General features: G+C 71.2%; 42 protein-coding genes (2 of these 42 only partly in view). 21 read left to right on the top strand and 21 right to left on the bottom strand.

The window, feature by feature from the left end; translation table 11 throughout:
• A protein-coding gene (locus N1028_RS03615) for an iron-siderophore ABC transporter substrate-binding protein (protein ID WP_259525454.1) crosses the window boundary here: on the top strand, positions 1-20 show its 3' end. The gene continues 1000 nt to the left of window position 1, outside the view; the window shows 20 of its 1020 coding nt (coding positions 1001-1020); its start codon lies off the left edge, out of view; the stop codon is at positions 18-20.
• A 2-nt stretch (positions 21-22) separates the two neighbouring features.
• Here the strand turns inward: N1028_RS03615 and N1028_RS03610 are convergent, their stop codons facing one another.
• Together N1028_RS03610 and N1028_RS03605 are read right to left on the bottom strand one after the other, a co-directional pair.
• Entirely contained in the window at positions 23-1027 is a 1005-nt protein-coding gene (locus N1028_RS03610; protein ID WP_259525885.1) for a LacI family DNA-binding transcriptional regulator, read from the bottom strand.
• Positions 1028-1053: 26 nt separating this feature from the next.
• The gene (locus N1028_RS03605) at positions 1054-2562 is read right to left on the bottom strand and encodes a glycoside hydrolase family 1 protein (protein ID WP_259525453.1); all 1509 of its coding nucleotides are present in this window, start codon (positions 2560-2562) and stop codon (positions 1054-1056) included.
• Between the two features lie 153 nt (positions 2563-2715).
• Between N1028_RS03605 and N1028_RS03600 the strand changes: the two genes are divergently transcribed.
• Together N1028_RS03600 and N1028_RS03595 are read left to right on the top strand one after the other, a co-directional pair.
• Positions 2716-4131 (top strand): O-acetylhomoserine aminocarboxypropyltransferase/cysteine synthase family protein, encoded by a 1416-nt coding sequence (locus N1028_RS03600; RefSeq protein ID WP_259525452.1) that lies wholly within the window; start codon positions 2716-2718, stop codon positions 4129-4131.
• Between the two features lies 1 nt (position 4132).
• Positions 4133-5524 carry an LLM class flavin-dependent oxidoreductase gene (locus tag N1028_RS03595; RefSeq protein WP_259525450.1) on the top strand — a complete coding sequence of 464 codons (1392 nt, stop codon included), beginning with the start codon at positions 4133-4135 and terminating at the stop codon, positions 5522-5524.
• A gap of 73 nt (positions 5525-5597) precedes the next feature.
• On the opposite strand, the gene N1028_RS03590 is transcribed toward N1028_RS03595, so the two are convergent.
• From N1028_RS03590 to N1028_RS03515, 15 genes are all read right to left on the bottom strand, one after another.
• Complete coding sequence (locus N1028_RS03590) at positions 5598-7352, bottom strand: MDR family MFS transporter (protein WP_259525884.1); 1755 nt, start codon at positions 7350-7352, stop codon at positions 5598-5600.
• A 228-nt stretch (positions 7353-7580) separates the two neighbouring features.
• Positions 7581-8081, bottom strand: coding sequence for a hypothetical protein (locus N1028_RS03585; protein ID WP_259525449.1), 501 nt, complete (start codon positions 8079-8081; stop codon positions 7581-7583).
• Entirely contained in the window at positions 8081-8557 is a 477-nt protein-coding gene (locus N1028_RS03580; protein ID WP_259525448.1) for an LpqN/LpqT family lipoprotein, read from the bottom strand. Before N1028_RS03580 ends, N1028_RS03585 begins: the two co-directional genes overlap by 1 nt.
• Positions 8558-8602: 45 nt before the next feature.
• Positions 8603-9697 (bottom strand): WXG100 family type VII secretion target, encoded by a 1095-nt coding sequence (locus tag N1028_RS19735; protein ID WP_310795563.1) that lies wholly within the window; start codon positions 9695-9697, stop codon positions 8603-8605.
• Positions 9698-9776: 79 nt separating this feature from the next.
• Positions 9777-10043, bottom strand: a complete 267-nt coding sequence (locus N1028_RS03565; RefSeq protein WP_259525446.1) for a WXG100 family type VII secretion target — start codon at positions 10041-10043, stop codon at positions 9777-9779.
• A gap of 142 nt (positions 10044-10185) precedes the next feature.
• The gene (locus N1028_RS03560; protein WP_259525445.1) at positions 10186-14709 is read right to left on the bottom strand and encodes a type VII secretion EssC family protein; all 4524 of its coding nucleotides are present in this window, start codon (positions 14707-14709) and stop codon (positions 10186-10188) included.
• Positions 14710-14718: 9 nt separating this feature from the next.
• The gene (locus N1028_RS03555; protein ID WP_259525444.1) at positions 14719-15471 is read right to left on the bottom strand and encodes an FHA domain-containing protein; all 753 of its coding nucleotides are present in this window, start codon (positions 15469-15471) and stop codon (positions 14719-14721) included.
• A 3-nt stretch (positions 15472-15474) separates the two neighbouring features.
• A complete protein-coding gene (locus N1028_RS03550) occupies positions 15475-17088 on the bottom strand; it encodes a serine/threonine-protein kinase (RefSeq protein ID WP_259525443.1) in 1614 nt (537 codons plus the stop codon).
• Positions 17085-18713 (bottom strand): FHA domain-containing protein, encoded by a 1629-nt coding sequence (locus N1028_RS03545; RefSeq protein WP_259525441.1) that lies wholly within the window; start codon positions 18711-18713, stop codon positions 17085-17087. The genes N1028_RS03550 and N1028_RS03545 overlap by 4 nt, the downstream gene beginning before the upstream one ends.
• Position 18714: 1 nt before the next feature.
• Entirely contained in the window at positions 18715-19605 is an 891-nt protein-coding gene (locus tag N1028_RS03540; RefSeq protein ID WP_259525440.1) for a PP2C family protein-serine/threonine phosphatase, read from the bottom strand.
• Positions 19602-20912, bottom strand: a complete 1311-nt coding sequence (locus N1028_RS03535; protein WP_259525439.1) for an RDD family protein — start codon at positions 20910-20912, stop codon at positions 19602-19604. The genes N1028_RS03540 and N1028_RS03535 overlap by 4 nt, the downstream gene beginning before the upstream one ends.
• Positions 20912-23245: a transglutaminase TgpA family protein gene (locus N1028_RS03530; RefSeq protein WP_259525438.1), complete on the bottom strand. Its 2334-nt coding sequence runs from the start codon at positions 23243-23245 to the stop codon at positions 20912-20914. The genes N1028_RS03535 and N1028_RS03530 overlap by 1 nt, the downstream gene beginning before the upstream one ends.
• A gap of 122 nt (positions 23246-23367) precedes the next feature.
• Positions 23368-24684, bottom strand: coding sequence for a DUF58 domain-containing protein (locus N1028_RS03525; protein ID WP_259525437.1), 1317 nt, complete (start codon positions 24682-24684; stop codon positions 23368-23370).
• On the bottom strand, positions 24681-25655 hold the full coding sequence (locus N1028_RS03520) for an AAA family ATPase (RefSeq protein ID WP_259525436.1): 975 nt from the start codon (positions 25653-25655) through the stop codon (positions 24681-24683). The genes N1028_RS03525 and N1028_RS03520 overlap by 4 nt, the downstream gene beginning before the upstream one ends.
• A 22-nt stretch (positions 25656-25677) precedes the next feature.
• Positions 25678-31701: an Ig-like domain-containing protein gene (locus N1028_RS03515; protein WP_259525435.1), complete on the bottom strand. Its 6024-nt coding sequence runs from the start codon at positions 31699-31701 to the stop codon at positions 25678-25680.
• Between the two features lie 299 nt (positions 31702-32000).
• On the opposite strand from N1028_RS03515, the gene N1028_RS03510 reads away from it, so the two are divergent.
• The 9 genes from N1028_RS03510 (at position 32001) to N1028_RS03470 (ending at position 43814) form a co-directional block, all read left to right on the top strand.
• Entirely contained in the window at positions 32001-33020 is a 1020-nt protein-coding gene (locus N1028_RS03510) for a ketopantoate reductase family protein (protein WP_259525433.1), read from the top strand.
• Between the two features lie 92 nt (positions 33021-33112).
• Positions 33113-34588 (top strand): amidohydrolase family protein, encoded by a 1476-nt coding sequence (locus N1028_RS03505; RefSeq protein WP_259525432.1) that lies wholly within the window; start codon positions 33113-33115, stop codon positions 34586-34588.
• A 50-nt stretch (positions 34589-34638) separates the two neighbouring features.
• Positions 34639-36030 carry an amidohydrolase family protein gene (locus N1028_RS03500; RefSeq protein WP_259525431.1) on the top strand — a complete coding sequence of 464 codons (1392 nt, stop codon included), beginning with the start codon at positions 34639-34641 and terminating at the stop codon, positions 36028-36030.
• Entirely contained in the window at positions 36027-37103 is a 1077-nt protein-coding gene (locus N1028_RS03495; RefSeq protein ID WP_259525430.1) for an ABC transporter permease, read from the top strand. The genes N1028_RS03500 and N1028_RS03495 overlap by 4 nt, the downstream gene beginning before the upstream one ends.
• Complete coding sequence (locus tag N1028_RS03490) at positions 37100-38281, top strand: substrate-binding domain-containing protein (protein WP_259525429.1); 1182 nt, start codon at positions 37100-37102, stop codon at positions 38279-38281. The genes N1028_RS03495 and N1028_RS03490 overlap by 4 nt, the downstream gene beginning before the upstream one ends.
• A complete protein-coding gene (locus tag N1028_RS03485; protein WP_259525428.1) occupies positions 38281-40797 on the top strand; it encodes an ATP-binding cassette domain-containing protein in 2517 nt (838 codons plus the stop codon). Before N1028_RS03490 ends, N1028_RS03485 begins: the two co-directional genes overlap by 1 nt.
• Positions 40798-40851: 54 nt before the next feature.
• Positions 40852-41604: a helix-turn-helix domain-containing protein gene (locus N1028_RS03480; protein WP_259525427.1), complete on the top strand. Its 753-nt coding sequence runs from the start codon at positions 40852-40854 to the stop codon at positions 41602-41604.
• A 144-nt stretch (positions 41605-41748) separates the two neighbouring features.
• Positions 41749-42831, top strand: a complete 1083-nt coding sequence (locus N1028_RS03475) for an acyltransferase family protein (protein WP_259525426.1) — start codon at positions 41749-41751, stop codon at positions 42829-42831.
• Positions 42832-42860: 29 nt separating this feature from the next.
• A complete protein-coding gene (locus N1028_RS03470) occupies positions 42861-43814 on the top strand; it encodes a M15 family metallopeptidase (RefSeq protein ID WP_259525425.1) in 954 nt (317 codons plus the stop codon).
• A 30-nt stretch (positions 43815-43844) separates the two neighbouring features.
• Here N1028_RS03470 and N1028_RS03465 read toward each other — a convergent pair whose 3' ends face one another.
• The 3 genes from N1028_RS03465 to N1028_RS03455 form a co-directional block, all read right to left on the bottom strand.
• Positions 43845-44921: an alkene reductase gene (locus N1028_RS03465; protein ID WP_259525424.1), complete on the bottom strand. Its 1077-nt coding sequence runs from the start codon at positions 44919-44921 to the stop codon at positions 43845-43847.
• Positions 44922-45188: 267 nt separating this feature from the next.
• On the bottom strand, positions 45189-45668 hold the full coding sequence (locus N1028_RS03460) for a hypothetical protein (RefSeq protein WP_259525423.1): 480 nt from the start codon (positions 45666-45668) through the stop codon (positions 45189-45191).
• Positions 45665-46903 (bottom strand): family 8 glycosyl hydrolase, encoded by a 1239-nt coding sequence (locus N1028_RS03455; protein ID WP_259525422.1) that lies wholly within the window; start codon positions 46901-46903, stop codon positions 45665-45667. Before N1028_RS03455 ends, N1028_RS03460 begins: the two co-directional genes overlap by 4 nt.
• 113 nt (positions 46904-47016) lie before the next feature.
• Here N1028_RS03455 and N1028_RS03450 point away from each other — a divergent pair, with 113 nt between their 5' ends.
• Complete coding sequence (locus tag N1028_RS03450; protein WP_259525421.1) at positions 47017-47925, top strand: amidase domain-containing protein; 909 nt, start codon at positions 47017-47019, stop codon at positions 47923-47925.
• A gap of 13 nt (positions 47926-47938) precedes the next feature.
• Here the strand turns inward: N1028_RS03450 and N1028_RS03445 are convergent, their stop codons facing one another.
• Complete coding sequence (locus N1028_RS03445; RefSeq protein WP_259525420.1) at positions 47939-48427, bottom strand: nucleoside deaminase; 489 nt, start codon at positions 48425-48427, stop codon at positions 47939-47941.
• A 207-nt stretch (positions 48428-48634) separates the two neighbouring features.
• Here N1028_RS03445 and add point away from each other — a divergent pair, with 207 nt between their 5' ends.
• From add to N1028_RS03405, 8 genes are all read left to right on the top strand, one after another.
• Positions 48635-49792, top strand: a complete 1158-nt coding sequence (add, locus tag N1028_RS03440; protein WP_259525419.1) for an adenosine deaminase — start codon at positions 48635-48637, stop codon at positions 49790-49792.
• Positions 49789-50457: a hypothetical protein gene (locus N1028_RS03435; RefSeq protein ID WP_259525418.1), complete on the top strand. Its 669-nt coding sequence runs from the start codon at positions 49789-49791 to the stop codon at positions 50455-50457. The genes add and N1028_RS03435 overlap by 4 nt, the downstream gene beginning before the upstream one ends.
• Before the next feature lie 62 nt (positions 50458-50519).
• Positions 50520-51551: a BMP family lipoprotein gene (locus tag N1028_RS03430; protein ID WP_259525417.1), complete on the top strand. Its 1032-nt coding sequence runs from the start codon at positions 50520-50522 to the stop codon at positions 51549-51551.
• Positions 51551-53098: an ATP-binding cassette domain-containing protein gene (locus N1028_RS03425; RefSeq protein ID WP_259525416.1), complete on the top strand. Its 1548-nt coding sequence runs from the start codon at positions 51551-51553 to the stop codon at positions 53096-53098. The genes N1028_RS03430 and N1028_RS03425 overlap by 1 nt, the downstream gene beginning before the upstream one ends.
• Positions 53095-54957, top strand: coding sequence for an adenine deaminase C-terminal domain-containing protein (locus N1028_RS03420; RefSeq protein ID WP_259525415.1), 1863 nt, complete (start codon positions 53095-53097; stop codon positions 54955-54957). Before N1028_RS03425 ends, N1028_RS03420 begins: the two co-directional genes overlap by 4 nt.
• Positions 54954-56066 (top strand): ABC transporter permease, encoded by a 1113-nt coding sequence (locus N1028_RS03415; protein ID WP_259525414.1) that lies wholly within the window; start codon positions 54954-54956, stop codon positions 56064-56066. Before N1028_RS03420 ends, N1028_RS03415 begins: the two co-directional genes overlap by 4 nt.
• Positions 56063-56986 (top strand): ABC transporter permease, encoded by a 924-nt coding sequence (locus N1028_RS03410; RefSeq protein ID WP_259525413.1) that lies wholly within the window; start codon positions 56063-56065, stop codon positions 56984-56986. Before N1028_RS03415 ends, N1028_RS03410 begins: the two co-directional genes overlap by 4 nt.
• Positions 56983-57671, top strand: the 5' portion of a protein-coding gene (locus N1028_RS03405; RefSeq protein WP_259525412.1) for a GntR family transcriptional regulator. The gene runs 52 nt beyond the window's last position; 689 of the gene's 741 nt are visible here — the first part of the coding sequence; it begins with the start codon at positions 56983-56985; the stop codon falls past the right edge of the window. The genes N1028_RS03410 and N1028_RS03405 overlap by 4 nt, the downstream gene beginning before the upstream one ends.

Genomic DNA, 57671 nt, shown 5'->3' with positions numbered 1-57671 from the left:
TCGCCGCCGGCGCGGAGTAGCGTCAGGCGGTTCCGCGCCGCACCAGCTCCGTGGGGATGATGGTGCGATGCGGGGCCTCCTCGCCGGAGATCAGCCGCACGAGCAGCTCGGTCATCGAGACGCCGAGCTCCGTGGCCGGCTGGCGCACCGTGGTGAGCGGCGGATCGAGCGTGGCCGCGAAGGCGTCGTCGTCGAACCCGACCACCGCGATGTCCGTGGGGCTCGCGAGTCCGCGCATCCGCAGCGCCTGGATGGCGCCCGCCGCCATCTGATCGTTCGCCACGAAGAGTGCATCGAAGCCCGCGCCGGTGGAGCCGGTACCGGATGCCGGGTGCTGATCGAGCAACCGGATCGCGGCCTCGGCCCCCGACTGCTGGGTGAACGCGCCGTGCTCGGCGAGCGAGACGTCGCCCCCCACGGCCTCGATCGCGTCGCGCCAGCCGGCGAGCCGGTCGATGCCGGCGGGCATGTCCTGCGGCCCCGCGATCGTGGCCACCCGGCGCCGGCCGGAGCCGAGGAGGTACTCGGTCGCGCTCCGGGCGGCGTGCCGGTTGTCGACGTCGACGTAGTGCCGCGACTCGAGCTCCGGGTTGAGCGGGCGGCCACCGAAGACGATCGGCAGCGCGTCGCCGAGACCGAGGTAGGAGTGGTCGCCGGAGTGGTGCGAGACCACGAGGGCCCCGTCGACGTTGCCGCCGAGGAGGTAGCGCCTGGTCTTCTCGGGCCGGGTCTCGGAGGCCACGAGCAGGTTGAGCGTGAAGTCGGTCTCGGCGAGGGCCCTCGCCACCCCGCGCACGACGGGCGCGAAGAACGGATCGGCGAACACCGTGGAGGTCGACTCCGGCACGATCAGCGCGATCACGTCGGTGCGCCGGCTCGCGAGCGAGCGCGCCACCCGGTTGGGCACGTAGTTCAGTCGCGCCACGGCGGCGTGCACGGCCGCCACGGCCTCGGGCGCCACGGAGGCGTGCCCGTTGACGACCCGCGACACCGTCGCGCGCGAGACGCCGGCCTCGGCGGCCACCATCTCGAGCGTGGGGTTGCCGCTCGGGATCACGGCCGGTCGGCCGATTCCGCCGCCACCGCGCCGGCTCCCGCTCCGATGGCTCCCGCCCCTCCGGCGATCACTTCCGCGTACGCGAGCGCGCTGTCCTTGGGCGTCCGCACAAGGGTGTCGTAGTCGACCCGCACGATGCCGAAGCGCTTGCCGTAGCCCCAGGCCCACTCGTAGTTGTCGAGCAGCGACCAGACGAAGTAGCCGCGCACGTCGGCGCCGTCGGCGATCGCATCCGACACCGCCTGGATGTGATCGAGGATGTACTGCGTGCGCTGGGTGTCGTGCACAGCCTCGATGTCGCCGCCCGCCGTGCCGTCGTGCTCCGTCGACACGGTGTCGTCGTAGGCGGCTCCGTTCTCGGTCACGTAGAGGGGCGGCAGGTTCGGGTACTCCCGGCCGAGCCGCACCAGCAGCGTGCGGAGTCCGGCCGGATTGACCTCCCAGCCCATGCCCGTGAGGGGGAGGCCGCGCAGCGGGAACGTGATGTGCTCGGAGCCCACGAAGGGCGAGCGCACGGCGCGCCCGCCGGCCACCGCGTGAGGGTCGACCGGCACCACCGAGGGGTCGGCGGGGGCGGGGATGGGGTGACCGCTCACCATGTCGTCGTGGTAGTGGTTCACCCCCAGGAAGTCGAGGCGCTGCGCGATGATCTCGAGGTCGCCCGGCCGCACGAGGGCCGTGTCGTCGACCTCGTCGAGACCGAACTCCGCCAGGTCGTGGCGGATGTCGGCCGGGTACTCCCCGCGCAGCAGCGGGTCGAGGAAGATGCGGTTGTTGAGCGCGTCGAGCCGCCTGGCGGCGTCGGCGTCGGCCGGGTCGGAGGGGTTCGCGGGGATGGCGTTGGTGAGGTTGAGCGTGATGCCGATCTCCTCCGCACCGAGGTCGCGGAGGCGCTGCACGGCGAGGCCGTGCGCGAGGTGCTGGTGGTGCACCGCGGCCACGGCGGCTGCGGGCTCCTGCCGGCCCGGTGCATGCACGCCCGAGGCATAGCCGAGCAGCGAGGAGCAGAACGGCTCGTTGAACGTGGTCCAGTGCGAGACCCTGTCGCCGAGCACGCCGTGCACGATCTCGGCGTACTCCGCGAAGCGGTAGGCGGTGTCGCGGTTCGCCCAGCCACCCTTCTCCTCGAGCGCCTGCGGGAGGTCCCAGTGATAGAGCGTGAGCCAGGGCAGGATGCCGGCGCCGAGCAGCTCGTCGACCAGCCGGGAGTAGAAGTCGAGCCCGGCGGGGTTCACGGCGTCGTCACCGGGGCGGATGCGTGCCCAGCTCGTCGAGAAGCGGTACGACTGCAGGCCGAGCTGCTTCATGAGCGCCACGTCGGCCGGCATGCGGTGGTAGTGGTCGACTGCTACATCCGGGGTGTCGCCGTTCAGCACGGCGCCGGGCAGTCGGGAGAAGGTGTCCCAGATGGAGGCCTGCTTGCCGTCGTCGAAGGCCGCGCCCTCGATCTGGGCGGCGGCCGTGGCGGAGCCCCAGAGAAAACCGGGAGGGAACGAGGTCGTCATGGGTGCACTGCTCCTTTGCGTGGCGGTAGCAGCTCGTGAGAGCGCTCTCCAAGCGTACCGCGCCCGGATTTCGTAACAGAACTTCGCAAAGGGCGTTCGGCGGGGCCGGGCGTGCGAACCTGATGCATCGCCGATCGACGGGAGGAGCCCGGGATGACCCGCACGACACCAGCAGGACAGCCGCACGGCTTCGCCACCCGGCAGGTGCACGCCGGGCGCGGCAGCGACGGCCCCGGCGGGGTCAACGCCAGGGCGACCCCCATCTATCTCAGCGCCGGCTTCGTGTTCGACGACTTCGACCAGGCCCGCGACCGATTCGGCGGCGCCGACGACGGCTTCACCTACACCCGGATCGGCAACCCCACGAACTCCTCGGTCGAGCGCCGCATCGCCGCTCTCGAGAGCGGTCGCGAGGCGATCCTCGTCGGCAGCGGACAGGCCGCCGTCTCGGTGGCCGTGCTCGCGCTCCTGAAGGCGGGCGACCACCTCGTGTCGGCCAACAGCATCTACGAGGGCTCGCGCGGCCTCTTCGTGGAGAACCTCGGCCGGCTCGGCATCGAGACCTCGTTCGTGGCCGAGCACAACGATCCGCTCGCCTGGGAGCTCGCCATCCGCCCCTCCACCCGGGCGCTGTTCGTGGAGTCGATCCCGAACCCCAAGAACGACCTCGTCGACCTCGCGCTCGTGGCCGGGGTCGCGCACCGCCACGGCATCCCGCTCATCGTCGACAACACCTTCGCCACGCCCTACCTGCTGCGGCCGCTCGAGCACGGGGCCGACGTGGTGGTGCACTCGGCGAGCAAGTTCCTGGCCGGGCACGGCTCGGTGCTCGGCGGCGCGATCGTCTCGGGCGACGGGTTCGACTGGGCCGGACAGACCCCGCAGGCCGCCCACGCATCCGGGGCCCCGCTCTTCCCGCACCTCACCGAGCCCGCCCACGCGCTCGGCGGCGCGAGCTACGTCGAGCGCTTCGGGCCCGACGCCTTCGCCGTCTACGCCCGCGACGTCGTGGCCTCGCGGCTCGGCCCCACGCCCTCCCCGCTCAACGCCTTCCTCATCGAGCAGGGCATCGAGACGCTCTCGCTGCGCGTCGACCGCCAGTCGGCCACGGCGCTCGCGATCGCGCGCTGGCTCGACGAGCAGCCGGGCGTCGAGTCGGTCGACCACGCGGGCCTCGCCTCGAACCCCCACCACGCGCTCGCCGAGCGCTACCTGCCGGTGGGGCAGGGCTCGGTGTTCTCGTTCACGCTCGCGGGCGGTGCGGATGCCGCGCGCCGGTTCATCGACTCGGTCGCCCTCTTCACGCGCATGACCCACCTCGGCGACGTGCGGTCGCTCATCATCCACCCCGCCTCCACCACCCACGCCTACCGGAGTGCGGAGCAGCTCGCCGAGGCCGGGATCTGGCCGGGGCTCATCCGGCTGTCGATCGGTGTGGAGGACGCGGGTGACCTCCTCGCCGATCTCGAGCAGGCGCTCGAGGCGTCGGGCGCCGCCGCACCCGCGACCGCTGCACCCGCGGGCGCGCCCGCCGCTGCGCCCGCCGTGGCCGACCCGGCCGTGGTCTGACGTGGCGCATCCGCAGCACTTCGGCTGGTTCCTCTCCCGCGGCTTCGGCCCGCACGGCTGGGGTCACCCGTACTACGAGTGGAACCACCCGTGGCACCGCCCCGAGCTCTACCAGCAGTCGATCCGCACGCTCGAGCAGGCGGGCTTCGACCTCGTGATCATCGAGGACGCCCTCTCGCTCGGCAACGCCGAGACGCTCGACCTGCGCATCCGGAGCGCCTACGGCGGCCCGAAGCACGATCCGCTCCTGCTCGCGCCCTACCTCTTCGACGTCACCGAGCACATCGGCATCGCGCCCACCGTGAACCCGCTGGCCTACTCGCCCTACCAGGCGGCGCGGCAGTTCGCGACGCTGCAGCACCTCAGCGACCACCGCTTCGGCATCAACGTCGTGACCGACGTCGGATCCTCCCGCCACTTCGGCGTGCCTCCGCTCGATCACGACGGTGCCTACGACCGGGCCGAGGAGTGGCTCGGGGCCGTGCAGCGGCTGTGGCACAGCTGGGGCCCGGATGCCCTGGTGCAGGATGCGACGACCGGTCACTTCGCCGACGGCTCGAAGCTCGACGCGTTCCAGCACCGCGGCGAGCACTTCAGCTTCGACGGCCCTCTCAACGCCCTGCCCTTCACTCTGCCGAAACGTCACTTCTCACGTGAAAACGCCGCTCTTGGTGCCGAAAGTGACGTCTCGGCAGAGAGTGTGTCGGGCGACCCGATCGTGGTGTCGCCAGGGGGGTCGCCGCGGGGGCTCGGGTTCGCGGGGGCGAACTCGCAGGTGCAGCTCGCGCTCGCCTCGCTCGACGTCGAGTCGATCCGCGCCTACCGCGCGAAGGTGCACGCGGCCGCGTTCGCGCACGGCCGGAGCCCCGCCGACATCGACGTGCTGTTCGTCTTCAAGCCGATCGTGGTGTCGAGCCCGGAGGAGGCGCAGCGCCTCGTCGACGCCTCGGCGCACCCCGACGACGCGACCCTGCTGCAGATCGCGGCCGGCCAGTCGAGCGACCTCGAGACCGACCTCACGGGGCTCGATCTCGACCGGCCCGTCGATCCGGCGATCTTCGGCGACCACGTCTCGCGCGGCACGATCAAGGGCCTGCTCGGCGGCCTCGACTCGTTCGCCGACGCCACGCTGCGGGAGCTGCTCACGGCGAAGGCGCGCCTCGGCCGCATCGCCGACCGCTCGGGCTACGTGGGAACCGCCGACGAGATCGCCGACTTCATCGAGGAGCTCGGGGCGGAGGCCGACAACGACGGCTTCATCTTCTCGGGCGACCTGCATCCGGTCACGATCCACCGCATGCTCGACGAGCTCGTGCCCATCCTCCGCCGCCGCGGCATCCTCCGCACCACCTTCGGCGCAGGCGGCCTCCGAGCCAACCTCAAGGACTTCTAGGTTCTGCCGAGCCGTCACTTTCCACACTTCCCACGTGCGGGTTGCGTGGAAAGTGACGGTTCGGCAGACCTCGCTAGTGTTCGGCGGGGCGCTGGGCGGGGGTGGAGTTGGTGTCGGGGAGCACCATGGCGCCCATCTCCTCTGCGGCGAGCGACGCCTGCACCGCGGGGGACACGGCGGGGGAGGCCGTGGGCTCGGCGGCGGCCGCGTCGTCGGCGGCCTCCTCGAGGGCCGACTTCGCGCGGAGCGGGGTGGCCTTGAGGAACCAGCTCAGCACGAAGGCCACCGCGACCACCGCGAGGCAGACCCAGAACACGGTCTGGGTGGCGTTCGCCCACGCGTCGACGAACGGCAGCGTGAGCCGCGAGTCGGCGCCCACGAGGAACGAGGTGTCGCCGCTCAGCGCGTCGCCGATCGATGACGGGTCGCTCTTCGCGTCGGTGAGGATCTGCAGGATGGCTGCGTTGGCCGGATTCGCCAGCACGGCGGGGTCGGCGGCCGCTGCCTCCGTGCCGGCAACGATCTGGGGATTCACGAATGCGGCCGGCAGCGTGGTCTCCAGGCGCGAGAACAGCACCGAGAACACCACGGCCGTGCCGAGTGTGCCGCCGATCGAACGGAAGAACGTCGACGCCGAGGTGGCCACACCGATGTCGCGAGGGCCCACCGAGTTCTGCGACGCGATCGTGAGGGTCTGCATGAGCTGGCCGAGTCCGAGGCCGATCACGAGCATGCCGATCAGCACGTACCAGACCGGCTTGTCGGCCGAGACGAAGGTGAGGTAGAAGAAGGCGGCCACGAGAAGGCCTGTGCCGAGGATGGGGAACATCCGGTAGCGGCCCGTGCGCGAGATGAGCTGGCCCGAGACGATCGAGGCGATCATGAGGCCGAGCACCATCGGGATCATCATGAGCCCCGCCTCGGTGGGGGTCGCTCCGGTGGCGATCTGCAGGTAGTTCGGCAGCGTCATCATGGCGCCGAACATGCCGAAGCCCACGAGCACGCCGAGGATGGTGGCCATCGAGAACGTGGGGGACTTGAACAGCTTGAGCGGGATGATCGCGTCGTCGCCCATGCGCCGCTCCACCACGAGGAAGAGGATGAGACCGATCGGGGCGAGCACGTAGCAGGCGATGGCGCCGGGCGATCCCCAGCCCCACTCGCGCCCCTGCTCGGCCACGAGCAGCACGGGCACGACGGTGAGGATGACCGCGGCCACGCCCCACCAGTCGATCCGCACGGCGCGGCGGGTGTGCGGGATGTGCAGGAAGAGCAGCACGATCACCATGGCGATGGCGCCGATCGGCAGGTTGAGCAGGAAGATCCAGCGCCAGCCCGTGATGCCGAGGATCTCGGGGGCTCCCGAGAGCAGACCGCCGAGCAGCGGGCCGATGACGCTCGAGATGCCGAAGGTGGCGAGGAAGTAGCCCTGGTACTTGGCGCGCTCCCGCGGGGCCAGGATGTCGCCCATCACCGTGAGGGCGAGCGACATGAGTCCGCCGGCGCCGAGCCCCTGGATGGCGCGGAAGATCGCGAGCTCGTACATGTTCGTGGCGATGCCGGCCAGCAGGGATCCGACGAGGAAGATCGCGATGGCGATGATGTAGAGCGGGCGCCGGCCGAAGATGTCCGAGAGCTTGCCGTACAGCGGGGTCGAGATGGTCGACAGGATGAGGTAGCCCGTGGTCACCCAGGCCTGCAGGCTGATGCCGTCGAGGTCGTCGCCGATCGTGCGCATCGAGGTGCCGACGATCGTCTGGTCGAGCGAGGCGAGGAACATGCCGGCCATGAGCCCGAAGATGATGAAGAGGATCTGTCGGTGCGTCATCCGGCCACCGGCCTCCTTGAGCGCTGCGGCCCGGGCGTCGGCGGCACGTGCCGACTTCGAGGGTGCTTTCGCGCCGGTTCCTGCGCCCTTCGTGCCCCTTCCCTTCTCGTTGCGGGAGGACGGTTCGGAACGAGACATGGGCATCCTCAGGGCAGCACAGCGGAGTGGGAGAACCGCGCCAAACTTGCGCAGACTGCAAAGTTACACCCGCTGAACCGCCCCCGCCACTCAGCCGCCGAAGAGCTTGCCGAAGAGGCCCTTGCGGGCTCGCTCCCAGCCGGCCGACTCCAGGGCCGCGATGAGCGGCTCCTTCACCTCGTCGGTCGTGAACGAGTAGCCGTAGGTGTTGCCCTCGTGCGTGCCCTGGCGGTCGGTCGTGCTGGCGGCGGAGCCGACGCCGAACTGGAACGAGGCGCTCTTCTGCCTGCCCTTGAAGCCCGAGCTGCCGAAGGAGGCGCTGAAGCCCCCGCCGCCGTCGCTCTGCACGGTCGATCGGCTCTCGGAGCGGGTCTCGTCGAAGGTCCACGTCGACGACTCGGGGTCGAGAGTGACCCTCAGCTCGTAGTCGCCCGAGATGGTGCCGGCCGCGGTGATGGCGGCCCACTTGACGTCGGCGTACTTCCAGGCGGCGCGGATGCCGTAGGGCGCGGGCTCGTAGACGAACGGCAGCTCGTCGCTGTTGAGCGCGAGCACACGCGCCTGAGCCTCGGCGAAGGAGAGGGCTGCCATCAGGACGTCGTCACCGCGCTGTCCTGGATGGCGCGGATCTCGTCCCAGATCTCGGTGGCCTGCCTGCCCGAGGTGGTGGCCGTGACCTGCACGAGGTCGGCCACGGGTCCGTTCTCGACCACGGTGATGCGGACGGCCTGCATGAGGGTTCCCGCGCGCGGGTCCGGGTAGCTGAACTCGATGCGGAAGCCCTCGCGGCCGAGGACCTCGTGCGCGTCGCGCCCGAGCTCCTGCACGCCCTCGATGGACTCGACGCGGCCGACGACGGCGTCGATCGCCGTCTGAAGGGAGTAGCCCCGGGCGAAGCGGGAGATCGCCACCACGACGTTGGGACGGAACTCGCCCTGCTCGACCTTCTTGCCGGCGGCGAGCACGGCGCCGGCCACGGCGAGCGGGCTCCAGTCGTCGGGCACGGTCAGGCCGATGGAGGGCAGGGCGGGGGCGGAGTCGCCGGGGAAGCTGATGGAGTTCGACATGGTTCGAGCCTTTCAGAGATCGAGGAGAAGTGGATCAGAACGGGATCAGAATCCGAGCCAGCCGCCGACGGTGTCGATGGTGTCGGAGGGGCTGATCGAGAGGTCGAGGCTCACACCGCCGCCGAGGCCGAATGCGGCACCGACGTCGAGCGAGACACCCACGTTGTCCCAGGTGACCTCGGCCTCGACGTTCGCGTGGCCGCCGATGCCGTACATCACCTCGGCGCCACCGCCCACGGAGACGGCGCCGCCGCCCACGTTGAGCTCGCCCTCGACTCCGGCACGGCCGCCCACGAAGCCTTCGACGCCGGCGTTGGCGCCGATGCCGTTGGGGCCGGCGGTGACGCCCACGTCGGCGCTCCCCTCGGCGCCGACCATGACCTCGGCGCTTCCGCTGCCGCCGTACATGCCGTCGGCGCCCGAGAACGATCCGCCGGCGTCGGCACGACCGCCGATGAAGGCGTCGGCCGAGGCGTCGGCGTACGCACCGTCATCGAGGTTGAAGCCCGCTCCTGCATCGGCGTTCGAGTCGAGGCCGACGAAGGCGTCGGCCGACCCCTCCCCACCGAAGTTCTCGTCGCCGAAGCTGCCGTTGGCACCCGCTCCGGCGCCCCACTGCCAGCCGGCCTCGGCCCGCGCATCCGGCATGCCGTTCTCGTCGTAGGTCACGCCCGCGTCGGCGTAGCCCTTGTCCTCGAAGCCGTGGGCGTAACTGCCGGAGTCGTCGTCGGATCCTCCGTTGCCGCCACCGCCACCGCCTCCTCCGCCGCCGCCTGACGAACCACCGCCGGTGGATCCGCCGCCGGAGCCGCCGGAGCCGCCCGAACCGGAGCCGCCGGCCCCACCGCCTCCGCCGAATGTTCCGCCGTCGGTCGAGGTCGTGCTCTGGTCCTCGGCGTTCTTCACGAGGCTGTCGCTGCCGGCGGTGAGGGCCGCGACCGCGGCCTTCAGCTGCGCGGTATGCGTGCCGTTCCAGTCCGAACGGAAGGTGGAGGCATCCGGACCCTGCCACGCCTGCGCCTGATTGACGCTCGAAGTGAGACTCGATGTCACCGTGTTCAGATTCTCAGCGGCGTTGTCGAACTTCTTCGCCAGTTGTCGGAGCTGCTCGACGTCTGCCCCGTAGAAACCACCAGCCATGACACCCTCTCAAGCGTGCGGATCGGATAGATGAAAGAAAAAGGGGGCGGGAGCCCCGGAGGACTCCCGCCTGTTCCAACTAGGCGTTGGAGGTGGCCTCCTGGTCGGAAGCGTTCTTCGAAGCCTTCTGCGAGGCGTCCTCGAGGGCGGTGATGACCTGCTTCAGAGCGGCGGTGTGGGTGGAGTTCCACTCGTTGCGGAAGTTCTCCGCATCCGGACCCGTCCACTGCACGCTCTGGAGGGCGCTGGTGAGAGTCGTCAGGATCTGCTGGACCTGCTGCGACTGGGTGTTGAGCTGCTTGCTGAGCGAGCGAACCTGCTCGACGTCGAGACCCCAAACGGCCATGATTCTCTCCTTTTCGTTCCGCGGTACCGGGCTGTCCGGTTCCGCTACTTCCTGTGAGTCGTTCTCACAAGGAAGACACTACGGACAGGTGTCGAAGCACGCGATGGGGAGAAGTCCCCATGACCCTCGATGACACCTGGAGTCAGTCGTCGCGGGTCGCCACCTGCAGCTTCGTGACGCGACCGCCCTGCACGAAGAATCCCCGGCCAGGCGGCAGATCCGAGCGCTTGAAGCGGCCGAGCGATGTGCCGAGCAGGGAGTCCCCGTCGAGCTCTCCCGGCACGAGGAGAAGGCCCCGTTTGGAGTTCTTGAACGAGCCTCCGAGGGTCCATGCCGACGACCAGGTCGACGATTCGCTCTCGCCCACCACGAACACGTCGTCGCGGAGCGCGCGCTTGATCAGCCTGTCGACGTCGGCCTCGGCGGGGGAGCCGTTGAGCTCGCCGATGTTCTCGACGAAGATCGCGAACTGCCCGGGCTTCAGCGTCTCGGCATCGAGCTGGGCCGTGACGTCGTCGGCGAAGGCGGTGATCTGCGCCGGGTCGTGCAGCGAGATGCTCCAGATCGGCAGCGGGGTGAGGTTCGTCTTGCGGGGCGAGACGTGAACGAGCCGGATGCGCGGATCGGCGCGCCTGAGGGCCGTCGCCATGGTCGCGATGGCCGTGGAGCGCCCGCTGCCGGCGGTTCCGGCGAGCAGCATGGCGCCTCGGGCCCTGATGGCGAAGGGGCCGAGCGAGTCGTCGCGCACACCGATGACGGGCTGCAGGTCGGCCGGCTCGGTCGACGACCCGGATCCGGGCAGCGTCGCCGGCAGCGAGCTGAGCGGCACCGACTCGGCGAGGTGCTCGATCGGCAGCGCCGGCGCCACGCCCTGGCGCCGCATGGCCTCCGCGAGCTTGGCGATCTCCCGGGCCTGCACGGCCACGTTGGAGTCGGCGCCGAGCACGGCCATCTGCACCTCGTTGCCTTCCATCACACCGCGGCCGGGGGGCGAGACGGCCGAGAGGGTGTCCTTCGGGGCGTTCACGAGCGCGTAGTCGTCCTCGCTCGCGAGGCGCAGGATGAGCCGCCGCTGGATCGTGGAACCGAGCGATGCGGGCACGGAGTTCGGCCGGTCTCCCGTGACCACGATGTGCACACCGACCTGCCGGCCGTCGGTGGCGATCTGCGAGAAGGTCGTGAACCAGGCGGAGTGCCCGCCGAACTCGTACTGCTCGCGGAACGCACCGATGCCGTCGACGAGCACGAGGATGCGCGGCTCCGCCGGGGCGTCGGCGATGCGCCGGTACTCGCCGATCGAACCGGCCCGCACGGCGGAGTAGCGGATGGAGCGGTCGTCGACGAGGTCGCGGAGCATCCGGAGCAGCCGGATGACGCGCTCCTCGTCGTCGCCCGAGATGATGGCGCCCACGTGAGGCAGCTCCTGCAGCATGCTGAGGCCGCTCGAACCGAAGTCGAGGCCGTAGACGTGCACGGGGCCGCCCCGGGGAGTCACGGCCGCCGAGACGGCGATCGTGCGGAGCGTGGCGCTCTTGCCCGCGCCACCGGTGCCGTAGATGGCCATGTTGCCGTCGCGGTCGGGCTCGTAGAACACCGTGGGCTGGGACTGCGACGCCGGGTCGTCGATCACGCCGAGCAGCAGCTGCTCGTCGGTGCGAGGGTTCGGCAGCAGCGAGAAGTCGTAGACGGCCGCGAGCTCGTCGAGCCACGGCTTCCGGGGATCGGGGATGTCGGCGAGCTTCGCGGCGTTCCGGATGCTCGTGACGAGCCGGGCGATGTCGGTGGGCCCGGGATCGGCCTGGAGGGGCGCCTCGATCTCGGGCACCTCCCAGGTGGCGCCCGAGCCGAAGTCCATCTCGATCATGTCGATGCGGGCGCGCGGCACCTCGTTGGTGGTCCAGCCTCCGGCGTAGCCGGTCTGGAACGAGGCGAGCCGGCCTGGGCCGGTCTTCGCGGCGCCGCGGCCCGGGATCGACTGGTCGAAGTACGCGGCCATCGGGTCGCCGAGGATGTCGCTGGAGTCGTCGGCGTCGGCCATCCGGAGCGCGATCCTGAGGTTGGTGTTGGCGCGCAGGTTGTCCTTGATGACACCGGCGGGCCGCTGGGTGGCGAGGATGAGGTGGAGGCCGAGCGAGCGGCCGCGCTGGGCGACGTCGACGACGCCGTCGACAAACTCCGGCACCTCCTGCACGAGAGCCGCGAACTCGTCGACCACGATGAGCAGGCTCGGCGGGGTCTCGGGGTCGCCGGTCTTCTCGAGCGAGACGAGGTCCTTCGCCTTCTTGCGGTTGAGCAGGTGCTCCCGGTAGCGGAGCTCGGCCCGGAGGCTCGTGAGCGCACGGCGCACGAGGTGCGGCGAGAGGTCGGTCACGAGACCGACCGTGTGCGGCAGACCCACGCAGTCGGCGAAGGCCGCGCCGCCCTTGTAGTCGACGAAGAGGAAGGTGGCCCGGTCGGGGCTGTGCGCCGCCGCCATGCCGAGCACCCAGGACTGCAGGAACTCGCTCTTGCCGGCGCCCGTGGTGCCGCCCACGAGGGCGTGCGGGCCCTGGTTGCGGATGTCGAGATAGAACGGCTCGGTGCCGGAGTGGCCCACGAGCGCCCGCAGCGACCCCTCCTTCTTGCGCCGCACGAGCGGTGCGCCGGAGCGGTCGGCGATGGAGTTGCTCTCGCGCCAGCGGTCGATCACGGCCTCGGGCACCTCGGCGAGCTCGGTGCCGACGAGCGAGAGGTAGGAGACCGAGCGCGGCAGGTCGGAGTCGTCGTCGATGGGGGCGCCGACGTCGACGACCGGGGCGAGCTGACGGGCGAGCCGGTGCGCGGTCGCGGCGTCGACGGTCTCGCACTCGAGTGGGAAGGTGTGCTCGCCGAGCCGCACCTGACCGGCGGTACCGGAGGCGCCGGCGGCCCCTGACGACGCGGGCTCCGGATCGACGCTCACGAAGCTCCGGCACGCCGCCGGCAGGTCGCCGATCGAGGGGGCCGACCAGAGCACGTGCACGTTCGCATCCGCCCCCCGCTCGACCAGGCGGGTGAGCCGCCCGCGGTCCAGCGGCGTGTCGTCCTCGATCACCACGAGCACCGACGGGGTGATGGGGTGTGCGAGCTCCTGCTTGTCCTTGTCGGTGTCGATCGGGCCGCGGGGGCTCGGCGCGCCCGCGGTGCGGGAGTCGATGAGCGCCTCGAGGCGCGAGAGCAGCGCGGCACCCGAACCCGGGTTGTCGGCGAGGTGGTCGCCGCCGAGCGGGCTGTGCGGGCTCGTGGTGTGCGGCAGCCACTCGAGCCACTCCCAGGTGGCGCGCGAGGTGGGGGAGGCGAGCGCGCAGATGACGAGCTCGGAGGGGGAGTGCAGGCCCGCGAGCTGGGTGACGATGCCGCGGGCGACGCCGTGCCGGCCGTCTCCACCGCCGGCCACGCCGAGGGCGCCGGCCTTGCGGAACTCGACCACGATCGGCACGCCGTCGATGCGCGAGAAGCGATCGGCGATCTCCTCCACCTGCGCCCAGTACTCCGGCAGCGCCTCGTTGGCGTTCGGCATCGAGATCTTGTCGCGGCTCGGGCCCGTGCCGATGCCGAGGCGCGCGGTGAGGAAGGCGGTGTGCTCGGGGCGGTGCGTCCAGAGCAGCTGGCCGAGCCGGTCGACGGCGTCGACGGTCGCGCTCACGGCGGGTGCCTCGGTGAGGCGCACGGCCCGCTGGATGCGCTGCTTCTCGTGCATCGACTTCACGAAGGCGTCGATCTGCTCGTTGAAGAGCTTGATCGCGTCGCGGAGCTGACGCCTGGTCTGGAGCTTGTGGTCGGCCCAGGTGCCGATCATGATGATCGGGCTGAGCGCGATGAAGATCAGGCTGAGAGCGGATCCGGTGGCCAGGAACAGGATCGGGCCCATGAGCAGCGGTGCCGCGAGCGCCACGAGCGGGAAGCGGATGGGTTGGGGCTGCTTGGGCGGTGACGGGGTCGGGAACTCGTCGCCGGGATAGCGCGCGACGACCCGCGGCGACCGGTTGAACTCGATCACGGGGGTCGAGGGTGCAGCTCCGCCGAGGCGCTGCAGCGGCACGACGCAGATGGCCGTGTCGCCGAGCATCACGACGTCGGCGGAGGAGAGAGTGGTGCGCGCCACCTGCTCGCCGCCCATCACGAGGCCGTTGGCCGACTTCATGTCGATGATCTCGACGTGCTCGCCGATGTTGATGCGCGCGTGGCGCTTGGAGATGAGCCCGTCGGAGAGCCGCACGTCGATGCCGCGCTCGCGGCCGATGTAGCTCGACCCGAACGGCAGTGCGAACTCCGCCCCGGCATCCGGCCCGCTCAGCACGCGCAGCGTCGCTGCCGCCGGGCCGCTCGGGCCCGCCGAGGTGTAGCCCTCGCTGTGCTGGGCGAGCTCGAGCACCGAGCCCGACCTCACCCCGGACTCGAGCAGGTTCGAGGAGGGGTCGAGCACCCGGGCGGCCCCGGAGGCGCCGGAGACCTGCAGGGTGAGGTTCGACGGCGCGGCGGCCAGGGGATCGGTCCGCTCCGTGCCCGATCGCTGCGGATCGGCGCGCTGCGGATCGGCACGGTAGATGGCCTCGGCGATGTCCGAGACGCTCGCGGTGGCGTCGGCGGTGATCTGGAGGTTGTCGCTCGAGCCGCCCGGGCGTCTCAGTGTGGCCTTGATGCGCATCCGGTGCTGCTACCTGTCGTCGTTGTCGTCGCTGGGCTGGTCGAGGAGGGGCAGGTCGGCCTTCGTGACGAGGCGGGAGAGCACCGCGTACTCCACCAGGCGAGCGCGTCGGTTCGTGGCGAGTGCGCCGACCCCGCCCCGCAGGCCCTCCACGCCCGTGCGGCTGAGCTTGTCGCACACGTTGTCGAGCTTGCGGTTGAAGCGGCTGAGCGCCCAGCCGAGCCGCTCGGCGGCGAGCTGGGAGGAGGGGATCTCGCTCGTGCCTGTGCCCTCGCGCTTCAGCATGGGCTCGGCGAGGGCGAGGATGAGCAGCTTCTGCGAGGCGGTGAAGGTGACGGCCCCGACCGTGGTGGCGCCGCTGCCCGAGGGCACGGGGGAGGAGTCGAAGAAGGTCGGGGCGGTGGTGTGCACCGTGAACTCGTAACTCGTGGGGCCGGCGGTGAAGACCACGGTGGTGAGGCCGAAGACGATGGGCATGCGGGCGCCCGGGGCGAGCCAGGCCTGCATGGTGCGGCTCGCATCCGAGACCGTGGCGCTGAGGCGGGAGCCCACGTTGGAGAGCCACCACATGCCGTCGACGTTGGAGATCTGCAGGAACCGGCGGTGCAGGTACTGGTTGTCGTCGATGTCGAGGTCGGCCTCGCGACCGATCTCGAACGGCTTCTCGTGACTGAGCGGGAACCACTCGCCGCAGAACTCCACGCTCGCGTCGGAACGGGTGGTGGGGGCACCGGGGGGAGGGGTGGTCGTCTCGTCGATCATGGTCTACTCCGCACAGGCCGTCGTGGGCTGGGAACCGTCGCCGTCGACTTGCACGATGGTGACGTCGACGCAGACCTGCCCCGCGCCGATCTCCTCGGCCGGCACGAAGGCGGTGGTCTCGTCGGTCTTGAACATCGGGGACTCCTTGCCGGGCGTGACCACCTGCCAGGCGTAGACGTCGCCCGCCTCGGGGTGCGGGTTCGTCCAGGTGAAGGTGGCGCCCTCCGGGGAGAGGGTCCCCACGAGCTCGGTGGGGCTCTCGACGGTCGTCTCGCCGATGTCGATCTGGTCGACGGGCTCGTCGGACTCCTCGATGGCCTGCTGGGCGGGGCTCCCGCCTTGGTTGAGGGCGAAGACGAGGCCGCCGATGCCCACGAGCAGCACGAGCGCGGCCGCACCGAGGATGTAGGGCAGCGCGCGCCGCTTCGAGGGCGCCTCCTCCGTGGCCTGGGGGCCGGTGGCCGGGCGGTGCATCGTGGTCTCGAGGGCGGGCTCGTCGATCACGAAGCCGCGGGAGTCGACCCGGGGAGGCGCGGCCGGGGAGCCGCCCCGGAGCATCGTGTGCTCGACGGGCTCGTGAGCGGCGGCGGCGGGCGGGGTCGTGGGCCTCGACGCGGGCGGCCTCGACGTGGGCGGCCTCGACGTCGTGGGCCGAACCGGTCCCGTGGGGTCGATCGAGACCATGCCGCGGATGCGGGTGTGCCCCTCGTCCTCCTCCTCGACCTCGTCGGTGTCGACCTGCTCGTCGAGCACGTCGGTGGGGGTCACCGACATGCTGAGCTCGAGCTGCACCTTCTGCAGGGCCCTGGCGAACTCGAGGGCGCTGCCGTAGCGCGCGCTCTCGCGCTTGGCCATCGCGGTGGCGAGCACCTCCTCGAGGCTCGGCGGCACATCGGGCCGGCCCGTGCGGGTGAGCGGCGAGCCCTGGATGCGCGCGATCAGGTCGAGCCCCGAGTTCGAGCCGCCGGGCACCTCGAACGGAGAGCGACCGGCGAGGATCGTGTAGACCGTCGCGCCGAGCGAGTAGATGTCGGCTGCCACTCCGCTGGCCGGCGCCGAGCCGAAGACCTCGGGCGGCGACCAGGGGATCGACATGCCCACCGACTCCTGCTCGCCGCCGCCCACGAGCGCCACCGAGATGCCGAAGTCGGTGAGGGCGGGGCGGTTGTACTCGGTCACGAGGATGTTGGCGGGCTTGATGTCGCGGTGCAGGATGCCGGCCCGGTGCGAGGTCTCCACCGCACCCGCCACCTGGATGCCGATGCGCAGCGCCTCGGCCACGCTGATCTTCTCGCGCCGGTAGCGGGCGCCGAGGTTGGGCTTGGGGCAGTACTCCATGGCGAGGTACGGCCGGCCGTCGGAGGAGATGTCGGCCTGGTAGATCGTGACGATGGAGGGGTGCGTCGACAGCTGCGCCATCAGGTTCGCCTCGGCGTCGAAGCTCTCGCGGGCGCCCTCGGTGAGCGCCTCGGAGAGCAGCACCTTGATGGCCACGCGACGCTTGGGCATGCGCTGCTCATAGAGGAAGACGTCGGCGAAGCCGCCCGAGCCGAGCAGCTGCAGGTAGGCGAAGCCGGGGATCTCGGGAGGCGCGGAGGGGGGCCTGCGCGCGTTCACGGGATCTCCTCGAAGGTCACGGTCACGCCGTCGCCGATGTCGACGATGTCGCGGGAGAGCACGAGCACGGGCTCGTGGGGGCCGAGGCGGAGCGGCGGGGTCCCCTCGCGGTGCAGCACCGAGCCGTTGGTGGTGTCGAGGTCGACCACGAGCACGTGCCGGCCCTCGAGGCGGATCTCGAGGTGGTTGCGCGAGATGTCCTGCTCCGGGCTCGGCACGGTCACGAGCACGGGCACGCGGTCGACCTGCACGCGGTTGGCGCGGGGCCGGCGGCCGATGATGACGGGCTTGTCGAGCGGATGCGTCTCACCGGTCGAGAGCACGATGCGGCCGAGCGCCGAGTCGGGCAGCGCGTCGGGGGCATCTCCACCGGCAGCGCCGAGCCGGCGCATGGCCTCGAGCTCGGAGACGGTGACGGTGAGGCCGTCGTGGTCGTCGTCGGCCTGGGCGGCCGGAGCGACGGGGGCGGGGGGCGCAACGGGGGAAGCGACCGGGGGTATCGTGCTGCCGGCGAAGCTCGCACTGCCGGAGGCGGCCCCCAGGCCACCGAAGCCCGGCACGCTGTCGATGAGGCCGGACGACTGCACGGGGGGCGATGGTGCGACCGGCGCTGCGGTCGGCGCTGCGATCTGCGCAGGCGGTTCTGCCGCAACGGAGGACGGCGCGGGGGGTTCCGCGGCGACGGAGGGCGCTCCGACCTCCTCGGCCTCGTCGTCCTCCTCGAGCTCGCGCACGGCCGCATCCTCGACCGACTTCACCACGGTGGCTCCCCAGAGGTGATCGTAGGCGTCGTCGGGCAGCTCGTCACGGGTGTGCTCGAGCTCATCGACCTCGTCGAGGTCGTCCACCTCGCTTGCCGCCGGCGCGTCCACCGCCGCGGCATCGTCGGCCACCGCATCGTGGTCGGCCACCACGGCATCGTCGGCCACTGCCGCGTCGGGGTCGGCCTCGTCGCCCTCGGCCACCTCGACCGGGGGCCCGGGGTCGGCCGCCTCGGGGGCGGCCTCCTCGATCATGCCGTCACCGGTCATGAGCGTCGCCTCGGGCACCTCCGTCGCGACGATGGCGGGCGCGGGCGCGGGCGCGGGTGCGGGTGCGGGTCCGGCGACGGGCGCAGCCTCCTGCACGGCCGGTGCGGCCACCACCACCCCGGCGCCGGCCACGTCGAGCTCCACCGACGACACGAGCACCACGCCATTGGCGACGCCGAAGCGCTGCCCGGACGCGCTCTCCGGCGTGCGCAGCGTCAGGTGCCTGGCCTCCGCGACCACGCGCTCGCTCCAGGTCGTCACATCGGCACCGGACACGGTCAGCGAGACGGCGGTCCCGGCATCCGAGCCCTCCACGACGTCGATCGTGAGATCACCGCGCACCGCGAGCCGCACCGTGGAGCTCGACACCGCTGAGCCGGACACCGTGGCCACGGCGAAGGGCGGGAGCGAGCTCAGGCTCGTGCCGAAGGTGCCGGTGAGCGCCTCGAGCACGGCTCCGAGACCCTCTCCGGCCTGCAGCGCGGCCCAGACCCTCTCGAGCAGGCCGGCGTCGGTGCCCGCGGGCAGCACGGCCACACCCTGCGGCACGACCACGGCGCACCAGGGGCCGGGGGTGTAGTGGAGGCTGGTCATCTCAGTTCCTTCCGCCGACCTCGACCGGCCCGCGGGGGATGGTGTCCTCGCCGTTCCGCCCGTCGTCGTGCTCGTCGTCGCGGCTCTGGGGTGCACTGCGCACGGCCGACACCGAGTCCCAGGCGTCGACCACCACGGCCGTGAGGTTGTCGCGACCGCCGCGGGTGAGGCCCTCGTGCACGAGCCGGGTGGCGGCATCCTGCGGGGTGCCCTCGTCGAGCAGCACGCGCGCGATGAGCTCGTCGTCGAGCTCGCCCGAGATGCCGTCGGAGCAGATCAGCATGCGGTCGCCGGACTCCACGGGCACGAGCCAGTAGTCGGCCTCGAACTCGCCGCCCGCGCCGAGAGCGCGCGTGATGACGTTGCGGCCCGGGTGGGTGGCGGCATCCGCCCGGTCGAGCTCGCCCTCGTCGAGCAGCTCCTGCACCACCGAGTGGTCGACGCTGATCTGCTCGAGCTCGCCCGAGGCGAGACGGTAGGTGCGCGAGTCGCCGAGGTTGAAGACGAGCCAGTAGGCCGTGCCGTCGCTCTCGGCCACGGCCACGCCCGATACGGTCGTGCCCGCGCGGCGCCGGCCGGAGGAGGCGAGCGCCGTGATGGTGGTGTGGGCGCGCTTGAAGGCGGTGCGGATGTCGGTGGGGGCGAGCGAGTCGGGCCCGGTGAGCGCGGCGAAGGCCTCGACCGCGAGCGAGCTAGCGACCTCGCCGGCCTCGTGCCCTCCCATGCCGTCGGCCACGAGGAAGACGGGCGAGACGGCGAGCAGGGAGTCCTCGTTCGCCCGGCGCCGGAGCCCCGTGTGCGTCGAACTGCCCACCTCGAGCTGCAGCGCCGCGAGCGGCACCCCGCTTCCGTACGCTCCGCGCTGCTGCCCTGCTCGTTCCTCGTCGCTCATGCTCCACTCTCCACCGAGAAGAGCCTCGTGCCCACCCGCACGCGGTCGCCCGGCACCACGGTGAGGCGCTCGCCGGGGTCGAGCGGGTACTCCACGCCGTCGGCGCGCACGATCGCCGATCCGTTGGTGGAGCCGCGGTCGCTCACCCAGACCGCACCGGAATCCACGCCGAACTCGAGGTGCGTCTTCGACACCGAGAGCGTGTCGCCCGAGAGCGCGATGAGCACGTCGCTCGGGTCGCCACCGGGCGCCACGGGGTCGCGCCCCAGGGCGCCGTGGCGGATGATCGGCACGATCTCGCCGGTGTCGAGCCGGAAGACCGTCACGCCCGTGGCGAGAGGGGGTCGTGCCGAGTCGGAGAGGCGCGTGCTCTCGAAGTCGTCGGCCGCGGCCTCGGCGGGCGTGATCACGGGGGCCGCGGGGGCGAAGCCCGGCACGGAGGCGATCGGCGCCGACGGCGCGGGAGGCGCGGCCGGCGGGGCGTAGTCGACGGGCGCCATCGCCGGTGCGGCCGGTGCAGCAGGGGCGGACGGGGCAGGAGGTGCAGCAGGTGCACCGTACAGCGCCGGATCCTGCTGCTCGTAGGTCCCCTGGTCGAGCAGCAGCTGACCGGGCAGGGCCTTCAGCGGGTTCGGACCCGCCTTGATGTCGATCACCCAGGTGCGGCCGACCTTGTCCTGCCAGCCCCGCATGCGCTTCTCGCCGTCCCAGAGCGGCGACAGCAGCACGACGTACTGGCCCACTCCGAAGACGAGGGCGCCCGCGGCCACCACGAGGTTCCGCAGCAGCACCCAGCCGAGCCCCGGCCGGCCGAGCCTCGTGACGTTCACGATCCGGAGGCCCATCACGAGCTTGCCGAGCGAGAAGCCGAGGAACGACTCCAGGAAGAGCTTGGCGAGCGGGTAGAGCATCAGGGGCAGGAACAGCAGCACCGCACTGAGGCCGGACACCGAGACCACGGTGCCGTCGGTCACGACCTCGATGACACCGACCGCGAGCAGCGGCAGCACGATCACGAGCCACAGCACGCTCGTGACGAGGCCGTCGAGCAGGAACGCCACCACGCGCCGGCCGAAACCGCTCGGGATGATGTCGCCGTAGCGGATGGGCGGAGCCGCGGGTTCGGGCCGCCAGCCGTCCATCGGCCGCCCGGAGGAGTCGACGAGCGGCACCTGCCCTGCCACCTGGCCGAGCGCCACCGACTGGCTGCGCACCGCCGCGGGCGTGCCGCAGACCAGGCAGAACTGGGCGCTGCGGGGCACGGGCGAACCGCACTGCACGCAGGGGTACGACGTCGCGTCCGTCATCATCGGCCTCCTCGGGTGGTGGTGCGGGGCGTGCTGCGGGCTGTGCTGGTGCTTCGGCGCCGGAAGAACGAGCGCACCGACCATGCGGCCAGGAACCTCTTCCAGGCCGACCGCGACCTGCGCATGGTGTCGACGATGGAGTCGACCTCGGTCCAGTACTGGTCGACCTCCTGCTCGGTCGGCTCGCCCGGGCCGAAGACGCTGCCGTCGGCCCTGGTCGCCACGGCCAGCACGGGGGCCTCCGGATACGCGGTCGCGAGCGCGGCGGCGTCGTCGCGGCGGGTCGCCCCGTGCGGCACGGGGGTGCCGAGGTCGCCCGCGCGGTCGACGATCTCGTCCCAGCCACCGCTCACGCGGTCGGCGGGCCGTGCGGCGAGCCGGCGCTTCTTGCGGCGCCGGAGCTTCAGCAGCACGATCACGAGGAGCGGGGTGAAGACGACGATCAGGAGCGCCAGCAGGCTTCCCGCCGCCAGGAACACGGGCAGGAAGTCGAAGCCCTCCTCCTCGACCTCCTCCTGGTCGGTGTCCTCGGTGCGGATGTCCGGCGGCAGCTCCGCGGGCTCCTGCGGCGGGGGCGGCGGCTGCAGCACCTGGGCCTTGGGGTCGGACTTGGGCTTCGGGGCCTCCTCGAGCGGCACCTGGTCCTCGGGCGGCGTGGGGTCGAATCGCACCCAGCCGGCGCCCTCGAACGGCACCTCGACCCAGGCGTGGAGCTGGTCGCCCGTGATCTCGTAGGTCGACTCGGGGCCCGTGTAATCGTCGGGGTAGAAGCCCATCACCACGCGAGCAGGCATGCCCATCGAGCGCACCATGAGGGCCATCGCCACCGCGTACTGCTCGTCGTCGCCGATCATCTGCTCGGCGTCGAGGAGCGACGCGATCCGCTCGGCGCCGTGGCCGGCCCGGGAGACGGCCTCGCCCTCGAGACCGTGGCTGAAGAAGCCGTTCTGGCTGAGGTTCGAGGCGATGTTGCGCACCTGCTCGATGGGCGTCTCGGCGTCGCCGAGGTACTCCGAGGCGAGCGAACCCACGATGTCGGGCACGCCCGTGGCGCGCGGCATCGTGATGTCGTCGATCCCGCGGCTGGCGAGCTGCTCGTCGTTGAAGGTCTCGGGCAGCACCGTGTCGATCGCGTACTCGTCGCCCGCCGTCACGCCCTCGGTGTTGAGCGCCACTCCGGTGGCCGCGTTGTAGTGCAGCGTGCCGCCGAGCTCCTCGGCGCGGTCGCCCGTGAACCGGAAGGCGTCGAGGTAGCCGGTGTCGGGGAGCCACACGCCGTCGAGCCCGGTCATCGTGAACTCGAGCGAGGCGGGGTCGCCCTCGACGTCGTTGGTGATCTCGCTGCTCACGCGCGTGAACGTGCCGGAACCGGTCGTCCCGTCGCCGCCGACGTTGTAGACGATGCCGTCGTAGTCGTCGAGGGTGGCGAGGCGGATGCGCGCGTCGTTCGGCAGCCCCTGCACCGTGAAGAGCGACTCCTCCTTGAAGTCGCGCACGTAGCTGCGGAAGCCCACGAGCGGGCTCGCGTAGTCGTGGAGGTCCAGCGGCGGCACGATCTGGTCGCGGATGACCTCGCGGGCGGCGGCAGGCACGAGGATGCCGCCGGTCACGAAGCCGAGCCCGAGCGCGGTCACGACGAGGCCGGCGCCGAGCGCGAGACGGGTGGTGCGGAGCTTCTTGGCGGTCTCGGGGTCGATGCGGGTCGAGCCGTCGAGACCCGCAGCTCCGGCGCCAGTGCCGGCGCCGGAGGTGCCGATGGTCGCCGCCGAGCGTCGCTCGTGCCGGCGCCAGGCCGCCCAGGTGAGCGCGAGCCCGGCGAACACGAGCCCCTGCAGGGCCGGGAACGCGGCTTCCCGCGTGCCGAAGGCGATCGCGGTCACGAAGAGCACGGCGGCGGGCAGGAGCGCCCAGGTGGCGTTCTTCAGCCGCAGCGCGAAGCTCGTGGCGAGCACGGCCATCAGGAGCGAGGTCAGGAAGGGCACCACGAGCGTGCCGTCGAACTCGCCCACGGGGGTGACGAGGGTCAGCACGTCCTTCCAGGAGAAGACGATGCCGAGCACGATCGTGCGGATCGTCTCGAAGGTCGGCACGACCCCGAGGATCGTGGTGCCGGGGGCCGCGAGCGGTCCGCCGAAGAGCAGGTAGACCACGATGGTGACGGCGGCCACGATGACGATGTTCAACGACAGCCGCCATCCGGCGAACCCGATCAGGATGCCGAGCACGATGCCGCCGATGCCCGCCACGAGGTAGCCGGCCCCGCCGAACGCGGGCCCGAAGCCGAGCACCGAGACGAACAGCAGCAGCGCGATCACGCCGGCGTCGATCGCCATCGCCCACGGCGCCCTGGCGTTCCTCGGCAACGGCGGCAGGAGGGGGGTGGACGCGCGAGGGGTGGACGCGCGCGTGGAAGCAGGGGGTGCGGCGGCGCGGCGCGGCCTCATCGGTTCGCTCATCAGCTGTTGGCCCTCCGGAGTGCGAGCGGGAAGTCGGAGAGATCGCCCACCGTGAGCAGGCTCGTCTCGCCGATCTCGCGCAGCGACAGCTGGGCGCCGGGGCGGCACGACACCGCGAGCACGCGCACGCCGAGCGGCACGTGCACCGTGGCGGCCTGCAGCTGCGAGGGCGTCACGGTGCTGCCGAACACGAAGAACGCCACCGAGGCATCCGGCACCGAGCTGCCGAGGGTCTTCGCGAGCTGCGCGATGGCCTCTCGACGCTCGGTCTGAGCGACACCGGAGAGCTCGTCGAGCAGGCGACGGCCGGTCTCGGACTGCAGCTCCGAGCGCTGGGTGAGCACGGTGAGGTCGAACTCCTCGCGGAGGGCCTGCACGCCGAGGGAGCCGCAGATCGAGACGGCGAGCTCGAACTCGGCCGAGTAGTCGGGGTCGTCGCCCGGGGTCTCGGCGTAGTCGGAGCGGTTGGTCGAGAGGCCGATCGCGAGGTGCGAGCGGCGGGTCTCCTCGAACTGGCGCACCATGAGCTTGCCGGTGCGGGCCGAGGTCTTCCAGTGGATGTAGCGGCGGTCGTCGCCCGGCACGTACTCGCGGAGGGCATGGAACGAGACGTCGTTGTCCGAGAGCACGCGGCTCTCGATGCCCTCGAGGTCGCGGAGGAAGCCCGACGACGAGCCGCCGAGGGCCACGGTCCTCGGGTGCACGAAGAGGTCGCGCGGCTCCGTCCAGCGGATCTCCCGCCGCATCAGGCCGAGCGGATCGCCCCGCACCGAGCGCACCGGGCCGACCTGGATGACGGAGCGGCGGTGGGTGGGGATGCCGAAGAGGTCGTCGTGCTCGGCCTGAGGAGCGAGGCGGGGCAGGTGGAACGCGGCGAACGAGGAGCCCACGGGCAGCTCGATCCGGGCCGGGAGGAGCGATCGCGCGGAGGTGTTGGTCACCGCGATGCGGCCGACGGCCCGTTCGCCCACGACGACGCGGCTGAGGGCGAGGTCGAGCCGCACGGCGTAGGCGGAGCGGCCGATCGCGAAGCCCACGGCGATGAGGAGGGCGGCGAGCAGCACGAACGCCACGATGAGGAGCTCGCGCCAGCCGAACACCGCGCCGGCCACGAGGGCGAGCACGGTCGCTGTGAGCACGGCCCAGCCGAAGCCGGAGACGGTCGAGAGGGTGGGCCCGACCACCTTCCAGATCGCGCGCAGCACGGGCATGACCCTGCTGCCGATGTGCAGGGTGAACCAGGGCCACGCCCGCTCGCGTGCCCACACCATCGGCCGCGACCGGCCGATCGCGCCCCGTGCCCGCCTCTCACTCATGCAGCGGGTTGCCTCGACTGCGGTGCGGCCACGTCGGCGAGCACGCGCGCGAGCACGCCCTCGGCGGAGGCGCCGGAGAACTCGGCCTCCGCGTCGAGCACGAAGCGGTGGGTCCACACGGGCCCCGCGAGCTCCTTGATGTCGTCCGGCAGCACGAAGTGCCGGCCCTGGGCGGCGGCCCACACCTTCGAGGCGCGGATGAGCGCCATGGCGCCGCGCACCGAGACGCCGAGGCGCGACTCGGGGGCGATGCGGGTCTCCTCGGCCAGCTGCGCGGTGTAGCGCAGGATGGCGGGGTCGACGTGCACCGTGGCGGCGAGGTCGGCCATGTCGGCGACGGCCGACGTGGTGATGACGGCCGAGAGGGTCGACGAGGGGTTGCGGTTGGCGGAGCCGGCGAGGATCTTCTCGGCCGACGCGAGATCCGGGTAGCCGATCGTGGTCTTGATCAGGAAGCGGTCGAGCTGCGCCTCGGGGAGGCGGTAGGTGCCGGCCTGCTCGATGGGGTTCTGGGTGGCGATCACGAGGAACGGGCGGCCCACCTCGTGCGTCACGCCGTCGACCGACACGCGCGACTCCTCCATCACCTCGAGCAGCGCCGACTGGGTCTTCGGGCTCGCCCGGTTGATCTCGTCGGCGAGCACGATCGAGGCGAAGATCGGCCCCTTGTGGAAGTCGAACTTGTGGGTGTCCTGGTCGTAGATCGTCACGCCCGTGACATCCGAGGGCAGCAGGTCGGGGGTGAACTGGATGCGCTGGTGGGTGCCCTGCACGGTCGCCGCAATGGCCTTGGCGAGGCTGGTCTTGCCCGTTCCCGGAGCGTCCTCGAGCAGCACGTGGCCTTCGGAGATCATCGCCATCAGGGTGAGGCGGATGACGTGCTCCTTGCCGAGCACGGCCAGGCCGACGTTCTGCACGAGGCGGTCGAAGGTGCCGGCGAACCAGGTCGCCTGCTCGGGGGTCATGGTCATCGAGGGTCCTTTTCGTGAGAGGTCATCGTCGGGCTTGAGCTTGCACGCCGCCGCAGGTGATGCGGGAGGCCTGGCTCTCGAGCGTGTAGGCGGTGCCGGGGGTGTCCTCGGACCACCACTGGGTGTTCTTGCTCGAGTTGCGCGGGAGCGTCTCGGGCCAGCTGCTGCCGGACCAATTGCAGGTGACGTCGCCGCCTCCCGGCCAGTCCTCGAGCGTGATGCGGAGGTTGTAGCAGTTCTTCACGTTGCCGGAGCCCTCGTCGTCGGCGCCGCACGGGGTGCCCCGCGAGATGAACGCCTTGGGAGTGGGTGGGTTGCCGCTCTCGGCTTCCGTGCTCTTCGTCGACGTCTGACCGGCCGCGTCCGAGACGTTGACCTGAATGGTGTGGCGCTCGTTGTAGCCGTCACCGACCGTGGTCGACCCCGAGGCGTCGCGCGACACCAGGTTGCCGTCGACGAACACCTCGAACGACTGGGCGCGACCGTTGCCGGGTGGCGGCGACCAGCTGAGGGTGACGGATCTCGCGTTGCCTGTCGCGTTGACGCCGGGTTCCTTGAGCGGGCCGTACGGGTTGGCCGGGTTGGAGGTGCTGCTGGGGCCGGGCTGGACACCCTCCACCGACGAGACGGCCCACACGTCGAAGGTGTAGTCGGTGCCGTTGCCGAGGCCACCGATCTGGCCGCCTCCCGCGGCGATCGCGCCGGTCGCCCCCGTCTGGTTGACCCGATACTGATAGGCCATCTCCTCGGAGCGGCTTCCGTTGGTGGCACCAGGTGCGAACGTGAGATTCACGGTGCCGTCGGCGCCTGTGGGTGCGGCCGAGACTCCCGTAGGCGCCGAGGGCGGGATGGCCCCACGTCGTCCGGCCGACTCGGGGCTGAACGCGCCGTCGCCCGCTTTGTTGCGAGCGGAGACCCGGAACGTGTAGTCGACCTGGTTCACCTCGACCGCGACGTTCGCCGAGGTGCCGCCCACCTGCTGCGAGTTCACGAGGTCCCCGCCACGGAGCGTCTCGAGCGTGTAGAGCGAGATCGCATCGCCGTTGGCGGCGGGCGCTCCCCACGAGACGCTGATCTGCGCCTGGTCGCCCACGGGCGTGGCGGGCGTGGTGGTGGGTGCGCCGGGGGCGTCCGGAGCACGCGCCGGCACCTCGGTGGCCGACCAGGCGCTGAACTCGCTCGGCTCAGGGGCCCGGTTCACGGCCTGCACCCGCACCTGGTAGGCGGTGCCGTTGGCGAGGCCCTCCCAGGTGAGCGCGTTGCCCGTGACGTTGTAGCGGGAGGCGGCGCCGCGCTCGGGCGCGGGGGAGATCTCGAGGTTGAACGCCTGCACGGGCGATCCGGGCGTGGGCGGTGTGACCCACGAGACCGCGAGACTCTCGTCGCCGAACACGAGGGTCGGCGGTTGCGGCTGATCGGGCCGCGCGTCCGGCCGTGCGGGGCCGGATGAGGGCGACGGGTCGGAGGTGCCGACCGAGTTGGTGGCGGTCACGGTGAAGTAGTACTCCACGTCGTTCGTGAGGCCGGTCAGGGTGCAGGTCGTCGACGAGCACTGCTGGGAGAACCCGTTCTGGCTGGTCACCGTGTAGCCCGTGATCTCGGCACCGTTGTTCACGGGCGGCGTCCACGACAGCACGACGGTCCGGTCCTGGATGCTCGTGACGGTCGGGGTGGCCGGGGTGCCCGGGCGGCCCTGGACCGTGAGCCGGATGCGTCCGTCCGCGGTCCTCGAGGCGTCGCCCGTCGCATCCTGCACGGTGTAGCGCACCACCATGGTGCCCACGAAGTCGGCCGCAGGGGTGACGGCGACATCGGATCCGCCGGCCGACGCGGTGCCGGAGCCCGTCTCCACGACGGTCTCCGTGATCGTCAGCGGGGTCTCGGGGAACGGGTTGTAGTCGTTCGCGAGCACGGGCACCGAGACGGTTGCGCCCTGGTTGGCCTGGGGCACGACGTCGTCGGTCGCCGACGGGGGGTTGCGGGTGGTCGACAGCACGTTGACGATGACGGTGCCGCGGACGGCCGGGTTGACCCCGTCGGACACCTCGATCTGGATGGCCGAGGGGGAGCGCTCCGCGTTCGCGGCGGCGCTCACCACGAGCGTCGAGCCGTCCAGACGGGCCGACACGTCGTCGGCCTCCTTCTCGGCGATCTGGAAGGTCAGGCCCTCGAGCTCGCCCTCGTCCGGGTCCTGCGAGTTGGCGCGGAGGTCCACGGTGCCCTCGCCGTCGCCTGCCGCGACGTCGACGGAGGCGCCCACGAAGGTCGGCGGCGTGTTGTAGTCGGAGACGACCTCGATGGGGATGACGAGGTTCGACTTCTTGCCCTCCGGGTCGTCGGGCCCGGTGCCGTCGGTGACCTCGAAGCTCAGGGCGTCGGGGCCGTCGTAGCGGGCCTTCGGCGTGTACTGCATCGAGTTCTCGTCGACCAGGAGGTCGTCGCCGTTCGACATCGAGGCGCGCACCTTGGCGGCCTCGGTGATGCGGGCCGTCTTGCCCTCGGCCACGAGCACGTAATCCTCGAGCTCGATCTCGGCGGTCTCGCCGTCGTTCACGAGGATGGGCTCGATCCCGGGCCGGAGCACGGGCCCCATCTCGTCGATGCCGGGCACGTACACGAAGGCCGAGGCGGTGAGGCCGTCCTGGTCGGTGACGGTGTAGGTGATGATCTGCGAGATCGGCAGGAGCTCGATCCGCACGAGGCCGTCGCCCACGGCCGAGGCCGTGAGGTTCGACTCCGTGGCGGGCACCGAGACGGTGAGCTCGTCGATGATGCCGTCGGGGTCGTCATCGTTGACCCGCACATCGATGTCGACGTAGGGGCGGTCCAGCGCATCCGAGGTGGGCACGGTGTCGTCGCGGGCGATGGGGCTCGCGAGCGGGGCGTCCGGGCTCACGGAGAGCAGGAGGCCGCCCACGCCGGTCGCTCCCCAGCGGTCGACGATCGTGTAGAGGATCGTGTAGTCGCCCGGCTGGGTCGGCGCGGTCACCATGACGCGGCCGCCCTCGACGGAGGCGTCGATGCCCTCGGGCACCTCGAGGCCGTTCTCACGGATGGCGATGGGGTCGCCGTCCGGATCGGTGTCGTTGGCCATCACATCGACCGCGAGCGTTCGCCCCGGTCGCGCGGCGGCCTCGTCCTTGACCGCATACGGCGGCTGGTTGGACTCGCTGGCCGGGATGATGCCCACGAGCACGGTCGCCGTGGCGGTCGCGCCGAGCTTGTCGCGCACCTTGTAGGTGAAGGTGTCGGTGCCGATCGACGACGGGTAGGCCTCGTAGACGAGCCATGACTCGCCCACCTCGGCGATGCGGCCCTTGGCGGGAGCGGAGTCCTGGCCGATCAGCCGCACGGAGTCGCCGTCCGGGTCGATGCCGTCCAGGGGCACGGGGATGCGCACGCTCGTGCCCTGGAGGGCCCGGATGGTCACGTCCTGGGGCCTGGGCGGTGAGTTGGTGCCCGCATCCGGGGCGACGATGCGGATGGTGACGTAGCCCGCATCCTTCTGGCCCTGGGTGTCGACGACCTCGTAGGTGGCGTAGACGGTCTTGGCCTCGGCGCCGGCCTTGAAGCGCACGACGTCCTCGGCCACGAAGATCTCGCCGTCGACCGGGTCGATCAGCGGCTCGATCAGCGTGGGCGAGAGCGAGATGGTGTCGCCGTTGGGGTGGTAGTCGTTGGCGAGCACAGGGATGGTGGCGACGTCGCCCGCTCGGACGGTCACGGTGTCGTCGACGGCCACGGGCGGAAGCAGCTGCTCGGGCGCCGGGATGGGCGTGATGAAGACCTCGCCGCGGGACGCCGCCGCCCCGTTGCTCACGGTGTAGACGACCGTGAGGGGCCCGGTCAGCCCGCGGTCGGTGATGCGCAGGATCTCGTGCTCGAGCACCTCCACGGTGACGGGGGCGTCGGCCGGCAGCTGCACCGACTGCACGGCGAGGATGCCGCCATTGGGGTCGGTGTCGTTCGCGAGCACGTTGACGAGGGTCGAGCGCCCGGTCGGGACCTGGGCGGTGTCGCGCACGGGGATGGGCGGGGCGTCGCTGTCGTCGGGAGCCACCACGTCGACCCGCACGAGGCCCTCGGCCGTCTTGGGGCCGTCGGAGACGAGGTACTGCACGTAGTACTGTCCGACGTTCGCGGCGGTGAAGTCGAACACGCCCGTGAGGTAGTCGGCCTCGATCACGACGCCGGGGGTCTCGTTGACTTTCGCCAGGCGGAGCGGGGCCCCCGACGGGCTGAGGTCGTTCTCCAGAGGCGCGATCGTCACGCGCTCGCCGGCGGTGGCCACGACGAGGTCGATCGTCGCCACGGGCGAGAGAGATCCCACGTCGCGCACGAGGAAGCGGATGCCGACCTCGGTCTCGCTGCGGCCGTCGGAGACGATGACCGTCGCGTTCTTCGGCCCGGTCTCGGTGCCGATGCTCGTGAAGGTGATCTCGCCGTCCGGCCGGTACTGGATCTGGTCCTCGGTGCCGGTGGAGGCGCCGACCACGTAGAGGTCGTCACCGTCGGGATCGATGACGTCGGGCAGGATGTTGTGGCGCACGGTGGCGCCCACCTCGGTGAGCACCTCGGAATCGCGCCTCTGCCTCGGGGCGTTGTTCTCGCCCTCCTCGCGCACCGTGAGGGCCACGGTGGCGGTGTCGGTTCCGCCCCGGCCGTCGTCGATCTTGTAGCTGAACCGGCTGGTGCCCGAGGCGTCGTCATCGACGACCACCTGCAGGGCGGCTCCGTTGAGGATGCGCTGCACCGTGCCCGTGGAGGGCTGGCCGCCCTCGAGAGCGGCGGTGAGCACGTCGCCGTCGGGGTCGATGTCGTTGTCGACCACCGGGATGATGACGGTGCGGCCGGCGCGCACGCCGAACTCGTCGTCGACGGCCTCGGGCGGGGTGTTCTCCTCGGAACGGTCGGGCAGGATGACCTGCAGCTCCTCCTCGGTGGAGTCCTCCTCCTCCTCGGAGTCGCTCTCCTCGGGCGGCGGCGCGATGTCGTCCCAGTTGTCGACCTTCTTCATGTCCTGGTTCACCAGGAACACGACGCCCGTCGACACGTCGTTGAGCACGATGACGTCGCGGTTCACCCGGAAGCGGAGCTCGGCGTTCGCGGCGAGCCCGTCGATCTTCTGCTCGACGTCGTTGGCCTCGCCTGAGCAGTCCCGAATGTAGTCGGCGGATCCCGCCCAGGCCGCGTAGGCGCATCCGTTCAGGAAGGCCGGCGCAGCGGGTTCGCCCGGCTCACCCGAGGTCTGCAGCACAGTGGCGTCGCCGCCCGCGAGCGGTTGACGGATGAGGGCGGTCGCGGTGGCGATGAGCACGTCGTCCGAGGCGGGGCCCGCCTCCTGCACGAGCCCGCCCTCGGCCTCGGGGATGACGGCGGTGCCGCCGCCCGGGAGGTAGACGGTGCCCGAGGCGGAGTCGAACAGCACGGCGTCGTCGCCCACCGTGGTGAGGGAGATCGGCGTCCCCTTCTCGATCGCGGGCAGGGCGGTGCTCATCGGCTCCTCGGGGAGCGCGCCGTTCTCGTCGAGGGCGAAGGTGAGGATGGCGTTGTCGGTCGAGGAGAGCGCGTGGATGTTGCCGTCGACGTCGGCGACGGCGGCCGAGCCCTGGCCGAGGGAGGCCATCGGCTTGTCGGGGTCGATCACGAACGAACCGGCCCGGTCGGCGGGACTGGCGTAGAGCGAGCCCGTCTCGCGGTCGAGCAGGGAGACGGTGGGGCCGCCGAGCGAGACGGTCGATTCCGGCGGGAGGTTGACGGGGGTCTCGAGCGCCACCGTCATGGGGTTCACCGGGGTGAGGGTGGCGCCGGAGGAGTCGAGCAGGAAGACGGTGTCGCCGTTCTGCAGCACGTCGAACTCGGTCGATCCGGTGCGGAGCCCGCCGTCGATCACCTGGGCGGGGTGGTTGAGGTGCCCGAGCAGGAGGCCCGTCGGCTTGGTCACCCAGACCCCGCCGTCGTTGAGCTCGACGTCGGCCGTCTCGACGCCTTCGTAGACGAAGGCCATCGTGGCGATCCCGACCGACAGCGCCACGATGGTCGCCACCGATGCACTGGTCGCCTTGTGGCGGCGAATGGCCTGGAACAGCCTCACGGGTCCTCGAATCGTCGGTTCAAGCAGCTTGCGAGGGTAAGACTGTGCGGGATCGCGGGGCTGGGTGACCCGTGCGACCGGCGGCTCAGAACTTCGGGTGGACTGTGCCCCGCACGAGGGTAATTCAAGCACGGTTCCCAAACGCCGCCAAAACAGCGACGAGGGGGTCTCCTGGGGGCTGCTTCCCTGCGCTCAGCGTGTACTATCACTTCACACACGATGTGAACCAATACATGACAAGCGAGGATTCGATGAAGAGGATCGCAGTGGTCGGAACCGGTGCCAACGGTGCCGGGATCGGTGCCGACATGGCGCGGGCCGGATTGGACGTGACGTTCATCGAGCAGTGGCCGGCCCACGTCGAGGCCATCCGGGAGCGGGGCATCGAGGTGCGCATGCCCGACCGCACCGAGGTCACGCAGGTGCCCGCCCATCACCTCTCCGACGTCGCGACGCTCCGGGATCGGTTCGACATCGTCTTCGTGGGCGTCAAGGCCTACGACACCAGGTGGGCCTGCGAGCTCATCAGACCCCTGTTGAAGCCGGACAGTCTCGTGGTCGGGCTCCAGAACGGCATGACGATCGACGACATGGCCGACGTGGTGGGGGCCGACCGCACGATCGGCGCCGTGATCGAGCTCGCCTCCAACATGTGGGAACCGGGTGTCACCAACCGGCAGAACCCGCCCGAGGAGTCCTGGTTCGCGGTCGGCGGCATCTCGCCGGGCACGCGCGGCCGCGAGGAGGAGGTCGCCGAGGTGCTGCGGCACGCGGGGACCGTGGAGGTCTCCGACGACATCCGCTCGTCGAAGTGGATGAAGCTCGTGGTGAACGCCGCCGAGCTCGTGCCCTCCGCCATCCTGGGGCTCGAGCTCAACACGGCCGCCGAGGTGCCCGGCATGTACGACTTCATGCTGAGCTGCGGCAAGGAGGCCGTGCGGGCCGCGAGTGCGAGCGGGAGCCGGATCCGGCCGATCTTCGGCATGGGCGACGAGAACGTGGGCGACCCGGATGCCTTCGCCGAGCACCTCTTCGAGATCGTGCTCACGCAGTACTCGCTGCCGGACACCAAGACCACCTCGCTGCAGGACTGGCTGAAGGGCCGCCGCAGCGAGGTCGCCGAGATCAACGGCCTCGTCGTGGCCGAGCTCGAGGCGGCGGGGGAGCCCGCGCCGTTCAACCGGCTCGTGGTCGAGCTGGCGGCTCGCGTGGAGGCGGGAGAGCTCGCCGTCGGCCCCGAGAACGTCGGGTTGCTGCTCGCTCCGTTGTAAATAGTTACTGCACCTATAAGTAAAGTGCGAGTTGACATGAACACTCGCACTTCACATACTGAATCGACCCGGCTTGCTCAATGAGGAGAACCATGGCTGCACCCGACCGCATCGTGATCCGAGGTGCCGCCGTCGCCTCGGTGGATCCGGTGATCGGCGATCTCGAGCGGGCCGACATCCTCGTGGAGCACGGAGCCATCGCCGCCGTGGCACCCGTCTCGGCCGAGACGGGCGTCAGTTCTCTCACGGTCGACGAGGGTTCGGCGGTCGTGCTCGACGCCTCGGAGATGATCGCCATCCCCGGCCTCGTCGACACCCACCGGCACACCTGGCAGGCCCAGCTGCGTGGCATCCTCGCCGACGGGACCATCCCCGACTACCTGCGCGGGATGCGGCTGCAGATGGCCATCCGCTACCGGCCCGAGGACATGTACGTCGGCAACTACGCCGGCGCGCTCGACGCCCTCAACTGCGGTGTGACCTCGCTCGTGGACTACTGCCACAACATCCTCGACCCCGAGTGCGCGCACGGCGCCGTGACGGGGCTGCTCGACGCGGGGATCCGCGGGCTCTACGGCCACGGGATGACCCCGGTCACCTCGAACACCTGGTCCGAGAGCGCGGGCGGGCGCGAGGGCGTCGTCGATCCCGCCGCCTTCGGCCCCCGCGCCGCCCTCGCCCGCGAGATCCGCGAGCAGTACTTCCGCGACGAGTCGCAGCCGCTGCGCTTCGGGATCGCTCCCCAGGAGCTGCCGATCGCCCCGGTGGCCGCCGTCGCGGCCGAGTTCGCCCTCGCCCGCGAGCTCGGTGCGCGCATGACGATGCACGCCAACCAGCTCGCCGTGCGGCAGCTGTTCCGTGACGTCGAGGTGCTCCACGAGCACGGTCTGCTCGGTCCGGATCTGCTGCTCGTGCACTGCAGTTTCAACACCCCCGAGGAGTGGGAGCTGCTGCGGGGCACCGGGACGACCGTCTCGGTGTGCGCCGAGACCGAGATGCAGATGGGCATGGGATTCCCCGCCATCCGTGAAGCCACCCTGCACACTCCGGGGCCGAGTCTCGGCATCGACTGCGTGAGCGGCGACAGCGGCGACCTGCTCTCGCACGCCCGGCTCGTGCTGCAGGCCACGCGCTGGCGCGACGACAGCGCGGGTTACGAACGGCTCGTGGCGCCGCAGGAGATGCGCTGGACGACGAAGGACGCGCTCTCCTGGATCACCATGAACGGCGCGGTAGCCGCGGGCATCGAGGATCAGGTGGGCTCGCTCACCCCCGGCAAGCGCGCCGACATCGTGCTGCTGGACATGGGCGGCATCAGCCAGGCCGGCTGGAACCGTCGCGACCCCACCGGGGCGGTCATCTCGCAGACCAACTCCGGCAACGTCGACACCGTGCTGGTCGACGGCCGGATCGTCAAGCGCCACGGACGCCTCGTGCACGTCGACGTCGAGTCGGCGCTCGCGAGGACCCGTGCCTCGCACGACCACCTCTACGAGGAGATGGACCGCCACGGCGGCTTCATCCCGCAGCCGCCCGTCGACATCCCGCTCTACCGGGAACGGGCCTGACGGCCCATCCCTCCACCCCACCCGACCAGCACAGACAAGGAGCACCGGACATGACCGACTCGAGAGACATCCTGATCACCGGAGGCACCGTCCTCACCGGCATCGCCACCGACCCCGCCCTCGCCGACACCGACGTCCTCATCCGCGACGGCCGGATCGCCGAGATCGGCCGCGGCCTCGAGGCGCCCGGCGGCGCCGAGGTCATCGACGCCGCGGGATCCGTCGTGATGCCCGGATTCGTCGACACCCACCGCCACACCTGGCAGGCGATCGTGCGCAACATCGCCTCCGACTGGTCGCTCGACGAGTACATGGCGGGCCTGCACGTGGGGCTCAGCAAGCACTTCCGCCCCGAGGACACCTACACGAGCAACTACCTCGGCAGCCTCGAGGCGCTCGACTCCGGCATCACGACCCTCGTGGACTGGTCGCACAACCTGCGCACGGCCGATCACGCCGACGCGGCCGTCAAGGCGCTCGAGGACACCGGGATGCGGGCCGTCTTCGCCCACGGCGGCGGCGCGGCCCAGTGGGGCGGCATCATGCCCTCCCCGGTCGAGCATCCGCGCGATGACGCGACGCGGCTCCGCACCGAGCACTTCGCCTCCAACGACGGCCTCGTCACCATGGCGCTCGCCCTCCGCGGCCCGCAGTTCACCACGCGCGAGGTCAACCGCGCCGACTTCGCCCTGGCTGCAGACCTCGACCTGCGCGTGACGGTGCACGTGGGCGACGGCCACTTCGGCAAGATGCGCCCGATCCTCATGCTGCAGGAGGACGGCCTGCTCTCGGACACCATCACCTACGTGCACTGCACGACGCTCAGCGACGAGGAGCTGCGGATCATCGCCGCCACCGGCGGCTCGGCCTCGGTCGCCCCCGACGTGGAGGCTCAGATGGGCCACGGCTACCCCGCGACCGGCCGCCTGCTCGCCGCGGGCGTCCGGCCCTCCTTCTCGATCGACGTCTGCTCCTCCAACGGCGGCGACATGTTCGGCACCATGCGCACCGCCATCGGCCTGCAGCGCGCCGCCGACAACGAGGCTCTCGTGGCGGCCGGCACCGTGATCGAGCGGATCGGCCTGCACTGCGCCGACGTCATCCAGTTCGCCACCCTCGACGGCGCGAACGCGGCGGGCCTCGGCGGGGTCACCGGATCGCTCGAGGTGGGCAAGGCGGGCGACGTCATCGTGGTCAGCGGCAACTCGCTCGCGATGTCGCCGCTCAACAACCCGTTCGGCGGCATCGTCTACAACGCCCACCCCGGTCTCGTGACCGACGTGATCGTCGACGGCGTCGTGCGGAAGCGCGCGGGCGCGCTCGTGGGCGTCGACGTCAAGAAGCTCCGCGACGAGGCCTCGAACAGCCGCGACTACATCCTGTCGCAGATGCCCGAGGCATCGGTCGACGGGGCCTGGCACCCCGGAGTCGTGCACGCATGACCCTCGATGCCGGGCGCCGGGCCGCCTCCTCCCCCACGGAGCGGCCCGGCATCAAGCCCATCACGCCCTGGGCGAGGGTCGCCTCGTGGCCGGCGGCGCGCGCGCTCATCGCCGTCGTCGTGCTCTTCGCGATCAGCCCCCTGATCGCGCCGGGGAGCGTCTCGGCCACGGCGATGTCGTCGATGCTGCCGTTCGCGGCGCTCACCGCGGTCGTGGCCGTCGGCCAGACCCTCGTGATCATGCAGGGCGGCCTCGACCTCTCGGTCGCGGGCGCCATCACGCTCGGCGCCCTGATCGTGGCCAAGTTCGGCGGAGACGACCAGCTGGGCCTCGGTCTCGCCATCCTCGTCGCCCTCGTGGTGCCCGCGGTCTTCGGACTCATCAGCGGTCTCGTGATCGCGCTGTTCGGACTGCCGCCGCTCGTGGTGACGATCGCGAGCAACGCGCTCATGATCGGCACCGTGCAGGCGGTCTCGGGCGGCTACGGCGGCCAGGTGGTCGACTCGCTCTCCGAGTTCTCGCTCTCGCGCTGGCTCGGCATCCCGGTGCTCGTGATCATCGCCACGATCGTGGTGCTCGTGGTGCACGTGCTCCTCAAGGCGCTGCGGGTCGGCCGCCGGTTCGAGCTCGTCGGCGCCAACCCGCGTGCGGCCCGCACCATCGGCCTCTCCACCAACGGCTACGTCGTGGGCGCGTACACGCTCTCGGCGCTGCTCGCCGCGACCTGCGGTGTGCTGCTCGCCGGCCTCCTGCGTTCGCCCACCCTCACCGCGGGCGACGCCTACCTGCTGCCCTCGATCGCCGCGGTCGTGCTCGGCGGAACCCTGCTCACGGGTGGCAAGGGCAGTGTCATCGGCACCGCCCTCGGCGCCCTCTTCCTGGGCCAGCTCGGTCAGCTGGTGCAGACCTTCACCCAGACCACGGCGGCCCAGAACATCATCCAGGCCGTCATCATCGCCGTCGGCATCGTCGTGCAGATCAAGCTCGGTGGCAACACCGCGCGGCTGCGCATGATGTTCGGCGCGAGACCATCCCGAAAGAACACAGCACTCGACGAGGAGTCACACTCATGAATTCCACCTCACCCCGCCGCGCCGCCGTCGCGATCGGCAGCGCGCTCACCGTCACCGCCCTGGCGGTGATGCTCGGAGGCTGCTCCTCCACCAACTCCAGCGGCACCGCCTCGACGGCCTCGAGCGCCGACATTGCGGTGGGCTCGGTCGGCACGATGGACCAGTTCGCCGACATCGCCGACATCTGCCCCGAGGAGGGCGAGATCACGGTCGGCGTGGTCGACGGCTTCGGCACCAACTCGTGGTCGAAGACCGTGCTGGCCGAGATCGAGGCCGAAGCGGCCAACTGCCCGGCCATCACCGGCGTCGAGTTCGCCGCGGGCCGCGGTGACCTCCAGACCACCACCGCCGCGATCACGAGCATGGCGGCCAAGGGCACCGACATCGTCCTCGTCATCCCGGATGCGGGCCCCGGCGAGGCGCACCTCTCCGCGCTCCGCAGCGCCGTGCAGTCCGGCTCAACGGTCGTGGCGTTCGCCTCCGACCCCGAGGGCCAGGCCGGTTCCGACTTCCTCGACTACACCGACTGGTCGCCTCAGTTCAGCGGCAAGACGTGGGGCCAGTGGGTCGTCGACCAGCTCGGCGACGAGGGCGGCAACGTCGTGTTCCTCGGCGGCCCGGCCGGCAGCGCCGTCTCGAGCCAGGAGCTCGAGGGGGTCAAGGAGGTCTTCGCCGACAACCCGCAGATCACCCTGCTGAACGAGGAGCCCGTCACCACCAACTGGGACCCGGCCCAGGCGCAGCAGGCCATGAGCGGACTGCTCTCGCAGTACCCGGAGATCGACGCGGTCATCTCCGACTACGGAGCGTCGACCGACGGCGTCATCCGCGCCTACCAGGCCGCCGGCATCTCGCTTCCCCCCGTCGCCACGACCGACCAGAACAGCCTCAGCTGCGGCTTCGACGAGCTCAAGGCGTCGAACCCCTCGTACGAGCTCGCCACGGTCTCGTCGCGCACCTGGGTGGGCCGCGTCGCCCTCCGCAAGGCCATCGCCTCGCTCTCCGGCACCTCCGACACCGAGCCCTCGATCTTCGAGCTCTCGCTCGCCGAGGACTCCTCCGGCGTCACCGACGGTGCGAAGACCCCGGCCGAGGTCTGCGCCGAGGGCGCTCCCGCCGACGGCTCGCCGTCGTCGCTGCTCACCCCCGAAGAAGTAGAGAAGACGTTCGCGAACTGATGGACCAGACAGCCAGCCGGCCCGTGCCGCTCCTCACTCTCACGGGAATCGGAAAGCAGTACCCCGGAGTCCGCGCGCTCGACGACGTCGACGTGACGGTGCTCCCCGGTGAAGTGCACGCGATCCTCGGCGAGAACGGAGCGGGCAAGTCGACGCTGGTGGGCATCGCCGCCGGGTCGGTCGTCCCGAACACCGGGACGATCGACCTCGGCGGGGTGACCCAGGCGCGGATGTTCCCGCGCGACGCCCGCGAGCGCGGTCTCGCGATCGTCTACCAGATCCCCGCCCTCGCCCCCTCGCTCACGGTCGTCGACGCCATGCTCCTGCTGCTGCCGGAGAAGGTGCGCCCGAAGCGCCGCGAGGCCACGGCCTGGACGGCGGAGCTGTTCGCCCGCCTGGGCCTCGAGATCGATGTGCGTCAGCGCGTCTCCGCGATCTCGCAGCGCGAGGCGCACCTCGTGGAGATCGCCGCGGCGCTCGCCTCCGAGCCCACGGTGCTCGTGCTCGACGAGCCCACCGAGGCGCTCGGCGCCGACGAGACCGCGTGGCTGTTCAGCCAGGTGCACGAGCTCCTCGCCCGGGGTGCCGGGGTGGTGTACATCACCCATCGCATCCCCGAGGTGCTCGAGATCGGCGACCGCATGACGGTGCTCCGAGACGGCAAGGTGGTCGGCCGCGGTGACGTGGCCGGCTACACCGCCGACGAGATCGTCGAGCTCATCGTCGGCCGGTCGCTCGAGACGACCTTCCCTCCGAAGGCGATCGCCAGGGGATCCGACGCCTCTCCCGCACCGGTGCTCGGCACCGCGGGCCTCACCGGCCGGGCGTTCCGGGACATCGACTTCGTCGCCCGCAGCGGCGAGATCGTGGGGCTCGCGGGAGTCGAGGGCAACGGCCAGCGCGAGTTCATGAAGGCGCTCGCCGGATCCGTGCGCGGTGCCGGCTCGGTGCGCCTCGACGGCCAGGAGCTGCGCGGGCTCACCGCCAAGCGTGCGAGCGCCGCCGGCATCGTCTACCTGCCGGGCGACCGGCTCGGCGAGGCGATGTTCGGGCAGCTCAGCGTGCGCGAGAACGTGATCGCACCGAACCTCGCCCAGGCGATGCCCGCGGGCTTCGTGTCGCCCGGCACCGAGAACCGTCTCGTGCACGAGGCCATCGGCGGTCTCGCCGTCAAGACGCCCACGATCGAGACTCCCATCACGTCGCTCTCGGGCGGCAGCCAGCAGAAGGTGCTGCTCGCCCGCGCCCGTCTCGGGAGCCCCCGGGTGCTGCTCGTCGAAGACCCCACCCAGGGTGTGGATGCCGGTGCGCGCGTCGAGATCTACTCGTTCCTGCGGGCCATGGCCGACGACGGGGTGGCCGTCGTCATCCTCTCCACCGACGCGGTCGAGCTCGAAGGGCTCTGCGACCGGGTCGTGGTGTTCTCCCGCGGTCGCGTGCAGGCGGAGCTCGAGGGCCCCCGGCTCACCGAACGCGAGATCACGGGCGCCGCGGTGCTCGCCACCGAGACCTCCATCAACGACGACGCGGATGCGGCGGAGCTGACCTCCAAGAAGGGGCTGCCGCTCTACCAGCGCGGTGAGGTGCAGACCGTCTCGCTCATCGTCATCACGATCGTGCTCGCCCTCATCACGGCGGGAGTCGCGCCGTCCTTCCTCAGCCCGCTGAGTCTCGGACAGCTGCTGGCCACGGCCTCCATCCTCATCCTCGTCGGCCTCGCCCAGCTCGCGGTCGTCATCACCGGTGGCATCGATCTCTCGATCGGGTCGGTGGTGGCGCTCTCGGCCGTCATCGTCTCGTTCTTCGGCGGAGGAGGCCCCGGGCTCCTCGTCGTGGGGGTCGTCGTGGCGATCGCGGCCGGGGCGGTGGTGGGAGTCGTCAACGGCATCCTCATCACCCGGCTCGGCATGCCGCCCGTCATCGCGACCCTCGTCTCCTCGATCGCGGTGCTCGGCGGCGCGCAGCTGCTGCGCCCGCAACCCGGCGGGCAGGCCAGCGCCGACCTCATGACCGCCCTCGGCACCGCGATCGCCGGCATCCCGCTCGTGCTCGTGGTGGCCGTGGTCATCGCCGTGCTGCTGTGGCTGGGCCTCGGCAACACGAGCCTCGGCCGCGGTTTCCGCGCGGCGGGCTCGGATGCGGTCAAGGCCAACCGCATGGGCGTCGACGTCGACCGGATGCGCCTGACGGCCACCGTGGCATCCGGTGTGCTCGCGGCGATCGCCGGCATCGTGCTCTACACGAAGACCGGGATCGGGGATGCGGGGGCGGCGCAGGCCTTCACTCTCACCTCGGTCACCGCCATCGTCATTGCGGGCGTCAGCATCTTCGGCGGCTCGGGATCCGCGCTCGCCGTGGGTGCCGCGGCGCTCCTCCTGCAGACCATCACGAGCGCGCTGCCGTTCCTGAACGTGAACCTCTCGTGGCAGTACTGGCTGCAGGGCCTGTTCGTGCTCGTCGCCGCCGTGCTGCCCATGGCGGTGCGGCTGCGGCGCCGGCGGAGGATTCCGGAGTAACACGGTGGAGGGCACCGTCTACCCTGGACGTGAGGACCGAGGAGCGAACCCACCATGCCGACGAGCCCAGACCGTGACCCGGATCAGCCCGAGGACGGCCGCCGGGGTGCGGTCGGCGAGCGGATCCGGGAGGCGAGGCAGGCCGAGGGCATGTCGCTCCGGGAGCTCGGCAGCCGCGTGGGGGTGTCGGCGAGCTTCCTCTCGCAGGTGGAGCTCGGCCGGGCGATGCCCTCGATGGGAACGCTGTGGACGATCGTGTCCGAGCTCGACCTCTCGTTCGACGCCCTGCTCGGCACGGTCACCCCGGGGGCGCCGACTCCGGCTCCGGCCGACCGGGTGCGCGAGGCCGACCGCATCAGGACCGTGGGCATCCCGGGCCTGCAGCGCGCGGGCACGGCTCCGGACATCCGCATCGGCGGTGTGCGCTGGGAGCGGCTGACCACCGTCGACGACCCGCTCGTGGAGTTCGTGCGCGTGACCTATTCGCCCGGCAGCGAGTCGAGCCCGGCCGACAACATGATGCGGCACACCGGCTGGGAGTACATGCACGTGCTGAGCGGGCAGATGGACATGCAGATCGGCTTCGACCGCGACACCGTGCAGGCCGGCGACAGCCTCACCTTCGATGCGTCGATCCCGCACCGCATCAGCAACCCCTACCCCGCCGACTGCGTGTCGATCTGGGCCGTGGTCGGCCGCCACGGCTACGCGCACCCGCACGACATCACCAAGCGCCTCTCGGAGCTCGGAGGCGGCCCCACCACCGGCATCCCCTTCGGTTCCTCCAGCACGCACTTCTCCGACTGATCACGTCCGGCCACGGCCAGATGTGACAAAGTCTCATATACACCTCTATGATGATGGTGCACACGGCCTTCCTCCCTACGCTGCTGCCGCGTGCTCCATCGTGGGCTGACCGGCGCTCCCGATCGACTGACGAGGGCGTGGGGCGTGAGACTGGCAGCACTGGACGGCCTGAGGGGCGTCGCGGCGGTGGCCGTCGTGATCGGGCACGCCCGCCTGATCCTCCTCGATCACCCGGTGCTCGCCCTGCCGGGTGTCGGAGCCGTGGCGAGCGAATTCGGAGTGCTGGCCGGCCGGGCGGTCTGGCTCTTCTTCGTGCTCTCCGGTGTGGTGCTGTGCCGCCTGGCCACCCGGGCCCCCCGCTTCGACTACGGGCCGTATCTGCTCTCGCGGGTCGCGCGCCTCTACATCCCGGTCACCGCCGCCGTGCTCTTCGCGCTCGGGACCATCATCGTGGTGCCCAGGGGGCCGGGCGGCCTCGGAACGTGGATCGACTCGCATCCGCATGAGATCACTCCTGCGGCCGTACTCGCCGACCTCACGCTCGTCGCTGGCACGAGCGGCAGCCTGTCGCCGCTGTGGAGCCTGCAGTGGGAGGTGCTCTTCTCCCTGCTCCTCGCTCTCTACGTCTCTTCGCTCCGCAGGCTGCGGCCGGTGGTCGGGATCGTCGTCTGCGTCGTGCTCTCGGCAGCGGGTGCCGCACTCGAATCCGGGGCCCTGTTCTATCTCCCCATGTTCGGGATCGGCGTGAGCCTGTGGTTCGCGTGGGGGGCGATCGCCCAGCGGTTGACCCACCCTCTGCACGCATCGGGCCGCGCACGATCCCTCCTGGCTGCCATCGTGCTCGCGCTCGTGCTGGTCCTGGCCGCGGGGCTGGCGTCTTCGACGGTCTACCTCGCGCAGTCAGGTTGGAACCCCGCCCTGCTCCGTGCCGCTGACGCCGCCGGGTCGCTCACCGGAGTCGTCCTCGTGATCGTCGTGGTGGGTTTCGATCGCACCGCCCGATCTGTTCTCTCGAGCAGGGTCTTCCGCTGGCTCGGTGTGATCTCCTTCAGCCTCTACCTGGTGCACGAACCGATCCTGATCGGGGCCACCCGGCTTGGGGGGCGATCTGCTGTCATCGTGATCGTCGCGGTCGTGCTGAGCTTCGTGTTCGCAGCCCTCTTCTCCCGGATCGTGGAGCGGCCCGCCCACCGTCTCTCTCAGCGGCTGCGATCGTCTGGGGTGTGACGAGCAGCGTTCGCCGCTAGGCTGGCGCGGTGTCGAAGGGGAGCGCGCCGCGGGCGGGCGCAGGGGGATCCGCAGCGGGATCGCGAGCGCAGCTGCGGGCTGCCCGGCGGCGGGTGAACAGCCGGAACGCCCTCGTGGCCGCCGGAGCGACACTGCTGGTCGCGGCCGTCGTGGCCACAGGCTCACTCTTCGCGGCGGGGGTGTGGGGCTTCGGCGCCGCGCCGGGAGCCGCGCCCGCCACGAGCGGGCTGTCCACCGCATCCTCGACCCCGTCTGCTAGCGTTCCGGCCATCCCTTCGCCAGAGTTCACCCCCGTGCCCACCCCTTCGCCCACCGAGCCGCCGCCCGCCCCCGTGCCGCCGGCGTTCGACCGCGCGGCGCTCTCGATCGACGACCCCACGAGCCCGTGGTTCGTGGTCAACAAGCTGCGGCCGATCCCCGACGGCGCGAGCTACTCGCCGCCCGACCTCGTCGACCTGCCGGCAGGCATGCCGAACCCCAACGGCTATCAGATGCGCGCCGACGCCACGGCGGCGCTCGACGCGATGTTCCAGGCCGGCCTCGCGGAGACGGGCGTGCAGATGGTGGCCCAGAGCGGCTACCGCGACTACAGCGTGCAGGTGCGCGCCTACGACTACTACGTGAACGCGCTCGGGGCCGACGGGGCCGACCTCACGAGCGCACGCCCCGGCTACAGCGAGCACCAGACCGGCATGGCCATGGACATCCTCGACACGGTCTCCGGATGCTCCACCGACGGCCGCTGCTTCGCCGACACCACAGCGGGCCAGTGGCTCGCCGGCAACGCCTACCGCTTCGGCTGGGTGCTGCGCTATCCCGACGGCAAGACCGATGTCACGGGCTACGAGTTCGAGCCGTGGCACTACCGCTGGGTGGGGGTGCCGCTGGCCACCGAGATGCACGCCACGGGCGTCGCGACGCTCGAGGAGTTCTTCGGTCTGCCGGCGGCCCCCACCTACTAGCGGGCCCGCCAGCCGGCCCGCTGGCAGACGCTACGCGCTGATGCGCGGGTAGTCGGTGTAGCCCTCGGCGCCCGAGGCGTAGATCGTGGCCTGGTCGGGCGTGTTCTCCGGGTGCTCGTGCTGCCAGCGCTCGGCGAGGTCGGGGTTCGCGATCACCGGGCGGCCCACCGCGACCGCGTCGCCGAGGCCCTCGGTCACGATCGAGTGCGCCTCGTCGCGGGTGGTGACGACCGAGAAGCCGGTGTTGAGCACCACGACGCCGCCGAAGCGCGAGCGCAGCCGCTGCACGAGCTCGGAGGCCGGGTCGGCGTGCAGGATGCTGAGGAACGACAGCCCGAGCGGCGCGATGCCGTCGACGAGCGCGCTGTAGGTGGCGAGCACGTCGTCGGCGTCGGTCTCCACCACGTCCTGGATGTTGTGGGCGGGCGAGATCCGGATGCCCACGCGGCCGGCACCGATCTCGGCGGCGACGGCCTCGACCACCGAGATCACGAACGAGGCGCGCGCCTCGGGGGATCCGCCGAAGGCGTCGGTGCGCACGTTCGACACGGGCGAGAGGAACTCGTGCAGCAGGTAGCCGTTGGCCGAATGCAGCTCGACGCCGTCGAAGCCGGCGTCGACGGCGCGGCGGGACGCTGCGACGAACTCGGCCCGCACCACGTCGAGCTCTCCGGTGGTGAGCGCGTGCGGCAGGCCGTAGGCCACCTTGGTGTCGTCGGCCAGGCGGGTCTCGCCGTCGATCGCGATCGCGGAGGGCGCCACGATGCGCGGGGTGCCGGTGATGCCGGTGTGCGTCACGCGCCCGCCGTTCATCACCTGCATCACGATCCGGCCGCCGGCCGCGTGCACGGCGTCGGCCACCGCACGCCAGCCCTCGGCCTGCTCGGCCGTCTCGATGCCGGGCTGGCCCGGGTAGGCCTTCGACTCGGCGCTCGGGAACACGCCCTCGCTCACGATCAGCCCCATGCTCGCCCGCTGCGCGTAGTGCTCGGCGATGAGAGCGCCGGGCACGCCGTGCTCGTCGGCGCGGAGCCTGGTCATGGGCGCCATCACGAGCCGGTTGGGCAGTTCGATGTCGCCGGCGGTGAGCGGGGAGAAGAGGGTCATGCGGTACCTGTCTGAAGCGGGGCGGGTGGATCGGAGGTGCTCGCGGCACCCCCGACCCCAACAGTCCGCGGCCGCCGGCCATTCCCCATCTCGGCGGGCCGACGCCCTACGGGCCTGCACTACGGCCTGGCCGGGCGGGGGCGGGGAGGAAGTGTTCCCACGGTGTTCCTTTCGAGCAGCCGGCGCCTCGGCGCGGTCCGGATGCGGAAACCGTACCCGCGTGCTGCGTCGGGGCCGCCTGAGTACTTCCCACTCAACCTGCGGGCGTCAGCACCACGGGCTGGCGTGGTAGGTGAGGACCGTGCCCGGCACCCCGCCGCTCCAGAAGTTCAGTCGCTGCACGGGCCCCTTCGTCGCGTCGGCGAGGTACGTGAACTGGAAGTCGGTGCCCGCCGATACTCCGAGTGAGCGGAGATCGGGGACCACCTCGCTGGCCGAGGTGACCGGATAGCGGCGCGCGTCGATCCGGAGTCGGTAGTCGACGGTCTGCTGCCCGGGTGGCAGCACCACCTCGGGCGCGGTCAGCCGCAGCGGCTTGTCAAGGCACACCGTCCCGACGACGGGCTGCCAGACCCCGGCGCCGTCGGGCTGCTCGGCGACCTGCGGCGCGTGGGAGAACGGATCGACCACCGTCACGGGAAACGGCTCGATGCCGCCCGTCGCGTGCGCGGGCGAGCCGGCCGCGATCGACATCAGCAGCCCTCCGAGGGTGCCGAGCACGAACGCTCCCTGCGCGAGCGCTCTCACGGGATCCAGTAGTTGTTCGAGACGAGCAGCATGGCCTGCAGGCGGATCGAGTCGGCGAAGTAGCCGCCGCTCGGCGCGCCCGTCAGCTCAGCCCAGGCCGCGTCGAGCCAGACCTGATCGGCCGCGTTCACCATCGCCGCAGCGGCCATCGGGCCCGTGAAAGCGGAATCGGACCACGACTCCAGCTCGCGACCGTTCAAGCGGTAGCCGGCCCGGATGGCGGACGGATCGCTGCTGGTGGCGGTTCTCACCCACCGCGTGATGCGCGACACCGCCGCACCGGCGTCGGCATCCCTCGACGCGAGGGCGCTCGCGGCGAGCCGCCACGGATCGCGGCAGGCATTCCAGGCGAACATGCCGTCGCGGTCGGTCTCGTGGAAACCGGCGGGCGCGGGGCGGGCGGTCGTGTCGGTGCGCACGATGAAGTCGGGCAGCAGGCCGGTCGCCGGCGCATAGCGTGCCTGCATCGAGCCGATGAGGGCGTTCGTCTTCGCCCTGACGTTCGACCAGAACGGGTCGCCCGTCGCGTTCTGGAACGCCAGGAAGTGGTCGGTCATCAGGTCGGAGCTGCGCACAGCGAACCAGCGGGCGGAATCCGCCGGATCGATCCAGTCCCCGAGCTTCGGGAGGAAGGTCGTGGGGTTGATCTCGCTCTGCTTGATGCCCGCGATGACCTCGAGCGCCTCTGCCCGGTAGTCGACACCGCTCGCCGAGCCCCACTGCGTGTCGGCGAGCAGGAGCGCGAAGGCGATGTCGAGATCGCCGTCGGTCGCCGAACCGGAGTCTCCCGGGATGCTCGCGCATCCGGCATCCTGGTGCCAGGACATGAGGCGGGGGTCGCCGTCGCTCGGGTGATCGGCGACGTAGGCGAGGAGGCCGTCGAAGATCGATCGGGCGTCAGGATCCTCACCGGCCATCAGAGCGGTGATGACCATCCCGTAGCCCTGACCCTCGGAGACGACGAGCGAATCGGTCGAGCTCGAGGCGTCGACGTAGTATCGGCCGGCGCCGCACCCCGACCTCAGGTAGTCGGCCTTCCACTCGCGGTACATGGCGGCGGTGAGATCATCGGCGGCGCTCGCGCCACCTGGCGCGTGGGCGGATCCCACGTAAGCCACGGGGTGCGACCCGAACGGACGAGAGGGCCCTGCGGCATACGCCGGGACGGGCCCTGCGAGGGCGACGAGACCGAGGATCGTGAGTGCAGCTGCGGTGGCCGAGTGAGAGCGGTGCATGGCCCAAAACGGTACGTCCGTGCGGGCGGCGGGTGGTATGAGCAATAGTTGCTTGCTCGGCTCGACTGTCCCCCTCATAGGGGACACAAATGTTCATGTGGTCGTATGAATCAATGCCCCTACGCACCTCTCCTCGCCTCACCCTGTTCGCCGGAACGATCACCGTCGCCGCGCTCGCCCTGACGGGCTGCGCCTCGAGCGCCTCGGGCTCGGCTGCAGATGCGGGCGGCTCCGGCTCGGTCTCCGAGGCCGCCGCCGCACCCACCGTCGAGGTGGCGGCGCTCGAGCCCGCCGTCGGCGCGCTCGCCGGCGGCACCACCGTCACCGTGGCGGGAACCGGCTTCGACGGCGCCACCGCCGTGGCCTCGGTCGCGTTCGGCACCGAGCCCGCCCAGGCCGTGGACGTGCGGTCGGACGGCGAGCTCACCGTCGTCGCCCCGGCATCCTTCGACTTCGCGGAGGGCGCGGTGCCGGTGACCGTCACGCTCGAGGACGGCACCGTCTCCGAGGCCTCGGCCGACTACACCTACGAGGTGCAGACCCCGGTCGACTCGCAGATGGCCTACGCCTTCACGCACTGGCAGGACTACAACCTCGCCGAGTGGGGCGTGTTCGAAGACAACGACTGCGGCAACTTCGTGAACCAGGCGATGCTCCAGCGCGGCTGGGAGCAGAGCCCCGAGTGGTACAGCGACTACGCCACGACGGGCGACTACAGCTTCAGCTGGATCCGCGGCAACCCCATGGACGAGTACTACGCCTCCCGCCCCGACACCACCCGGTACGAGTTCACCGACCGCTCGCAGCTGAAGATCGGCGACGTCGTGATGCTCGACTGGGACCCCCAGAACGACAACGGGGTCGACCACACCCAGATCATCTCGAAGGTGACGCAGAACGCCGACGGCACCATCTCCATCGCGATGGTCGGCCACACCCTCGACTCGACCTACCGGGACCTCGACAACGCGGTCACCGTCGAGAAGCCCGGCGGCACCGCCCACTTCTACGGCATCGCGTAGGCGGCCGGCGAGGTCAGCTCCAGAAGCCCTCGTGAGCGAGGGCCGCCTCGTCCTCGAGATGAGGCCCGGAGACGGTGATGCGGCGCTGACCGCGCGCGAAGACCTCACGGCAGGGGAGTGAGAAGGTGGGGTTCTCGGGATGGTCTCCCGTGAGCCCCAGCAGGCGGTGCTCCGAGAGGGCGTAGACGACGCGATCCACTCCCGTCCAGTAGACGGCTCCCGAGCACATCGCGCACGGTTCGGCGCTCGTGAAGAGTGTGCTGCCCGTCATCCCATCGGCGCCCACGGCCCGGAACGCCGCGGCCACGGCGCGCATCTCGGCATGCTGGGTCGGATCGCCCTCCGGCGGCAGCGAGTTGTTGCCGAACGACGCGATCACCCGCCCGCCTGCGTCGACGACGACCGCGCCGAACGGGTGGCGGCCCTCGGCCCTGGAGGCCTCGGCGGCGCGGAGGCTGGCGCGGAGGAAGTCGGTGTCGGTCGGGCTGAGGGCGTCGTTCATGGATCTCCACATGTGCACAAGAGCGGTCGTTTGTCGTAACACGGTGTCACGAAATCCAGTATCCAAGGCGAAGTGTTACGTGCCGGTTACGTTCCTCGAACAAATTGCGCTCAACTTGTCAACAAGTCGGAGGGCGCGATTAGCCTGCTGTCCGTCCCCCTCCGCCGCAGCCCACCTGCGACTCGAGGCCCCGTCCGGAAGGTCAGCATGCCCCCCGTCTCCACCGCAACAGACTCCCGCCCCGCTCCCGCCCTCGTGCCGGCGCGGATCGACGAGCAGGAGATCCGGCTGCTGCCGAAGGCGGAGGTGCACGTTCACCTGGAGGGCACCTTCGCCCTCGTCGACCTGCTGCGCCTCGCGAAGGAGAACGGCGTCGCGCTGCCCGGCCCCGCGGCCACCATCTTCGACATCGGCACCCACGACGAGTTCACGAAGCCGGAGGTGACCACCGGCGGCACCGCGGGAGGCGTGGGTGGAGCCGGCCTCAGCGGCTTCCTGCGCTTCCTCGACTGGCAGTGCGGCCTCGTGCGCACCCCGGAGCAGGCGGCCAGGATCGCGTACGCCTTCGCCGCCCGGCAGACCGCGTCGGGCATCCGCTACTCCGACGTGATCGTGAACCCCACGCACTGGAACGCCTGGCACGGCCGCGAGATCGAGCTCATGCAGGCGCTCGCCGCCGGTCTCGACGAGGCGGAGCAGGACGGCCTGTGCGTGACGAACATGGCCTACTCGCTGCTGCGCACCCAGTCGGCGCTCGAGGCCGAGCAGATCGTCGACACGCTCGTCGGCCGCCGACCGCCGCGCGTGGTCGCCCTGAGTGTGGACGGCGACGAGAAGGCGAGTGGACCCACGGGCGCGAAGTTCCGCACCGCTTTCCGCGCGGCCGAGGCAGCGGGCCTGCACCGCACGGTGCACGCGGGGGAGTCGAGCGGCCCGGAGGGCATCAGGGAGGCCCTCGACCATCTGCACGCGGAGCGGATCGACCACGGCGTGCGGGCGATCGAGGACGACGCGCTCATCCGCCGTCTCATCGACGAGTCCATCCCGCTCGGCGTCTGCCCGCGGTCGAACGTCACGCTCGGGCTCTACCCCGACTGGGAGTCGCATCCGCTGCCGCGGCTGGTCGCGGCCGGGGTGCGGGTCACCCTCAACACCGACGACCCGGCGCCGCTGGCCTGCACGCTCGACGAGGACTGGGCGGTCGCCTCGGCCGTCTACGGGTTCGGCAGACCGGAGCTCGCCCGATTCGCGGCGGAGTCGATCCACGCCTCCTTCGCCGACGCCGATCTGAAGCGCGACCTCCTCGCTGAGCTCGCGGGGCTGACGGAGCCGGAGCCGGAGCCCCAGAGCGAGAGCACGGCATGACCGTCGCCGCTCGTGCCGGGCTGGCGGGCGTGGTGCTCCTGGCCGCAGTCCTGGTCGCCGCGGGTGCCCTCCTGCCGGAAGCGGAGCACCCCGTGTCGGCGAGGTCCGAGGTGTCCGTCTCCAGCGTGACCGACGGCACCGTCGTGGAGCTCGCGCCGATCGTGGCGGGCTGGCCGGACGGCTACACCGTCACCGGCACGAAGTCCGAGGCGCTCTACGTCGAGCACATCACCTCGGTGCGGTCCGGATCCTCGTTCAGCCTGACGATCGATGTGAAGTCGCAGGGGGAGAGCGCCTTGGGCGTGCAGACCGGCCGGGTCGAGGTGCTGCCGGGCGGCGGCATCCGCTGGACCGACGGCTGCTCCAAGACGGCGCACGACTGCCTCGACGATCCCGGGCTGCGCGGCTTCCTCACCCAGGCCGCCCTCCTCGGCGCCGCGGAGAAGGGCGAGCTCCCCGCCACGGCGGTCGCCCGCACGCTCCACGGCCACCCGGTGGTGTGCGTCTCCGACGTCGCACTGCACCCCGCGTCCCCGCCCGTGATCGAGGGTCTCGACCCCTGCTTCTCCGTGAGCACGGGCGCGGTGCTCGGCCACTACTCCCTGCAGAGCGGCGCGTTCGTCGGCCCCACCCTCGCCGAGGGCTTCACCGACACCCCCACCTGACACCCCAGTCGTTCCACCCGCACCACCGCACCACACCGCACTCACCTCCCGAAAGGAACACCATGCCCAGAAGAAACACCGCCCTCGTCGCCGGGGCCCTCCTCGCCTCCTCCGCCGTGCTCGCCCTGAGCGCGTGCGCCTCCGGATCCTCCGGGTCCTCCGGGTCGACGGATGCCGCGGGTGCGTCGGACGACGTGCTGAAGGTCGGCGCGCTCACCCCTGGCAACACCAACGACGGCGCCTTCAACCAGGCCCTCGCCGACGCTCTGCAGAAGCTCGAGGACGAGGGGCTCATCGACTACGAGCTCCGCGACCAGATGGCCGACCCGGGCGAGAGCGAGCCCGTGATCGCCGACTTCGCGAGCCAGGGCTACGACCTCATCATCGGCCACGGCATCGAGCTCGGCGACGCGGTCTTCTCGGTGGCCGAGCAGTTCCCCGACGTGCACTTCACCGCCTCGGGGGGACCTGACATCCTCGAGCGCTCCACCGACAACGTGGAGACCTGGACCTACGACACCCCGCAGGTGGGCTACCTCGCCGGTTACATCGCCGGGCTCACGGGGGCCACGCCGATCGGCCGCGTCGAGAGCCTCGAGCTCGACTTCGTCAAGGCCACCGACGCCTTCTTCCAGCAGGGCGTCACAGCGGCGAACCCGGCCGCCGAGCTGCTGCCGGTGGTCTACGCGGGCAGCTTCGACGACGCGCAGGCGGCCGCGGCGGCCACCACGGGCCTCATCGGCCAGGGGGCGCAGCTCGTCTACACGACGGGTGACGGCATCGCGACGGGCGTCGGTTCGGCCGCGGCCGATGCCGGTGTGCTGAGCGTGGGCGTCTCGTCGGCGGCGGGCGAAGCGGCGCTGGCGAACAACGTCTCGACCGTCGACCTCGACATGTACCCGATCGTGAAGGCCTGGGTCGAGGAGGTCGCGGCCGGCGAGTTCGGCGGCAAGGGCGTGACGTCGACCCTGCAGAACGGCGGCATCGTCTACCAGCCCATCAACGACGTCGACGGCACCGTTCCGGCGGATGTCGCGACCAAGGTCGACGAGGTCATCGCCGGGATCACCGACGGCACGGTCACCATCGGCTGATGACCGCCTCCCAGGAGCAGGGTGATCGCGTTCTCGAAGCGCGGTCCCTCTCGAAGAGCTTCGGACCGGTGCGCGCGCTGCACGACGTCTCGCTGGTCGTGCGGCCAGGTGCCGTGCACGCCCTCGTGGGGGAGAACGGCGCAGGCAAGTCGACGCTCGCCAAGCTCCTCGCGGGCATCGAGCGGCCCACCGCCGGCTCGATGACCCTCGCCGGCCGCCCGTTCGCTCCGCGCGACCGGGCGGCGGCGAAGCGCGCGGGCATCAACATGGTGCCGCAGCAGCTGAGCCTCGTGGGGGAGCTCAGCCTCGTGGAGAACTACCTGCTCGTGGGCCCGCGCCGCCTCGCCGACCGGCGGTCGGCCAGGGCGCTGCTCACCGAGACGCTCGAGCGCGCGGGGGTGGCCGTGGAGCTCGACACCCCCACCTCGGCTCTCACCCAGGCGCACCGCCAGCTCGGCGAGATCGTCGTCGCGCTCGCCGAGGGGGCGCACACGCTCATCCTCGACGAGCCGACGGCGAGCCTCGGCCCGCTCGAGGTGGGCGGGCTCTTCGCCCACCTCCGCTCGCTCTGCGCCCTCGGCACCGCGATCGTGCTGATCACCCACCGCCTCGACGAGGTGAGGCAGGTGGCCGACGACCTCACGGTGCTCTCGCACGGCGAGAACGTGCACCACGGATCCGCCGCGGGGCTCGAGCCCTCGCAGATCGCGCGCCTCATGGTGGGGGAGCTCGCCGCGGCGCCCGCCCGCGCCGATCGCACGATCGGCGAGGTCGTGCTCGCGGCCGAGGGCCTCGTGGCCGCCTCCACCCGCGACTCCCCGCTCGACGGTGTCGACATCACGGTGCGCTCCGGTGAGATCGTGGGCATCGCCGGGGTGGCCGGCAGCGGCCAGAACCTGCTGCTCGACGTGCTGGGCGGCTTCGTGCAGCCCTCCGCCGGGACCGTCGCCCTCGCGGGCACGGCGGCCGGTGCCTCGGCATCGGCCTCCGTCTTCCAGCGCGCCGGCCTCGCCTGGATCCCCGAGGAGCGGAGCGAGGCCGTCGTGCCGACGATGACGCTGGCGGAGAACCTGACGGTGTACTCGACCGCGATCGGATCCTCCTCCCGGGTCGGGCGGCCGACCGCCTCGAAGGTCGGGGCCAGGCTCCAGGCCTTCGACGTGCGGCCGCCCCGCCCCGACCTCCTGGCCTCGGGGCTGTCGGGAGGCAACCAGCAGAAGCTCCTCGCCGCGCGCGAACTCGGCTCGGCCGAGACGCCGCGCGCCGTGCTCGCCTACGGACCCGCGCAGGGTCTCGACCTCCGCGCCGCCCAGGCCATCCGCGAGCGGCTCGCCGCGCTCGCCGCCGAGGGGGCCGCCGTGGTCGTCGCGTCGCACGACCTCGACGAGGTGCTCGGCGTGGCCGACCGCGTGCTCGTGATGTTCGCCGGGCGCGTCGTGGCCGATCTCCTGATCGCCCAGGCGACGACCGAACGCATCGGCCGGGCCATGGCGGGCCTGACCGGCACTCCTCCCACGGCCGATCCCGAACCGGAAGTCCAGGTATGACCGACAAGACCGCACTCTTCCCCACCGCCGCCGAGCTCGGCCGGCTGCGCGCCGTCGCGGCAGGAACGGCCCGGCCCGATCTGATCGTGCGCGGCGGGCTCGTGCAGTCGCCGGGCACCGAGGAGTGGCTCGAACGCGACATCCTCGTCTCGGGCCGGCACATCGCGGCCCTGACCCCGTGGGGCCACGTGCCCGCCGCGAGCCCCGGAGAACAGGGCGAGCCCGGTGCGCCCGATGAGCTCGACGCATCCGGATGCCACGTCGTGCCGACCTTCATCGATGCGCACCTGCACATCGAGTACACCAACCTCACCCCGGGCGAGCTCGGCCGCTTGAGCGTGGCTCGCGGCACCGGCACGGTGCTCACCGACCCCAACGGCGCCGCGAACGTGTGGGGCGCGCGCGGCATGGACCAGCTGCTGACGACCGGCACCCCCCTGCACATCTTCCAGCAGGTCTCGCCGAAGACACCGGGGTCGCCGGAGCTCGAGCGCGGGGGAGCTGTCATCGCCGAGGAGGTCGTGCGGGGCCGGCTGTGGGACGACGTGACGACCAACCTCGGCGAAGGCAACCCCTTCGACTACGGCGAGGAATCGACAGGCCGCTTCCGGGAGGCGCTCGTGGCCGGCCGTCGCATCACGGGCCACACCGCGGCCCAGACGGACGAGTCGCTGTGGGGCTACCTCGCGGCCGGTGTGGGCGACGACCACAACTCCGCCACGATCGACGAGGTGCTCGAGCGCGTGCGGCTCGGCGCCATGATCACGGTCATGGGTGCCTCGCTCACCGACAACACGGTGCCGATCTTCACCGACCTCGAGAAGGTGGCCCCAGCCCTCCGCAGCCTCTGCTTCTGCGCCGACGACAAGCACGCCCTCGACCTGCACACCGAGGGGCACATCGACCACCACGTGCGGCAGGCCATCCGCTTCGGGGTCGATCCGCAGCTGGCCTATCGCATGGCCACCACGCAGCCGGCCGCGTACTACCGGCTCGACCAGGTGCTCGGCCTCCTCGCCCCCTCGCGCCTGGCCGACCTCCAGCTCATCCCCGATCTCGCCGAGGTGCGACCCTCGGTCGTCGTGGTGGAGGGGAGGGTCGTCGCCCGCGACGGCAGGGCGCTCTTCGAAAACACCGACGAGCTCCCCGAGTGGATGACGGACACCGTGCATCTGCCTGCCGAGCTCGACCCGTCTATGTTCGAGGTCCGTGCCGCAACGGGGTCCGGGGTCGAGGAGTCCGGCACCGGACGAGCACGCGTGCGGGCCATGGAGATGTACAAGGGCTACTTCAAGCACGCCTTCGAGACCGAGCTCGACGTGGTCGGCGGTCTCGTGCAGCCCGACCTCGAGCACGACGTGCTGAAGATCGCCGTGGTCGACCGCCACCACGGCGACGCGCTCACGGGCATCGGCTTCGTGAAGGGCTTCGGACTCCGCCGTGGTGCGATCGCCATCACGATGAACTGCCCGAACATGAACATCGCCGTGGTCGGAGCCGACGACGCCTCGATGCTGCACGCGGTCGAGGAGCTCCGCGCGATGCAGGGCGGCTTCGTGACGGTGGCCGACGGCGAGGTCGTCGGCCGGGTGCCGCTGCCCGTGGGCGGCATGATGAGCGCGGCGCCGTTCGAGGAGACGGCCGAGGCGCTCCGGCTAGGGCACGAGGCCACCCACGCGCTCGGCTGCACCATCCCCTCGCCCTACATCATCCTGTCGTTCGTCGGCCTGTACGTCGTGCCCGACCTGGGGCTCACCGAGCGTGGCCTCATCGACGCGCTCACCCAGTCGTTCGTCGACGTGCTGGTGCCGGTGGGCGGGCACCTCGACCGCTGCGGTCATGAGGGGCACGCCTCGTGACCGCGTTCGATCGCCGGCGCTGGGTGCTCACGGCCTCGGTCGTCGTCGCGGTGATCGTGGTGGCGGCCGCGCTCATCGTCTTCGCCGGCGCCGATCCGCTCGTGGGGATCCAGGGCCTCGTCGAGGGCGTCTCGAGCTCTCCGTACCGCATCGGAGAGGTGCTCGTGGGCGCGGTGCCCGTGGGCATCGTGGCACTCACCCTCATCCCGGCCCTCCGCGCCGGCGTGTTCTCGGTGGGCGCCGAAGGGCAGATCGTCGTGGGCGCCATCGCGGCCACGGCCGCCGTCTTCGCGGTCGAGTCGGTCACAGGCGGTGCCGCACCCGGCATCCTGTACTGGCTCGTCGGGCTGCTCGCGGGCTCCGCGGGCGGCGGGGCCATGGCGCTCCTCCCGGCCTTCCTGGCGGTGCGCTGGCGGGTCAACGAGATCCTCAGCACCCTGCTGCTCAACTATCTCGCCGCGGGCCTGCTCGGCTGGACCCTCCGCACCTGGCTCGCGAGCCCGGACGAGACCGCCACCCCGCAGAGCGCCAAGCTCCCCGAGGCCGCGGCTCTCCCCTCCCTCCTGCCCGGCACCCGCGCGCACTGGGGCATCCTGCTGGTGATCGTGATCGCCGTCGCGTTCTTCCTCTGGCGCCGCTCGGCCGCGAGCACGCGCCTCACGGTCTTCGCGAGCCGGCCCAAGCTCGCCCTCCGGCTCGGGGCCACCCGCTCGCGCACGATCTACTCCACCATGCTCGTCTCCGGGGTCGGTGCGGGCATCGTCGGCTGGATCCAGGTGGCCGGGGTGAACGAGCGACTGCTCAACTCGGTCACGGGGGGCGTGGGCTTCTCGGGCCTCGCGGTCGCCCTGCTCGGAGGGCTCGCGCCGATCGGCATCGTGCTCGCCGCTCTCTTCTTCTCCGCCCTCACGGCCGGCGCCGTGGGCATGCAGTCGGCCACCGGCACCGTGCCCTCCTCGATCGCCGAGGTCATCAAGGGCGTGCTGCTGATCGGCGTGGCCTGCATCGCCGCCTATCAGCGCACAGCCGTTGCGGCGCTCGCCCCGGCAGCGGCTCCCATCGACGCCGAGCACGACACCGAGCCCGCGCACGAGGGAGGCCGCTCGTGAGCGTCGAACTCTGGGTCGCCATCCTCGCCGGCACGCTCGCCCTCGCCGCCCCGCTCGTGTTCGCGGGCATCGGCGAGGGGTTCGTCGAGCGCGCGGGCCGCATCAACCTCGGCATCGAGGGGATGATGATCATGGGCGCCTTCACGGGAGTGTGGGCAGGCAGCCTCGGCGGCCCGCTCGTGGGGCTCGTCGCGGGTGCCGGCGTCGGTCTCGTGATGGCCGTCGGCATGAACCTCGTCATCCACCGCCTGCACGCCAACGAGATCGTGGTGGGTCTCGCCGTGACGATGCTCGGACTGGGGCTCAGCACCTACCTCTTCCAGCTCTGGATCCCGAGCGGCGAGACCAACGTGACCGTGCAGACGGTGCCGAGGGCCGACCTCGGGCCGCTCACCGACATCCCGGTGATCGGACCCGTGCTGTTCGGCCAGAGCCCGCTCGTCTACGCCGCCGCCGTGCTCCTCGTCGCCGCATGGGCGGTGACGCGCTTCACCCGGTTCGGCCTCGCGGTGCAGGCCGTCGGCAGCGACCCGGATGCCGCGGCCCTCCGCGGCGTGCGCGTGCAGCGCACGGGAGCATCGGCGCTGCTCATCGGCGGCGCTCTGGCGGGGCTCGGCGGAGCGGCCATCACGGTCGGCACGATCGGATCGTTCACCCCCGACATCACGGCCGGCCGCGGCTACATCGTGCTCGCTGTGGTGATCATGGGCCGCAGCCGCCCGGTCGGCATCGCGCTCGGCGCGCTCCTGTTCGCGTTCCTGCAGAGCTTCGCGCTGCTGTCGCAGTCGACGGCGCTCACGCTGCCGAGCGAGGTCTACCAGTCAGCGCCCTACCTCGTGACGCTCGTCGTGCTCGTGATCACGTCGCGCAGGCAGCTGCGGAGGCTGTACCGTTCCACGACGGGAAGGGCCGCCACATGACCAACGAGAGTCAGCGGGTGCTCGCGGGCGTTCTGCGCTTCGTGCGCGATGCCGCCGCATCCGGATCGAGCCTGCCGGGCGAGGTCGAGCTCGCCGAGCGGCTCGGCAGCACCCGCAAGCAGGTGCGCGACGTGCTCGCTTCGCTCGAGCAGCAGGGCATGGTGCTGCGCCGTCAGGGCGCCGCCACCGAGGTCGACCCGGTGGCCACGCGGATGAGCGTGCGCTTCGAGGACCAGCTCGAGTACAGCGTGCTGCTGCGTCAGCTCGGCTACGCGAGCACCGTCGAGGTGCTCGAGACCTCGGACCTGCCGATGCCGAAGGAGATCGCGCGACTGCTCATGACCGAGGCCGGACTGCCCGCCGCGCGCATCGTGAAGCGCTGGCGGGCCGACGGCGCCGTGGCGATGCTCTCGTTCGGCACCGTGCCGTTGCGCTTCCCCCGCGGCGACGTCGACCTCGGCGACTCCATCTACAGCGCCATCACCCAGGTCTGGAACGAGTCGATCGCCTGGGAGGTGGCCACGCCCTCGGCCGAGGTGCTGACCGCCCACGACGCCGAGCTCTTCGAGCAGCCCGAGGGCACGCCGGTGCTCACCCTCGACATCGTGGGGATCGGACTGAGCGGCCGTCGGCTCTTCCACGCCCGGGAGCTGCACGACCCCAAGACGGTGTCGTACTCGATGAT

This window comes from Herbiconiux oxytropis, assembly GCF_024979315.1.
In the GTDB taxonomy this organism is placed as follows: Bacteria; Actinomycetota; Actinomycetes; order Actinomycetales; family Microbacteriaceae; genus Herbiconiux; species Herbiconiux oxytropis.
The sequence above is the reverse complement of the archived record's forward strand: the minus strand, read 5'-3'. Positions and strand labels throughout refer to the sequence as shown.

Coding starts and splice junctions, on each gene's coding strand:
- N1028_RS03585 (WP_259525449.1), bottom strand. CDS start 8,081: ATGGCAGCCCTCTCCTTCGCCGAGGCTCAGGCGCGTGTGCTCGCGCTC.
- N1028_RS03555 (WP_259525444.1), bottom strand. CDS start 15,471: ATGATCGACGAGACGACCACCCCTCCCCCCGGTGCCCCCACCACCCGT.
- add (WP_259525419.1), top strand. CDS start 48,635: ATGCCCCCCGTCTCCACCGCAACAGACTCCCGCCCCGCTCCCGCCCTC.
- N1028_RS03500 (WP_259525431.1), top strand. CDS start 34,639: ATGACCGACTCGAGAGACATCCTGATCACCGGAGGCACCGTCCTCACC.
- N1028_RS19735 (WP_310795563.1), bottom strand. CDS start 9,697: ATGGCTGGTGGTTTCTACGGGGCAGACGTCGAGCAGCTCCGACAACTG.
- N1028_RS03465 (WP_259525424.1), bottom strand. CDS start 44,921: ATGACCCTCTTCTCCCCGCTCACCGCCGGCGACATCGAACTGCCCAAC.
- N1028_RS03590 (WP_259525884.1), bottom strand. CDS start 7,352: ATGACGCACCGACAGATCCTCTTCATCATCTTCGGGCTCATGGCCGGC.
- N1028_RS03485 (WP_259525428.1), top strand. CDS start 38,281: ATGGACCAGACAGCCAGCCGGCCCGTGCCGCTCCTCACTCTCACGGGA.
- N1028_RS03505 (WP_259525432.1), top strand. CDS start 33,113: ATGGCTGCACCCGACCGCATCGTGATCCGAGGTGCCGCCGTCGCCTCG.
- N1028_RS03520 (WP_259525436.1), bottom strand. CDS start 25,655: ATGACCATGACCCCCGAGCAGGCGACCTGGTTCGCCGGCACCTTCGAC.
- N1028_RS03480 (WP_259525427.1), top strand. CDS start 40,852: ATGCCGACGAGCCCAGACCGTGACCCGGATCAGCCCGAGGACGGCCGC.
- N1028_RS03450 (WP_259525421.1), top strand. CDS start 47,017: ATGCCCCTACGCACCTCTCCTCGCCTCACCCTGTTCGCCGGAACGATC.
- N1028_RS03420 (WP_259525415.1), top strand. CDS start 53,095: ATGACCGACAAGACCGCACTCTTCCCCACCGCCGCCGAGCTCGGCCGG.
- N1028_RS03545 (WP_259525441.1), bottom strand. CDS start 18,713: ATGACCAGCCTCCACTACACCCCCGGCCCCTGGTGCGCCGTGGTCGTG.
- N1028_RS03525 (WP_259525437.1), bottom strand. CDS start 24,684: ATGAGTGAGAGGCGGGCACGGGGCGCGATCGGCCGGTCGCGGCCGATG.
- N1028_RS03430 (WP_259525417.1), top strand. CDS start 50,520: ATGCCCAGAAGAAACACCGCCCTCGTCGCCGGGGCCCTCCTCGCCTCC.
- N1028_RS03580 (WP_259525448.1), bottom strand. CDS start 8,557: ATGTCGAACTCCATCAGCTTCCCCGGCGACTCCGCCCCCGCCCTGCCC.
- N1028_RS03610 (WP_259525885.1), bottom strand. CDS start 1,027: ATGGTGGCCGCCGAGGCCGGCGTCTCGCGCGCGACGGTGTCGCGGGTC.
- N1028_RS03605 (WP_259525453.1), bottom strand. CDS start 2,562: ATGACGACCTCGTTCCCTCCCGGTTTTCTCTGGGGCTCCGCCACGGCC.
- N1028_RS03435 (WP_259525418.1), top strand. CDS start 49,789: ATGACCGTCGCCGCTCGTGCCGGGCTGGCGGGCGTGGTGCTCCTGGCC.
- N1028_RS03600 (WP_259525452.1), top strand. CDS start 2,716: ATGACCCGCACGACACCAGCAGGACAGCCGCACGGCTTCGCCACCCGG.
- N1028_RS03495 (WP_259525430.1), top strand. CDS start 36,027: ATGACCCTCGATGCCGGGCGCCGGGCCGCCTCCTCCCCCACGGAGCGG.
- N1028_RS03425 (WP_259525416.1), top strand. CDS start 51,551: ATGACCGCCTCCCAGGAGCAGGGTGATCGCGTTCTCGAAGCGCGGTCC.
- N1028_RS03490 (WP_259525429.1), top strand. CDS start 37,100: ATGAATTCCACCTCACCCCGCCGCGCCGCCGTCGCGATCGGCAGCGCG.
- N1028_RS03510 (WP_259525433.1), top strand. CDS start 32,001: ATGAAGAGGATCGCAGTGGTCGGAACCGGTGCCAACGGTGCCGGGATC.
- N1028_RS03535 (WP_259525439.1), bottom strand. CDS start 20,912: ATGACGGACGCGACGTCGTACCCCTGCGTGCAGTGCGGTTCGCCCGTG.
- N1028_RS03455 (WP_259525422.1), bottom strand. CDS start 46,903: ATGCACCGCTCTCACTCGGCCACCGCAGCTGCACTCACGATCCTCGGT.
- N1028_RS03565 (WP_259525446.1), bottom strand. CDS start 10,043: ATGGCCGTTTGGGGTCTCGACGTCGAGCAGGTTCGCTCGCTCAGCAAG.
- N1028_RS03560 (WP_259525445.1), bottom strand. CDS start 14,709: ATGCGCATCAAGGCCACACTGAGACGCCCGGGCGGCTCGAGCGACAAC.
- N1028_RS03530 (WP_259525438.1), bottom strand. CDS start 23,245: ATGGCGATCGACGCCGGCGTGATCGCGCTGCTGCTGTTCGTCTCGGTG.
- N1028_RS03445 (WP_259525420.1), bottom strand. CDS start 48,427: ATGAACGACGCCCTCAGCCCGACCGACACCGACTTCCTCCGCGCCAGC.
- N1028_RS03540 (WP_259525440.1), bottom strand. CDS start 19,605: ATGAGCGACGAGGAACGAGCAGGGCAGCAGCGCGGAGCGTACGGAAGC.